Below are 57671 nucleotides of genomic sequence, written 5' to 3'. Positions count from 1 at the left end.
AGATCACAAATGGCAGAAGCATTAGGAAAAATTTATGGTAATGAAGAGTTTGAATGTTATTCAGCAGGAACTGAAACAAAACCAATGATTAATCAGCAAGCAGTTAAGATAATAAAAGATTTATATAAAGTTGACATGAATAAAACACAAAAGTCTAAATTGTTAAGTGATATCCCTAAAGTAGATATAGTGATAAAAATGGGATGTAATGTTATATGTCCACATCTATATGCAGAACATATTGAAGATTGGGGCTTAGAAGATCCTACGGGAAAAAGTGATGAAGAGTTCATAAAGGTAGCTAAAGCAATAGAAGAAAAGGTAAAAGAATTAGCAAAAAAGATTAAGAATAACGAAATTTAAAAAGAAAAATTTTATAATACGAGATTATTATAAAGTAGTAAATTTTGAGAAAGATTTGCGGATGGAGATAATATGAAAAAAATAGACTTAACTAGGGGAAAAGTCATATCAGTTATAGCTGCACTAGCATTACCTATAATGGGTAGTTCATTATTACAATTTACATATAATTTAATTGATATGATATGGGTAGGAAGGCTTGGAAGTAATGCTGTAGCAAGTATTGGTTCTTCAAGTTTGTATATTAATATTGGTAATGCTTTAAATTCTTTAGTTGTTATTGGAACAGGAATTAAAGTTGCACATGCAATTGGTAGAAAAAATGAGAATGAAATAAAGGAATATATAAATTCAGGAATAGTAATAAATATAATTATTGGTACTGTTTTTGGGTTAATTCTAATCTTTTTAGGAAAAGGATTTATAGAATTTTTAAATTTGAATAATAGTGAAGTAGAAAGTAATGCTTATTATTATTTAGCTTTAAATGCTCCTATTTTATTTTTTGCTTTTTTTAATATGATGTATACAAGAATATTGGGGAGTTTTGGTAATAATAAGTTAGCTCTGAAGATAAATGGAGTTGGAGTTATTTTAAATATAATTCTTGATCCTGTATGTATCTATGTTTTAAATTTTGGTGTCATTGGTGCAGGGGTTAGTACTTTAATAGCTAATGTTATAATGTTTATTTTATTTAGAATAAATACAAATGGGATACTTAATTATAGGTATGATTTAAAGGTTGATTTTGAAAAGATAAAAGAAATAATAAGGCTTGGTTTTCCAATGGCATTTCAAAGAATTTTATTTACAATTATAAATATTATCTTAGCTAAGATTATAGCGATGTTTGGATCAGAAGCGATTGCTGCACAAAAAATTGGAGTTCAAATAGAGTCTATCGCTTATATGATAATTGGAGGATTAAATGGTGCTGTTGCAAGTTTTACTGGTCAAAATTTTGGAGCAGGAAAATCAAACAGAATAAAGGAAGGATATAGAAGTGCATTAGTAGTGGGAATAAGTTATGCAATAGTTATGGCAGGAGTATTTTTATTGCTTAATAGGCCATTAATTAGGTTATTTATAAGTGATGAATCAACAATTTTAATTGCATCAGCTTATTTAAAAGCAGTAGCTTTTTCACAAGTTTTTAGTGCTATTGAAATGATATCAAATGGAATGTTTACAGGTATAGGAAAACCTAATATTCCTGCAACTATTAGTATTGTGTTTACAAGTCTTAGAATTCCTCTTGCTCTAGTATTAATTAAACCTTTTGGGATAAGTGGAATTTGGATTAGTATTTGTATATCTAGTATTTTAAAAGGAATATGTTCTTACTTTATTTATGAAACTAAGATTAGAAAGATTTTATAGAGAATATATGTTTTTAGGAAAGTATGATATAATTAGTTAAAATTCCAAATGAAAAAGGAGCAAATATGAGTAAAGTGTTAGTATTGGCAGAAAAGCCATCAGTAGGAAGAGACTTAGCAAAGGTTTTAAAATGTAATAATAATAAGGGTTCATATATAGAAGGAAGTAAATATATTGTAACTTGGGCTATGGGTCATTTAGTTGGACTTATGGATCCAGAAGGTTATGATAATAAATATAAAGAATGGAAGATGGAAACTCTTCCTATGTTACCAAAATACATGAAGTTAGTAGTATTAAAGAAAACTGGAAAGCAATTCAACGAAGTTAAGAAACTTATGAATAGAAATGATGTTAGCGAAATAGTAATTGCTACAGATGCTGGAAGAGAAGGGGAACTTGTTGCTAGATGGACTATTGAAAAAGCAGGGGTTAAGAAGCCACTTAAAAGATTATGGATTTCATCTCAAACTGATAAAGCTATTTTAGATGGATTTAGAAATTTAAAAGATGGTAAAGAATATGAAAATCTATATAGAGCAGCCGTTTGTAGAGCTGAAGCTGATTGGCTAGTTGGACTTAATGTAACAAGAGCTTTAACTTGTAAGTATAATGCACAATTATCTGCTGGGAGAGTTCAATCTCCAACACTTGCAATGATAGTTCAAAGAGAAGAGGAAATAAGAAACTTTAAGCCTAAGCCATATTATACGATAAATGCAAAAACTAAAGGTTATAGTTTAGCGTGGGTAAATAAAGATAATAATGGTAGAATATTTGATGAAGATTTTGCAAATAAAATTGTTTCTAAAATAAAAGGAGCAGAAGGTGAAATAGCAAATATTATTTCAACAAATAAAAAGAAGTTTGCACCTGCTTTATATGATTTAACCGAATTGCAAAGGGATGCTAATAAGATTTTTGGATATTCAGCAAAGCAAACATTAAATATAATGCAAAGATTATATGAAAATCATAAAATATTGACTTATCCAAGAACAGATTCAAGATATGTTACTACAGACATAGTAGCGACTATTCCTGATAGACTTAAAGCTGTTGCAATTGGTGAATACAGAAGTATTGCTGATGATTTATTAAAAACAAAGATAAATGCTCATAAAGGTTTTGTAGATAATTCTAAGGTTAGTGATCACCATGCAATTATTCCAACTGAAGAAAAGCCTAATCTTTCTAACTTAAGTTCGGAAGAAAGAAAAATATATGATTTAGTTGTTAAAAGGTTTTTAAGTGTACTATTACCACCTTTTGAATATATACAAACTACAATTGAAGGAAAAATTGAAAATGAAAAATTTATAGCTAAGGGAAAGGTAATATTATCAAAAGGCTGGAAAAAGCTTTATGATAAATTGGAAGATGACTCAAGTGAAGAGGATATTAAAGAACAAGTATTGCCTAAATTAAGTAAAGGGAATAAATTTGTTGTAGAAAATGTTTCTTTAAATAAAGGAGAAACTAAACCTCCAGCAAGATTTAATGAAGGTACACTTTTATCTGCAATGGAAAATCCTCATAAGTATATAAATGTAGGAAAAGAAGCAGCTAAGACTTTAGGGGAAACTGGAGGCTTAGGAACAGTTGCAACTAGAGCTGATATTATTGAAAAATTATTTAATTCATTTGTTATTGAAAAGAAAGGTAAAGAAATCGTACCTACATCTAAAGGAAAGCAACTTATTGAATTAGTACCAACTGAATTAAAAACACCTTTACTTACTGCAAAGTGGGAAAGTCAATTAGATGAAATTGCAAAAGGTAAAAGAGATTGGAATGGATTTATTAGGGAAATGAAAAATTATTCTATTGCTTTAGTAGAAGATGTTAAGGGCGGAAATAGTAAATTCGTACATGATAATAAAACAGGAAAAAAATGTCCTAATTGTGGCAAATATCTTTTAGAAGTTAAAGGTAAAAATGGAACAATGAATGTTTGTCAAGATAGAGAGTGTGGATATAGAGAAAATGTTGCTAGGCTAACAAATGCTAGATGTCCTGAGTGTAAGAAAAAATTAGAAATTAGAGGGCAAGGAGAAGGTAAAATTTACGTTTGCACAGGGGCAAATTGTAATTTTAGAGAAAAAGCATCTTCTTTTGAAAAGAGATTTGATAAAAAGGGAAAAGTGGATAAGAGAGAAACTCAAAGAATTATGGCTAAAATGAAGAAAGAAGCAGAAAAAGAAGCTATAGAGGATAATCCATTTGCAGCTTTATTAGGAAATATGAAGTTTGATGAAAAATAGTATAAAATAGTATATTGAAGTGTATTGAAAAGCAAGATTAGGAATAATTTTGCTTTTTAATGCTATAATATAAATAGTAAATGAAGTTTTTCTGAAAGAAGCGTAAAAAATATATGTAAAAAATGGAGAAAATCCTAATCTTACTTGCTATTGGAAAGTAGACATAATATAATTAATGTTGAAACAAAAAGAATAGAAGGGGGAAAACCATGAAAAAAGGACATACAAAAGGTAGAAGTACTATATTATTTATTCTTACCTTAATTGTTATAGTTGTATTTGCCTTTGCAGGTGCTAGAGGCGTTGAAATAGCAGGATGGGAATTTAAGTCATTCAATAAAGCTATTACTAAGGGGCTTGATCTACAAGGTGGAGTTTCTGTGTTAATGGAGATACAGGATGAAGATGTAACAAAAGAGGACTTAGAAAAGACAAGACAACTTATCGATTTAAGAGTTAATAAGCTTGGTGTTGCTGAAACTTCAGTGACAGTGGAAGGTGACAGAAGGGTAAGAGTTGAAATTCCAGGTGAATACGATTCAAAAGATTTAGTTGATAGTTTATCTAAGACTGGTAATTTGACTTTTAAAGATGAAGATGGAAACGAAGTGTTAAGTGGTTCAGATGTAGAAGAGGCAGGAACTATGCTTGATTCTACAAGTAATGCTCCAGTTGTAACTTTAAAGTTAACTGATGAAGGAACAAAAAAGTTTGCTGAAGCAACTGAAAACAACCTTAATAAGAAGATTTATATTTACATGGATGATGAAGAAATTTCTGCTCCAACAGTTGATAGTGTAATTACTGGTGGAAATGCTATTATCAAGGGAAGTAGTTCTATAGATGAAGCTAAGAATTTGGCAGGATTAATTAATGCAGGAGCTCTTCCAGTAACAGTAAAAGCTATACAAATTGAAAATGTAGGAGCACAATTAGGTGCGGAAGCACTTCCAAATGCAGTTAAGGCTGGACTTATAGGAATAGCAATTATATTTTTATTTATGATTCTTTATTATAGGATTCCAGGAGTTATTGCATGTATTGCATTAACGTTATATGTATGCTTAACATTATTAGTATTTGTTGAAGCTGATGTTGCATTAACACTTCCAGGAATTGCAGCCTTCTTGTTAACAGTTGGTATGGCAGTTGATGCAAATGTACTTATATTTGAAAGAGTTAGAGAAGAGTTAAAAAATGGTATGTCTGTTAAATCTGCGGTTGAAAAAGGATTTAGTAATGCATTGTCATCGATCGTTGACTCTAATATAACAACTATTATTGCAGCATTAGTACTTTATTTTATGGGTACAGGTAGTGTAAAAGGATTTGCTGTTACATTAATGATAGGTATAGCAGTAAGTATGTTTACAGCTATAGTTGTAACAAAGACATTAATGAAATGGGCTGTTAACATGGGAATGTTAAAGTCTAATTGGCAGTTTAGAGTAAAGAGGGGGTAATGAGATATGTTTAAGATAGTAGAAAAGTCAAAAATTTGGTTTTCAATATCCCTTGCAATTATATTAATTGGTGTAGTTTTAATGTGTACTAGAGGATTAAACTTTGGTATAGATTTTAAAGGTGGTACTAAGTTAGTAGTTGAGCTTGGTGATAATTTTGATAAGGTAGAAGTTGATAATATAGTAAAAGAGTATGCTTCTGATGCAGTAACAAAAACTGTTGAAGGTACTCAATATGAAATTAAATCAACTGAATTAGATGAAACAAAAACTGCAGAATTATTTGATGCTCTTAAAGAAAAGTATACTTTAGATGATTCAGCATTAGTTTCTGAAACTCAAATTGGGCCATCAGTTGGTAAAGAACTTAGTAGAAATGCGATAATTGCAGTATTAGTAGCATGCGTAGCTATGTTAGTTTATATAGCAATTAGATTTGAATTTACATTTGGTGTTGCTGCAATTGGAGCTTTAATACATGATGTATTAATAACTTTATCTGTGTATGCAATATTTGATATTCCAGTTAATAGCTCATTTATAGCAGCTATGTTAACTATTGTAGGGTATTCTATAAATGATACTATAGTTGTATTCGATAGAATAAGAGAAAATAATCATAGTATGAGAAGAAGTAATCCAGCAGAAATCGCTAATAAAAGTATTAATAAAACTTTAGCTAGATCTATTAATACATCATTAACTACATTAATTATTATTGGTGCAGTAAATGTATTTGTCCCTACAGTTAGAGAGTTTTCATTCCCATTATTAATAGGTATAGCAGCAGGAGCTTATTCATCAATATTTATTGCTTCACCTATTTGGGTAATATTAAAGAATAAAATGAATAAGAAAAAGTCAGTAAAGACTGCATAATACAAAAATAACTGCTCATTTGAGTAGTTATTTTTTTGAGATAAATAATTTTTAAAAGTATTAATATTAATTTATAAATATATATAATGAGATTTAAATATATAATTAAATTATAAAGAAATTAAAATTTGAAGAGTAATATTAATTTGGACATGCAAAATATATGATATAATGACATAAAATAGTAGCAAGATGTAGGAATGAAAAGCTTTTATATAACAAATAATTAGGTAGAATTAAAAAAAATCAGAAAAATCTTATAAAATGCCATTCTTTTTAAGAAAACATTTGTAATATAGATAAAATTACATTATAATATAAATGTTTTCTTATTAATGTGGAGGAGTTTGTCATGCGTAAGTTTTGGGAAAGTATATATAGTCCAAATTACATAAGTGGATATAATCCCTTTATACTTAAAGATATGAATAAAGCAATAGAACGTATGGTATCAGCAATTAATAATAGAAAAAAAATTGTTGTTTATGGGATACCTAATGTAGATGGATTATGTGCTATTTCATCCCTTATACTGGTTTTGAAATATTTAAATGCAGATATTGAATACGTAGTCCATGATGATTCTTCAGTAAAATCGAAGATTACTACAAAGGATATAATTAATAACGTGCATTTTTTAGGTGGAGAATTACTTATAGCCTTAGGAATAGATTTAAAATCAAGTGAAGAAGAAGAGCTTTGTAAAAATCTTGGTATAGATTTGATAGTTATAGAAAATAGAGACATAAATTATGAGTATGATCACATATACTTAAATCCTAATCAAAAAGGATGTCAATATAGATATAAAAATTTATCAATAAGTGGATTAACTTTTAAATTGATGCAAGCAATTGCAATTTATTATAATATTAAAAGTATTAATAAGTATTTGGATTTAATTTTAATAGGTGAAAAGTCGGCGAAGACTCCTAAAAAGGGTGAGAACTTCGTTATTATAAAAGAAGGAATGAAGTTTTTAATTAATACAAATAATTATGGTTTAAGGTCCATAATGGAAGCCTATAATATGATAAGCATAAATGAAGAAAGTATAGATAAAATTATAGATGTTATAACACCAACTATTAATGTTGTTACTATGATGGATAATGCTAGAATTATTATAGAGTTATTAATTACAAATAGAAAAGAAAGAGCAGAACAAATAACTAAGTATTTAAATAAGTCTAAGGAAAATGTATAATATAAATATAATAATTTTTGACTATAATAAATACAAGAATAAGTGAATATGGAGGATTTGTAATGGATCTAAAAAAAAGCATTAGAATAGTGGAAAACTTTCCAAAGCCAGGTATCAGCTTTAAGGATATTACAACTTTAATATCAGATGGAGAAGCATTTAAGTATTCAATAGATGCTATTGCTGAACATTTAAAAGATAAAAATGTTGATATTATATTAGGACCTGAAGCAAGAGGATTTATATTTGGAGTACCAGTTGCATATGCATTAGGGGTAGGTTTTATTCCAGTTAGAAAGAAAGGTAAATTGCCTTTTGAAACAATTTCTGTTAACTATGATTTAGAGTACGGAACTGACGTGTTAGAAATTCATAAAGATGCAATTAAAAAAGGGCAAAGAGTTGCTATAGTTGATGATTTACTTGCTACTGGCGGAACTATTGAAGCTGTAACAAGATTAGTAGAAGAAGCTGGTGGAGAAGTTGTAGCTTTAGATTTTGCTATTGAACTTACAGATTTAAAAGGAAGAGAAAAATTAAAGGGTTATGAAGTAATGTCATTAGTTCAATATGATATATAACTTATTGAAATACCTTAAATTTTAATATATAATTACTGTAAAGGTGGCTGGTTTATTTAACCAGCCATAAATTTTAAATAAAATTTTATAAATAATGGATATAATTAATTTCAATATAGTAGATTATTATTAAATTCTTTTTAGAATTAAATAATAAAATGTTTTATTTTAGAATATATAAAGGGAGGATCCTAATGGTTGAGGTATTGATACAAAAAATAAAAGAAAATTGTACTAATGTAGATTTAAATGTTGTCAATAAGGCATTTAACTTTGCTTTTGAAGCACATAAGGAGCAAAAGAGAGAATCGGGAGAACCATACATAATTCATCCAGTAGATGTTGCTATCATCTTAGCAGAATTAGGTATGGATACTAGTACCATAGTTGCAGGATTGCTCCATGATATTATAGAAGATACTGATTATACATATGATGATATCAAAACAATATTTAGTGAAGAAGTGGCAAATTTAGTTAGTGGTGTAACTAAAATAACTAAAATGGAATATAAGTCTAAGGAAGAACAGCAAGCAGATAATTTTAGAAAAATGCTTTTGGCAATGGCTAATGATATTAGAGTAATTATTATAAAATTAGCAGATAGATTACATAATATGAGAACATTAAAATATATGCCAAAGGAGAAACAAAAAAGAATATCTAAGGAAACGTTAGATATATATGCTCCACTTGCACATAGATTAGGTATTTCTAAGGTTAAATGGGAACTAGAGGATTTATGTTTTAGATATCTACATGAAGAAGAATATTATGATTTAGTACATCAAATTTCTGAAAAAAGAGTAGAAAGAGAAACATATATATCTCAAATTATTGATGATTTATATAATAAGCTTGAAGAAGCTGGAATTGATTCAGATATTGATGGGCGTCCAAAGCATTTTTATAGCATTTATAGAAAAATGGTTACAAAAAATAAGAGTATAGAACAGATATTTGACTTAACTGCTATAAGAATACTTGTTAATTCAGTAAAGGATTGTTATGAAGTACTAGGGATAGTTCATACAATATATAAACCTATTCCAGGTAGATTTAAAGATTATATTGCAATGCCTAAGCCAAATATGTATCAATCATTACATACTACTGTAATAGGACCACAAGGTAAAACATTTGAAATTCAAATTAGAACTTTTGAAATGCACAAAACAGCTGAATATGGTATAGCAGCTCACTGGAAGTATAAAGAAGGTGATACTTCTGATACTAAAGAAAAATCATTTGAAAATAAGTTAGTATGGCTAAGAGATATGCTTGAATGGCAAAAAGAAACTTCAGATGCGGAAGAGTTTATGGAAGGATTTAAAATTAATCTTTTTACAGATGAAATTTTCTTATTTACACCTAAGGGAGTAGTAATAGATTTACCAAATGGAGCTACACCTATAGATTTTGCTTACAGAATACATACTGATATAGGGAATAAATGTGTTGGTGCAAAGGTAAATGGTAAAATAGTTCCACTTGATTATAAGTTAAAAACTGGTCAAATAGTTGAAATATTGACATCAAATAGTTCTAAAGGTCCTAACATGGATTGGCTTAATATTGCCAAGAGTAATCAAGCTAAGAGTAAAATTAGAGCTTGGTTTAAAAAGGCTAAGAAGGAAGAAAATATCACAAAAGGTAAGGAAGTATTTGAAAAAGAGCTTAAAAAGCAAGGAGTTCATTACGCTGATATTGCTAAAGGTGAATCTTACGATAAGTTTATAAAGAGATATAATATTAATTGTATGGATGATTTATATGCTTTAGTTGGACTTGGAGCAGTAGTAGCTTCAGCATTCATAGCTAAACTTAAGGAAGAAAATTTAGCAAAAGATGAAAAGGAAGAAATATTAAATAAGGCTATTGAAGAAAATATTCAAAAAAATGGGAAAAAGAAAAAAGAAAATAATTATGGTGTTACAGTTAAAGGTGTAGATAACTTAATGGTTAGATTTGCAAAGTGTTGTAATCCCGTTCCTGGTGATGATATTTTAGGGTATATAACTAAAGGTCGTGGGGTTTCAATTCATAGAAAGGACTGTAGCAATCTTAAGACTCTTATCAATGAGGATCCACAAAAAGTTGTAGATGTATCATGGGGTATATCTAAAGGTGTTGCCTATATGGCAGAAATTCAAGTTAAAACTGAAGATAAATCAGGTATACTTTCTGATGTTATGAATATTATTATGGATACAAAATTACCACTTAATGCTTTAAATGCAAAAAGTGCAAAGGGCAATTTAGCTTATATTAATATTAAAGTTAAAATTGATACTGTAGATCAATTAAAAGAATTAATGAGAAAAATAAGAAAATTACCTGGAGTAATGGATGTATATAGAATGAATAATTAGAGGTTGATATATAATGAGAGCAGTTGTACAAAGAGTAACATATTCTAATGTAAAAGTTGATGGATCTATTGTAGGTGAAATAAACAAAGGTTTTAATGTACTTATAGGTATTTCAAAAGAAGATACTGAAGAAGATATGAAATATATTAAAGATAAACTAATAAATCTTAGAGTTTTTGAAGATGAAAATGATAAAATGAATTTATCTTTGTTGGATGTAAAAGGTGAACTTCTTATAATATCTCAATTCACGTTATATGGTGATGCAAGAAAAGGAAGAAGGCCAAATTTTATGAATGCTTTAGGCGGGGATGATGCTAAGATTTTTTATGATAAGTTTATAGAAATGATGAAGGAAACGGGATTAAAAATAGAAACTGGAATTTTTGGTGCACACATGCAAGTTGATATTAAAAATGATGGTCCAGTGACTATATTACTTGATAGTAGCAAAGCTTTTTAAGTAAAGTTAATATAATTTGTGAGGTGAATTTATGATAATAAAAACTTACCCTTTAGGAGTATATGAAGAAAATATTTATGTTTTAGTAGATGAAAAGAGTAAAGATGCTTGCATAGTTGATCCAGGAGGTCACGGAAATATATTAATTAAAAATATTGAAGAGTTAAATTGTAATGTAAAATATATTCTTTTAACTCATGGGCATTTTGATCATGTAGAAGCCTTAAATGAAGTTGCTGAAAAGTTTAAAGCTCCTATATATATGAATGAAAATGAAGTTCATTTTATGGAAACTGATAAAACAGTTTTTGGTGAACTTCCAAAGGAATATAACATTGTTAAAGATGGAGATACTTTACCATTTGGCGATGATGTAATAAAATGTATTCATACACCAGGGCATACTAAGGGTGGAATGTGCTATCTTTATAAAGATGCTTTATTTACAGGTGATACTTTATTTAAAGGGTCAGTAGGGAGAAGTGATTTTATAGGTGGAGATTTTAATGAGCTTATTACATCAATTAAAACAAAATTAATGGTTTTAGATAATGATATAAAGGTTTATCCAGGGCATATGGACTCTTCCAATATAGGGTATGAAAGATTAAGAAATCCATTCCTACAAGATGAATTTGAGATTTTCTAAACAAAAGGAGATATTATGGAAGTAAAAATTAAATTAAATGACATGAAATACAGATATGATGTATATCAGATGTTTAATATTTATTTTCCATTAGATGAAATTAAATTTTTAGATGATGGAGATTATATTGTTAATATTTTAGAAGATAAGGTAGAGTTTAAGTGCAACGAGTACTATAATGAAACTAAAATATTTGAAAATATTAAAGAAGACATTAAAAGACTGGTATTTTCTTCATTAAAAGACATTACAAAAGAAGAATATCCTTGGGGGATTTTAGTTGGGATAAGACCTTCTAAAATAGCTCTTAAATATTTAGAAGAAGGAAAAACAGAAGAAGAAATTATTGAAATTTTTAAAACTAAGCATTTAGCAAATGAAGAAAAGGCAAAGTTATGCATAGAAATAGCTAAAGCGGAAGAGAAGTTTGTAAATAAAAACAGTAATAGTATTGCAATTTATATTGGTATGGCATTTTGTCCTACAAGATGTTTTTATTGTTCTTTTGCAGCAAATCCTATAATAGGGAATAAAAAGCTAGTGAGTCCATACTTAGAAGCATTAATTAGAGAAATTAAAGCAATGAAAAAGTATGTTAATGATAGAAAGCTTAATATAGAATCTGTATACTTTGGAGGTGGTACTCCGACAGCAGTAAACAATGAAGAGTTTGAAATTGTTATGAAAGAAGCTTACGAAGCTTTTGTTAAAGATAAAAATGTTAAAGAATTTACTGTTGAATGTGGAAGACCTGATAGTATTACAAGAGAAAAACTACAAACTATGTTAAATTATGATGTTACAAGAATTAGTATTAATCCTCAAACTATGAATGATGATACTTTAAAAATGATAGGAAGAGGACATAATTCAAATGAAGTTATAGAAAAGTTTAATTTAGCTAGAAGTATGGGGTTTAATGATATAAATATGGATATGATAATAGGTCTTCCAGGTGAAGGGATAAAGGAAGTCCTTCATACTAAAGAAGAAATATTAAAGCTTAAACCTGATAGTTTAACTGTTCATGGGCTTTCTTTAAAGAGAGCATCAATTCTTTATGAAAACTTTGTTCTTAAAAAAGGAATCCAAGTTAAGAAGCAAAATGAATTAGCTTTAATGTATGAAGAAAGTAGAAAATTAGCTAATGAATTAGGATTAAAACCTTATTATATGTACAGACAAAAAAATATGGTTGGAAATATGGAGAACTTAGGTTATTCTAGAAAAGGTGCAGAATGTATTTATAATATTGAAATGATAGAAGATAAGCAAACTATTATTGCTTTAGGTGCAGATGCAGTTTCAAAGGTTGTTTTCTTAGATGAAAATAGAATAGAAAGATTTGCAAATATCAAAGATGTTAGAGAATACGTAAGTAGAATAGAAGAAATGATAGAAGGTAAGATAAAGCTATTAGATAGCCTTTACCTAAAAGAGGAGGAATAATTAAATGGAAATGCAAGCTCCAAAAGGAACGAAGGATATGCTGCCACAAGATGCGTATAAATGGCATTTTGTTGAGAAAACATTTAGAGATGTAGCAAAATATTATGGGATGAGAGAAATTAGAACTCCTATGTTTGAACACACTGAATTGTTTGCAAGAGGTGTTGGAGATACTACTGATATAGTTCAAAAGGAAATGTATACTTTTAATGACAAAGGTAATAGAAGTATTACATTAAAGCCAGAAGGAACAGCAGGAGCAGGAAGAGCTTTTATAGAAAGTAGATTATTTAATGAAGCACAACCAACAAAACTTTATTATATAACTCCATGTTTTAGATATGAAAATGTTCAAAAAGGTAGATTTAGACAATTCCATCAATTTGGTACAGAAGTATATGGTTCAAAAGAGCCATCTATGGATGCAGAAGTAATTGCTTTAGCTATGCAAGTTTTAAAAACTTTAGGACTTCAAAGCTTAAGCTTAAATATAAACAATTTAGGATGTCCAAAGTGCAGACCAAATTATAATGAAGCATTAAAGAATTATTTAAAAGAAAATTACGATAATTTATGTCCGTTATGTCAATCAAGATTCGAGAAGAATCCAATGAGAATATTAGACTGTAAAGAAAGAAAATGTAATGAAATAACTAAAAATGCTCCAATAATACTTGATTATATGTGTGAAGAATGTGATACTCACTTTGATTCAGTTAAAAAGTATTTAACAGCATTAAATATTCCATTTACAGTTGATCCAGGAATAGTAAGAGGATTAGATTATTACACTAAAACAATATTTGAAATTTTAAATGATGAATTTACTGTTTGTGGTGGTGGAAGATATGATAAGCTTATAGAACAATTAGGTGGTCCAGAAATGCCAGCAGTTGGTTTTGGAATGGGGGTAGAAAGACTTATCATGATTTTAGAAAAAGAAGGAATAGAAATTCCAAATGAAACTCTTTTTGATTTATACATAGGTGCTAGGGGTGATGATGCTAAATTTGAAGCCTTTACTTTAGCTAATAAGTTAAGAGAAGCTGGTATAAAGACAGAAGTAAATCATATGGGAAGAAGTGTAAAAGCAGAAATGAAATATGCCAATAAAATTGGTGCTGCATTTACTACAATTTTAGGTGATGACGAACTTCAAAATAAATCAATAAAGCTTAAGAGAATGAGCGATGGAGAACAGTTTGAAGTAAGTTTAGATAATATACAAGAGATAGCTAATGCTATCAAATAGTTAGGAGGAAGTTTACCAATGGGTGAGTCTTTAAATGGATTAAAAAGAACCATGATGTGTGGTGAACCTAGAGAAGTAAACGTAGGAGAAAAAATAACTCTTATGGGATGGGTTCAAAGAAATAGAAAACTTGGAGGTCTTCAATTTATAGACCTTAGAGATAGAACAGGAATTATGCAAATAGTTTTTGGTGAAGAAATTAATGCAGAAAGCTTTGAAAAAGCTAAAGCTGTAAGACCAGAATATTGTGTAGCTGTAACTGGGGAAGTTGTTTTAAGAGAAGCTCCAAATGCTTCTATGGAAACTGGAATGGTAGAATTAAAATGCGAAAGTATTAAAGTTTTATCAGAATCAGAAACTCCACCAATATACATTAAAGAAGGATTAGATGCAGCTGAAAATATAAGATTAAAATATAGATATTTAGATCTTAGAAGACCAGATATGCAAAAAATCTTTATGATAAGAAACAGAACTACAAAAGCTGTAAGAGATTATCTTGATAATAATGGTTTCTTAGAAATAGAAACTCCAATATTAAATAAGAGTACACCAGAAGGTGCTAGAGATTACTTAGTTCCATCTAGAAATTATCCAGGAATGTTTTATGCACTTCCACAATCTCCACAAATATTTAAGCAATTATTAATGGTATCTGGATTTGATAAATACTATCAAGTTGCTAAATGTTTTAGAGATGAAGATTTAAGAGCAAATAGACAGCCAGAATTTACTCAAATCGATTTAGAAATGAGCTTTGTTGAGCAAGATGATATTATGGCATTAAATGAAGGTTTAATAGCTCATGTATTTAAAGAAGTTTTAGGTCATGAAGTAAAGCTTCCAATTAAGAGAATGCCATTTAAAGAAGCTATGGAAAAATATGGTTCAGATAAACCAGATTTAAGATTTGGAATGGAAATTACTGATATTACTGACTGTGTTAAGGACATGGACTTCGTAGTATTTAAATCTGCTTTAGAAGTTGGAGGAAGTGTTAGAGCTTTATGCTTAAAGGGTGGTGCAGATCTTGGAAGAAAGCCTCTTGATAAGTTAGTAGACTTTGTTAAGGGATATAAAGCAAAAGGTCTTGCATGGATTCAGCTCAAAGAAGATGGAGTTAAATCTTCAATAGCTAAATTCTTAACTGATGATGTTACTGAAAAGATAATCAATACTATGGGAGCGGAAACTGGAGATGCAATACTTATAGTTGCAGATAAAAACTCTGTAGTATTCCAAAGTTTAGGGGCATTAAGATTAGAACTTGCTAAGCAATTTGATTTAATTAAAGATAAAAATGAGTTTAATTTTACATGGATTACAGAATTCCCATTATTTGAATATAATGAAGAAGAAGATAGATATCATGCTGCTCACCATCCATTTACATCACCAATGGATGAAGATTTAGATATGCTTGAAACTAATCCTGGAGCTGTAAGATCTAAGGCATATGACTTAGTATTAAATGGTGAGGAATTAGGTGGAGGATCAATAAGAATACATGATTCTGCTCTTCAAACAAGAATGTTTAAAGCATTAGGATTTACTGAAGAATCTGCATATGAAAGATTTGGATTCTTAATAGATGCATTTAAGTTTGGACCACCACCACATGGAGGTTTAGCATTTGGTCTTGATAGAATGGTAATGTTCTTAGCTGGAACTGAAAACATTAAGGATGTTATTGCATTCCCTAAAAATCAAAATGCATATTGCTACTTAAGTGAAGCACCAAATGTTGTAGATCAAAAGCAAATTGACGAATTAGGATTAATTATTAAAACAGAAGATAAAGAATAATATAAAGCAAAGCTCCAACATATGTTGGAGCTTTGTTTTATATAAATAAAAGAAACGTATATAAATTATTTTAATATAGGAAAAATTCAACAAAGGATAAAAAAAAGTTTTTTGAATAAAATAATATATGTAAGTACATATACTTATAGTTACTAAGGAGGAATCATTAATGAAAAGCAAGATGATGAAAAAAGCAAATAGAAAACTTCGTAAAGCTAAAATGAAAGGCAATCTTCTTATGGAAATGGCCGAAGATTTCAAGGACTTAGTTGCAAATGCTAAAGTATATAAAAAATTAAAGGGAAAAAAATAATATAATAAAAATAATCTCAACAAGTATCTGTTGAGATTATTTTTATTTTTGAGCAAATTTTTTTCTTTCCTTTTTTCTTTTAGCGCTAAATATTAATCGTGTTAATGTAGAAACAAATAAAACTCCTAATGCTAATGTTCCAGCACTTGCAAAAGTATTTAAACCTAATTCTAATGACTTAGTAATATTACCTGATATTGCTTCACGCATGGTATAATACATACCACTACCAGGAACTAGTGGAATTAAAGCACATACAACGAAAGTTGTAACAGGTGTTTTAAAAATTCTAGCAAGTACTTCACTATATGTACTAAAAATTACGGAAGAAATAAAAAGTGAAGTAATTTCTGTAGCACCAAGTTGAAGAGGTAATGAATAAAAAAACCAACTAATTGCACCTCCAAGTGCAGCAAAGAATATCTTTTTACCTCTAATATTAAAAGCAATGCAAAAACCAAATGTTGCAAAGAAAGAAACAAGTGTAGCTATAATAATCATATTAAAGACCTCCAATATTAGTCATCCAGAAACTTAAAACAGCACCAGTACCAACTGCAATAGCAATTGCAACTAAAAAGGCTTCAGAAGCTCTTATAACACCAGATAGTAAATCTCCTGACATAGTATCTCTAATAGCATTAGTTATGGCTAAACCTGGAACTAGAAGCATTATAGCACCAATTATAGTTTGATTCAATTGACTTGCTATTCCTAGTTTAAAGAGTATTATTGCAAGAAGTGCAGTTATTCCGCTACAGATACTATTAATGAAAAAAGCATTAATTCCTATTTCAGACCATTTAATTGTTAATGTTTTTATTACTAATCCAATTAAAAAGGCGGCAAAAACATCTTTAAAAGTACCTCCAAATAATACTGAAAATGAGCCAGCTCCAAATGCTGAAAAAATAATAATCAGCATTTGAGGATAAGCTTCAACCTTATTAATTTTGTTTAATTCATTTTTAAAATCGTCAACAGATAAATTTTTAGATGCTATGCTTCTAGATAAATCATTTACTTTATCAATTTTGTTTAAGTCTACAGTTCTTTTGGAAACCCTCCTAGTTAATGAATAAATTTTGCCACCATGACAAATAGATGCCATAATTCCAGTTGGAGTTGCAAAACTTTCGGCTTGTTCTGCACCGTAAATTTTACAAATTCTCCAAATGGTTTCTTCAACTCTATAGGTTTCACCACCATTTTCTAATATCATTTGTCCAGCAAGCATTGCTACTTGAAGTATTTCATTCATAATACAAAACCTCAATTTTTAATAATTTTTTATGTATTATACCACAATAAAAATTATAAATGTATAATAATATGAAAAAGTAGTTGAATAATTTATCATTTATATTTATAATTTTATAAAAAGATAATTGGGGTGATTAAATGAATTTTGTAAATTTAAAGAATGAAGACAAAGAAATTTGTGAGTTAATGGAAAAAGAATTAAAGAGACAAGAAGAAGGGATAGAGCTTATTGCTTCAGAAAACTTTGCATCAAAAGCAGTTATGGAGGCAATGGGATCTCATTTAACTAATAAGTATGCTGAAGGATATCCTGGAAAACGTTACTATGGGGGCTGTGGAGTAGTTGATCAGGTTGAAGAAATTGCAAGAAATAGGGCTAAAGAACTATTTGGAGCAGAACATGTAAATGTTCAGCCACATTCAGGTTCACAAGCAAATATGGCTGTATATTTTACAATTTTAAAGCCGGGGGATACTGTTCTTGGAATGGATTTAAGCCATGGTGGGCATTTAACTCATGGTTCACCAGTAAACTTCTCAGGAAAATTATTTAACTTTGTATCTTATGGAGTGGATAGTGAAACTGAAAGAATTGATTATAAAAATGTTAGAGACTTAGCATTAAAGCATAAACCAAAGCTGATTGTTGCAGGGGCTAGTGCTTATTCAAGAGTTATTGATTTTAAAAAATTAAGAGAAATATGTGATGAAGTTAATGCATATTTTATGGTTGACATGGCTCATATTGCTGGATTAGTTGCAGCTGGAGAACATCCTTCACCAGTGCCATATGCTGACTTTGTTACTTCTACTACTCATAAAACTTTAAGAGGACCTAGAGGAGGATTAATTCTTTGTAAAGAAAAATATGCTAAGGATTTAGATAAAAATATATTCCCAGGTATGCAAGGTGGTCCATTAATGCATGTTATAGCTGCAAAAGCAGTTTGTTTTAAGGAAGCATTAGATCCAAGTTTTAAAACATATATGAAAAATGTAGTGTTAAATTGCAAAGTATTAGGTGAAGAGCTAGTTAAGTATGGATTTAAATTAGTATCTAATGGCACAGATAATCATTTAATTCTAGTAGATTTAACTAATAAAAATATAACTGGTAAAGATGCGGAAATACTTTTAGATAATATAGGAATAACAGTTAATAAAAATACTGTTCCAAATGAAACAAGAAGCCCATTTGTAACATCAGGTATAAGAATTGGTACAGCTGCTGTTACAACTAGAGGATTTGATGTAGAAGCAATGAAAGAAATTGCAAGTATTATAAACGAAGCAATTGAAAATAAAGATTCTGATTTATCAGAATTAAAAATAAGGGTAAAAACACTTTGTGCTAAATACCCTTTATATACTAAATAGTAAATAAAAAGTTGTATTGAAATACTTTATGAATATATAACTATATAATGGTTTAGTTAGTTACAAGTTTAAAGTGACAAGTTTCAAGTTGAGGTATAAATTTATATTAAGTTGAATTTGGAAAATTTATTAACTTCTTAACTTTTCACTTGTCACTTGTTATTTGAAGTAGATTATATATAATTGTTAAATAGTATCATTGATATTTTGATACATTTTTTATGGAAAAAGCATAGGAGGAAGAGATGAAATTAATATCATGGAATGTAAATGGAATTAGAGCATGCGTTCAAAAAGGGTTTTTGGATTTCTTTAATGAAGTAGATGCAGATATATTTTGTATTCAAGAAAGTAAACTTCAAGAAGGGCAAATAAATTTAGAACTTGAAGGATATCATCAATACTGGAATTATGCAGAAAAAAAAGGATATAGTGGAACAGCTATATTTACAAAAAAAGAACCTATTTCAGTATATTATGGATTAGGGATAGAAGAGCATGATAGAGAAGGTAGAGTAATAACCTTAGAATTTGAAGACTTTTATATGATAACAGTTTATACTCCTAATTCTCAAAATGGTTTAGCTAGACTTGATTACAGAATGAAATGGGAAGAAGATTTTAAAAATTATTTAAAGAATCTTGAAAAAACTAAGCCTGTAATAGTTTGTGGTGATTTAAATGTTGCTCATAAAGAAATAGATTTAAAAAATCCTACAACAAATAGAAAAAATGCTGGTTTTACTGATGAAGAAAGAGAAAAATTTACGGAGTTATTGAATGCTGGTTTTATAGATACGTTTAGATATTTTTATCCAGATACTAAAGGAATTTATTCATGGTGGTCATATAGATTTAATGCTAGAAAAAATAATGCTGGATGGAGAATTGATTATTTTATAACATCAGAATCATTAAAGGATAGATTAGAAAGTGCTAAGATACATACAGAAATTTTAGGCTCAGATCATTGCCCAGTAGAGTTAATTATAAAATAAAGTGGTTGTAAGTTAAATTTTTTTAATTTACTTACAACCATTTTTCTTTTATGTCATAAATAATTTTGTCAATAAAATCTTTAATTTGAAGCTTTCTGGTACCAGGTATATAAATAAAAAATTAAGTAGGCTTTCCTATAAATGTTGCAAGTAATATTTATAGGAAAGCTTTTATATTTTTAAATTTACTACTATTAAAAGTAAAAATTTATGAATATGTTATTGAAATTTGGCTGATATTATAGTCATAGTATTCAACTAAATATATTGCTATTTATATTATATAAATTTATTAAGGAGAGTTAAGAATATGAAGAAGAATTTGATAGCAGCTTTAATTATTAGTTCATTTATTTTAGTTGGATGTGGAGATAATACAACTAATAATACAGTAGATAATAGTGCAAGTGAAAATAAAAGTGAAATTGTAGTAGTCGATACGACAACTTCATCAGCTGATGAGGCATTACAAATGTTGAAGGATGGGAATATTAGATTTTCTAGCGATACATCTATATTAAGAAATATTAGTTCAGAAAGAAGAAATGAATTAAAAGATGGTCAAAATCCCTATGCAGTTATTGTATCGTGTTCAGATTCTAGAGTTACTCCAACTACCATCTTCAATGCTGGATTAGGAGAAATTTTTGATGTAAGACTTGCTGGAAATGTAGTTGACGATGAGGCATTAGGTTCAATTAAATATGCAGTAGAGCATTTAAGTACTCCATTAGTTGTTGTAATGGGGCATGAAAGTTGTGGAGCAGTAACAGCTACATATAATGAGGTTATTAAAGGTGAAAAAGTTACTGGAAATATGGAGTCTTTTGTTGAAAAAATTACTCCTAGTATCAATAAAGAAGGTACAGTTGATGATGCAATTCATACAAATATAGATAGGGTTGTACAAGAAATTTCAGAAGATGAAGCAATAAAAACACTTATACAACAAGGGAAAATTAAGGTTGTAGGAGCATACTATAATTTAGATGGAGTTGTTAATTTTAATGAATAATAGTATGAAGAAATGGGGAAAATATATAATAAAGTAAATTTATAATAAAGTAAATTTATTATATAAAAACAAGGAGGAATTTATTTTGCATTTAACAATTAGAGAACAAGAAAAATTAATGATTGCTGTTGCAGCAGATGTTGCTCTTAAAAGAAAAAGCAAAGGGTTAAAATTAAATTATCCCGAAGCTATGGCAATTATAACAGATGAAATGCTAGAAGGGGCTAGAGAAGGAAAGACAGTTGAATATTTAATGGATTATGGAACAAAAATATTATCTAGAGATGATGTTATGGAAGGTGTTCCAGAAATGATTCACACTGTTCAAGTGGAATGTACTTTTCCAGATGGAACAAAATTAGTAACAGTACATGAACCAATCCAATAAAGGAGGATGAAAAATGGTACCAGGTGAAATAAAAGTACAAGAAGGTAATATTAAATACAATGAAGGTAAGGAAGCTATTAAAATACAAGTTGTAAATACTGGAGATAGACCAGTACAAATAGGTTCACATTATCATTTTTATGAAGTAAATGATGCTTTAGATTTTGATAGAAAAGCTGCTTGGGGAAAAAGGTTAGATATTCCATCAGGAACAGCAGTGAGATTTGAACCTGGAGATAAAAAGGAAATAAATTTGATTGATATAGGTGGATATAGAAGAGTTTATGGTATTAGAAATATGTGTGATGGATTTTTAGATGGAATGTCAAAAGGGAGCGGTGAAAAGTAATGAGTTTTGATATAGATAGACATAGATATGCAGAATTGTTTGGTCCTACAGAAGGAGATAGTATAAGACTTGGAGATACAGATCTTTTTATAAAAATTGAAAAAGATTATACTGGATATGGTAATGAATGCAAATTTGGTGGTGGGAAGACACTTAGAGATGGTATGGGGCAAAATGCCACACAAACTAGTAAAAATCCACAATTAGCAGATTTAATAATAACAGGAGCAACAATTGTTGACTACACAGGAATTTATAAGGCTGATGTAGGAATTAAAGATGGTAAAATTCTTGCTATTGGTAAAGGTGGAAATCCTGATACAATGGATAACGTTGACTTTATAGTAGGGGTTGGGACTGAAGCATTAGCAGGAGAGGGAAGAATATTAACTGCTGGAGGAATAGATACTCATGTACACTATATTCATCCAGGATGTGCTGAAGTAGCATTAGAAAATGGAATAACTACGTTGGTTGGTGGTGGTACTGGACCTATAGATGGTACAAATGCAGTTACATCAACTCCAGGACCTTGGAATATAAAGAAAATGCTACAATCAGCAGAGGGCTGGCCTGTAAATGTTGGTTTGCTTGGAAAAGGTAGTGGAGCTAATATTGATGTTAATGCTGAACAAATAGAAGCAGGGGCAATTGGACTTAAAGTTCATGAAGATTGGGGAGCTACAAGATCAGCAATTAATTATGCTTTAGAAACTGCTGAAAAGTATGATATACAAGTCGCATTACATAGTGATACTTTAAATGAAGGTGGATTTGTAGAACATACAATTCAAGCTATTGCTGGAAGAGTAATTCATACATATCATACAGAAGGAGCAGGAGGCGGTCACGCACCAGATTTAATGAAGGTCGCATCTCAAATAAATATATTACCAGCATCTACAAACCCAACAAAACCATATACTGTTAATACAATAGCAGAACATTTAGATATGCTTATGGTTTGCCACCATTTAGATGCAAAAGTTCCTGAAGATATAGCTTTTGCGGATTCAAGAATTAGACATCAAACAATAGCTGCTGAAGATGTATTTCAAGATATGGGGATTTTTAGTATCATGAGTTCTGATACATTAGCAATGGGAAGAATAGGAGAAGTTGTAACAAGAACTTGGCAAACAGCTTCAAAGATGAAGGTGCAAAGAGGACCTTTAGAAAATGATAGTGAATATAACGATAATAATAGAGTTAAAAGATATATTGCTAAATACACAATTAATCCAGCAATTGCACAAGGAATGTCTAAATATATTGGTTCTGTAGAAGTTGGCAAGATAGCTGATTTAGTGCTTTGGGAACCACCTTACTTTGGAGTAAAACCACATTTAATAATAAAAGGTGGAATGGCTATGAGAGGTATTATTGGGGATGCTAATGCATCTATTCCAACATGCCAACCAGTTATTTATAGGGATTGTTATGGTGCATTTGGAAAAGCTAAAGGTGCAACTTGTATTACCTTTGTTTCTAAATATGCTTATGAACATGGAATTAAAGAAGAATTAGGATTACAAAAGATGGTATTGCCGGTAGAAGGAATAAGAAATTTAACTAAGAAAGATATGAAACTTAACGATGCTACTCCAGAAATCAGGGTAGATCCACAAACTTATGATGTTACTGTTGATGGTGAATTAATAACTTGTGAACCTGCAAGTGAATTACCATTAGCTCAAAGATATTTCTTATTCTAATATAAAGGAGTAGGTTATATGATTTTTAACAAAATATTAGGAAATATTAATGAATTAGATAATTTAGAAAATATACATTTAGAAAAAATTTATATAAGTAGTGATGAAGCAGTAAAAAGAATTTTAAGAGTAAATTCTGATCATAATCATGAATATGGAATAGCATTAGAAGAAAATACAGAGTTAAAAGATGGAGATATACTTTATCGTGATGGGAAAAATATTATAACTATAAAAATTAAAGGTGATGATGTATTAGTAATTAAGCCTGATAATATAACTCAAATGGGAGTTATAGCACATACTCTTGGAAATAGGCATTTACAAGCTCAATTTGAAGATGGAAAAATGATTATTCAATATGATTCACTTGTAGAAGGTGAATTAAAAAGAGATAACATTAATTATACTAGAGAAAATTTAAAATTAAAGAAAGCATTTAGGCACGTAGAATTTGGGCACACTCATACACATGCCAATTAATAATAGTATTTCGGATGTATTAAAAGTCATTCAAATATGCGATTCAAATTTTCCTATTGGATCATTTAATCATTCTTATGGTATGGAAACTTATTTAAGATTAAAAAAAGTTTATGATACTAAAACTTTTAGAGAATGGTTAAAGGTATTTTTAAATGAGCAATTCATATATTGTGATGGTTTAGCTATAAGAATCTTATACGAAAATTTAGAAAATGATGATTTAGAAAGTATTTGGAACTTAGATAATAGTATTACAGTACAGAGTGTTGCAATTGAAAGTAGAAATGGTAGTAAATTAGTCGCAAGTAGAATGTTAAAGCTTTTTATGGATTTATATGATTTTAATTTGTTAAATGAGTATAGTGAAAAGATTAAAAAGAAAGAAGTTTATGGGCATCCGGCAATAGTATTTGGAATGTTAATGTATTCTCTAGGATTTAATGTGAAAGAGGCTATAATTTATCATATGTATAGTACAGTATCTACTCTGGTTAGTAATGCAGTTAGAACTATTCCTCTAGGACAAAAGGATGGTCAAATATTATTAAAAGAGTTTAGTGAAAAATTTGAAGATTTATATAATATTATTACTAATTTAGATTATGATTATTTAGGTGCTAACAGTCCAGGATTAGAATTATCCCAAATTAAGCATGAAATTATGGAATTTAGATTGTTTATGTCTTAAAGATTACGATATAAAGTATAACTCTTAATTATTAGAATTGTGAGTAAAAATACTCACAATTCTAAATATTACTAATTTTTTTTAGAAAGGGTGTTGATTATATGAAACCTGTAGTTATAGGAGTAGGAGGGCCTGTTGGTAGTGGTAAGACATTATTAATAGAAAGATTAACAAGAGCTATGAATAATGAATATAGCTGTGCAGTTATAACAAATGATATATATACAAAAGAAGATGCTAAATTTATGGTTAAGAATTCTGTTTTGACTGAAGATAGGGTTATTGGAGTTGAAACAGGAGGTTGTCCTCATACTGCAATAAGAGAGGATGCTTCTATGAACTTTGAAGCACTTGAAGAGTTAAAAAATAGATTTAATGATTTGGATATTATTTTTCTAGAAAGTGGTGGAGATAATTTAGCTGCTACATTTAGTCCTGATTTAGTTGATTTTTCAATTTATATAATTGATGTTGCTCAAGGGGAAAAGATACCAAGAAAAGCAGGGCAAGGTATGATTAAGAGCGACTTATTTATAATAAATAAGATTGATTTAGCACCATACGTTGGAGCTAATTTAGATATAATGAGAAAAGATACATTAGCTTTTAGAGATGAAAATAGTTTCATTTTTACAAATCTTAAGACTGATGAAGGAATACAAAGTGTCATTAGTTGGATAAAGAAAAACTGCCTATTAGAAGGAATTGCATAATATGTTTAAAGAAGCAAAGAATAAAAGTGAATATTCAGGTTTTATAGAGTTGGTTTTAGAAAAAAAAGATGGTGTAACAGTTGCAACTAAAAAATACTATGAAGGATTAGTAAAAGTATCTCGAAGTATTAAAATGAATAGAGAAAATATACCGACATTTTATCTTTTACAGCTTGGCGGTGGCTATATTGAGGGAGAAAAATATAAGAATGTTTTTAAACTAAAAGATGAGGCTAGAGCAATAATAACAACTCAAGCTTCCACAAAAGTTTATAAATGTATAAATAAAATTAAAACTGAACAAGAAACAGAAATAAGTTTAGGGGTAAATAGCATTTTAGAATATATAACAGATAGCGTTATTTTATATAAAGATGCTATATATAAACAGGTAAATAATATTTATTTAGATGAAAGTTCAACTTTAATTTATAGTGATGGTATTACTGCAGGATGGTCTCCCGATGGAGATAAGTTTAGTTATAGTGGTGTTCAATTAAAAAGTAATATCTATGTAAATAACAAACTTGTTTTATTAGATAATTTAGTTGTTAATCCACGTGAAAATGATGTAACAAGATTAGGATTTTTTGAAGAGTATTCAAATTTTGGAACATTACTTGTTATTAATAAGGAAATTAATGATTCTGTTATAAGTGATTTAAGAGAGAAACTTACAAAATTAAATTTACCTATAGATTTTGGTATATCAAAACTAGAGATTAATGGATTTGTTCTTAGAGTATTAGGAAATTTAACTCAACATATAGAACAGACAATAGGATGTTGTCATAATTATGTAAGAAATAGATTTTTAGATTCTAAGGATTTAGTTGTTAGAAAAAACTAATAGGAATTATATTTAAAGTTTAAACAAATGAAAATTTAAGGAAGTGATTCTATGATCATTCATGGTGATGTTGCTTTTATGATATTGGCTACAACACTTGTTTTAATTATGACGCCGGGATTAGCATTTTTTTATGGTGGGTTAGTAGAGAGAAAAAATGCTTTAACTATTATGTTTCAAGTTTTTATTGCAATTGGCATTGTTGCTTTGTTATGGATATTTGGAGGATTTAGTCTTGTCTTCGGGGATGATATTGGAGGAGTTATAGGAAATCCTTTGCAATTTTTCGCCTTTAATAATATAACGTTTAAAATAGACTTAAGGTATAGTGAAACGATACCATTTATACTTTTCTTTATGTATCAAATGATGTTTGCAATTATTACTGCACCATTAATGATAGGTGCATTTGCCAATAGATTAACAGTTAGTGGATGGATTAAAATATTAATTATTTGGATGATTTTAATATATTTCCCTGTAGCTCATTGGGTTTGGGGAGGTGGTTTCTTAAGCAAATTAGGATTTGTAGATTTTGCTGGAGGAGCAGTTATACATATAACATCTGGTTTTGGTTGTTTAGGTGGGATTTATGTATTAGGTGAAAGAAAAGTTAAAAATGAAAAGGGACCATTTAATTTAGGATTGGTAGCAATAGGTGCAGCATTATTGCTATTTGGATGGTATGGATTTAATGCAGGTGGTACCGTAGCAGCTGCAGATATAGCAGCTATTGTATTTACAAATACAGGAGTTGCTTCAGCAACAGGAATGATAGTATGGCTTATTTTACATGCATTAATTTCTAAAAGAGCATCTTTCTTAGAATCAATAATTGGAGCTGTTGCAGGGCTTGCCACTATAACACCAGCTTCTGGGTATGTAACTCCTTTAAGTGCTATAATTATTGGAGCTTTAGGTGCAATTGTATGTTTCTTTTCAGTTGAGTTCGAAAGAAAAATGTGGGATGATGCACTTGATGTTTGGGGCGTTCATGGCGTAGGAGGATTATTAGGCACACTATTAATTGGAGTATTTGCAGATCCTAGAGTAAATGGAATAAGTGCAGGATTACATCAATTTTTAATTCAACTTCTTGGAGCAGGAATAATTGTAGTATATTCTGTTTTAGTTACATTTATAATATTTAAAGTTTTAGATATGATTAAAACAATAAAGGTAAGTGAAGAAGTTCAATTAAAAGGATTAGATCAAGAGTTCTTTAAAGAGAATTATGAAGCTAAGAATGAATAAAGGAAGATAAATAAAAAATAAAGGAGGAATACTATGTTAGGAGTAGTGTTAATTTACGTAGGAGTAGTCCTTATTTTAAATGGAGTAGGAAGGCTTTGTAATGTAGATGCTAAATCAAGTGCTGTATTCAATGTATTTACTGGTATGCTATCATTTATTTTAAATATTGTAGCAGTTATACAAGGTAATTATTTTGCAGCTGGAACAGGATTATTATTTGGATTTACATATTTATATATTGCAGCAAGAAGCATATTTAATTTAGATGGAAGATTATATGGGTGGTATTGTTTATTTGTAGCAATAAATACAATACCACTTGCATTTATTGATGCTAATACTTTAAAATTTATAGATTTTACTGTGGGTAATATTTATTGGGTATTTATTTGGTTATTATGGGGCTTATTATGGCTAACTGGATTTATAGAGTTAGTTTTGAAGAAAGACTTAGGAAAATTTGTAGGATATTTATCAATATTTGATGGTATTGTAACTGCATGGATTCCAGGATTTTTATTATTAATAAATATGTATCCTAGATAAAAAGTCTAATAAAAATAGAGGGCTAACTACAATTATGTATTAGCCTTTTGATTTTTAATGAAACAAAGGAGAAAAAAATGATTAAAAGAGTAGTATCAGTGTTTATTGTAATGTTTTTATTTATAAATTTAGTTTTAATAAATTCAGTGCAAGCTTATACAAATATAAAAAAGAATGAAGATGACTTCATAGTTTGTATAGATCCAGGTCATCAAGGAAAGGGTGATTCAAGAGGAGAACCAGTTGCTCCAAATTCAAGTAATACTAAGCCAAGAGTTTCTTCAGGAACTGCTGGAGTAGCAACAAAAAATCCTGAACATGTTATTAATTTAGAAGCTTCATTAATATTAAAGGAATTATTGTTACAAAAAGGTTATACAGTTGTTATGACAAGGGAAAAAGCTGATGTTAATATTAGCAATGCAGAAAGGGCACAAATTGCAAATAATGCAAAAGCTGATATTACAATAAGAATACATTGTGATAGCATAAATGATGGAGGAAAAACAGGTACGGTAATTTTAGTTCCAGATAAAGATGGAAAATATACAAATGGAATTTTTGAAGATAGTAATAGGTATGCACAAATTTTAAAGAATAAATTGCAAGAAAGTAATATAAAAGTAAATGGAATTTTTGAAAGAAGCGATATTACTGGATTTAATTGGTCTACAGTTCCTGTAGTTATATTAGAAATGGGATTTATGAGTAATTATAATGAGGATAAAATGTTAGCGGATAAATTATATCAAATGAAATTAATGGAGTGTGTTTCAAATGCAATAGATGAATATAAGAATAATTAAGCTTTAGGGGGATGGGCTATAGGCTAACTGATAAATTGTAATAAAAATATAAATTATGGATAAAATAAAGACATAAATCATAATGATTAATATATTAAAAGTTTTTGATTCAAAAACATTAATGTACAAGCTAATTTAATAAGCTATGGTATTAGGGAGGGGTAATCTTGAAAAAATATGATTTAATTTATTATTGGCAAAATTATTTGATAAATCAAGAAAATATGGAGTTTAAACCAGATGCTTATGTTTTAAAAGTTTCATTAGTAAATTCCTATAGTAGAGATTACTTTTGTAACTGGTATTCATTTAAATGCATACAAGAATTAATTTCTTTCATTAAATATGTATTAATACCATCAACATATATTACCAAAGTATTTGGTAAAGAGGAAGATACTATATTTTTAGATGCATTAGATTATTATGATACTATTGAATTGATGCAGGATTCTGAAAATATTGATAAATTTGAATTAATAGCAGATATTAAAAAAGATTATGATTTTATAGAGGATTTGAAAAAAAATTTTACTATTGAAAAATTAAAAAAATTTTTAAATACAACTAATAAAAGAAGGCATGGAGATATTGGAATATTTTCTAAAGTAGAGTTTTTTGAAAATGTAAAGGAAATAGGTAGGGATCTAGTTAAAGAGTATGAAGAGGATAATATGTTAGAGGAACTTGAAAGTCATATGGATTTAAATAAAAATCAAATAATTGCATTATTTGATGGTATTGATAAAAATCCATTTATGTTAAAAAGGCTAGGAACATATTTAAGTAATACATTATTGTTTTAAGATAAGCTAGTGTTATATGTTTAAAGAGTGTATAAATTTTTTTATACACTCTTTTCTTTTAATAAATATTATGGTAATTTATTATGAAGTATTAACAATAATACAAAAGGATGCTATATTAATAGATGGATAAATTAAAAATATTAAATATTAAATATATATTTATTAAAATGAAAGATGTGATTAAATGAATAATAAATTTTTACCTATTAGTAGAGAGGATATGAATGAAAGAGGCTGGGAACAATGTGATTTTATTATCGTAACTGGTGATGCTTATGTGGATCACCATAGTTTTGGCACAGCTGTAATTTCAAGAGTATTAGAACATGCTGGTTATAAGGTTGGTATAATTGCTCAACCTGATTGGCATAGTACAGAAGATTTTATGAAGCTTGGTCGACCTAGATTAGCATTCTTAGTTAATGCAGGTAATATGGACTCAATGGTTAACCATTATACTGTTAGTAAAAGAGTAAGAGAAAAAGATTTATATTCTCCAGGCGGAAAGATGGGATTGAGACCTGATAGAGCGACTATAGTATATTGTAATAAAATAAGAGAGGCGTATAAACATATAAATATTTGTATTGGTGGAGTTGAAGCTAGTTTAAGAAGATTTGCTCATTATGATTACTGGGCTGATAAAGTTAGAAAATCGATTTTAACTGATAGTGGCGCAGACTTATTAATATATGGTATGAGTGAAAAGCAAATAGTTGAAGTTGCTCATTACTTAAATGAAGGTTTTGAAGCTAAATATATTAGACATGTACCAGGAACATGTTATTTAGTTGATAGTCTAGAAGAAGTTTACGAAGAACATATTGTAATTCCATCATATAAGGAAGTTTCAACTAATAAACTTAAATATTGTGAAGCTTTTAAAATTACATATCAAGAGCAAGATCCTATAAGAGGAAGAACTATAGTACAAGATCAAGGTGATAAATATCTTGTAGTAAATAAACCAGAGGTTATTTTAAATAGAGAAGAATTAGATGCTGTATATGATTTACCATTTACAAAAGAATATCATCCTATTTATGAGCCAATGGGAGGAATTCCAGCATTAGAAGAAGTTAAATTTAGTATAGTAGGTTCTAGAGGATGCTTTGGAAATTGTTCATTTTGTGCGATTACTTTCCACCAAGGGAGAGCAGTTCAAAGTAGAAGTAAAGAATCTATAGTTAAAGAAGCTAAAGAAATGACTGAAATGAAAGACTTTAAGGGATATATTCATGATGTGGGAGGACCTACTGCAAACTTTAGAAAGCCGGCCTGTAATCATCAATTAACAATAGGTGCATGTAAGGCTAAGCAATGTTTAAGTCCAGGTGTATGCAAAAATATGGAAGTGGATCATAAAGAATTTGTTGATGTACTTAGAAGCGTAAGAAGTTTACCTAAGATAAAAAAAGTATTTGTACGTTCAGGTATTAGATATGATTACGTGATGGCTGATAAAGACGATACATTCTTTAAAGAATTAGTTGAACATCATGTAAGCGGACAGTTAAAAGTTGCACCTGAGCATGTATCTGAACAAGTGTTAAAATATATGGGTAAACCTGCTGGAAAAACTTATGAAGAGTTTAGACAAAAATTCTTTAAATTAACAGAAAAGGCTGGAAAGAAACAATATATTATTCCATACTTAATGTCAAGTCATCCAGGAAGTACATTAAAGGAAGCTATTGAACTTGCTGAATATTTAAGAGATATTAAGTATCAACCAGAACAAGTACAGGATTTCTATCCAACACCAGGAACTCTATCAACTGCAATTTTTTATACAGGATTAGATCCAATAACATTAAAGCCAGTTTATGTTCCAAAGACAAAAGAAGAAAAAGCTATGCAAAGAGCATTATTACAATTTAGCAATCCTAAGAATTATAACTTAGTATATGATGCTCTAATGAAGGCTGGAAGAGAGGATTTAATTGGAAATGGTCCAAAATGTTTAATTAAATCTAAAGAGCAAAGATATAAGGAAGCTCATGGATTAGTTAGACCAAAATCAAAAAGTAAAGGAAAACATAAATCATCTTCAAGTAGGAATGGTAGACCAAATGATAAGAATTCTTCAAGAAGAGGAAAAGATAGTTCTTCACGTCAAGGAAGAGATAATAGAAATTCTAAAAATAAAAAAGGTCGTAGATAGCTAAAAAGAAAACAGTGTAGTAAATATTATTTGCTATGCTGTTTTCTTTTTAATTAAAAATATTAAATTTGGATAATTATTCTAAAATTCATTAAAGCGTTAATAATATGAAATTTATAACTCGAATAAGTTTTTTAAAAAGCCATAAAATAATAGTATCAAAAGATAAGGAGGTTTTTAAAATGAAAAAATTAGATACACTATTAAGTAGAGATGTAGCAAAAAAAATGATCATTGATGGTGAACCTTGGAATAAAATAATGGAAACAACACATTTAAGATTAAAGGATTTAAAACATATTCAAAGAGAAGAGATAGATCCAAAATTCTAATTTATATAAAAAGTATAAAATTTTATTGAAAAAGTAAGGAGTTAAAATGAATAAGAGAGAATATACTAAAGAAAATTATCTAAAAAATGGGAATAAAACACAAAATAATAATCCTAAAAATAAATATGTTACAACAATTGAAGAACCTGCTCTTAATGAAAGTGGTATAGAAGCAAAGAAAAAAGGCTTTTAAATATAATAAATATATTTAAAAAGAGGTTGTAGAATTTAATACAACCTCTTTAAATATATAATATCTATGTTAGAGAACAGTGCTTGCATACATTTATAGTTTTTCCATTTTCATCTTTCTTTGTCCATACTAATTTTACTCTTTTTCTTCCGCAAATTGGACATGTACCACGCCAGTTTGGTAATGTTTTAATATATTTTCCACGTTTTTGTTTACTCATTTTTTATCGCTCCTTTCATTATGTTAGATTATATTAAATTTTAAAATTATATATGCCTAAAATTTTTCAAAATATTAATTGTTAAAAGTTCTATTATGAAAAGTAAAAACTATATATAGAAATGTAGATGAATAATATTAATATTATTAAGGGGGAGAGGATTATGAAATTAATAGTTTTTGCACCTGTAGGAGCGACATTAGCATTACTCTTTGCTGCATATTATACTTATACAATCTTTAAGGTGGATGAGGGAACTGATAGGATGAAGTATATTGCAAGTAGTATCAGAAAAGGGGCAAATGCTTTTTTAAAACGACAATATAAAGGTGTTGCTATATTTTTCGTAATCATGTTTATCATTTTATTTATTTTATCAAGGTTCAATTTTGTTAGTATCTTTATGCCATTTGCATTCCTAACAGGTGGTATATTCTCAGGTCTAAGTGGATATTTAGGCATGAAAATTGCTACTAGTGCAAATAGTAGAACAGCAAATGCTTGTACTAAGAGCTTAAATAGCGGATTAAGAGTTGCATTTTCAAGTGGTTCGGTAATGGGACTTGTTGTAGTTGGTTTAGCATTAGCTGATTTTAGTATTTGGTTTGGTATATTAAATTGTTATTATAGCGCAATGCCTTTAAATGAAAGAATTACAATGATAACAACAACAATGTTAACATTTAGTATGGGAGCTTCATCTATGGCTTTGTTTGCAAGAGTAGGTGGAGGTATATTTACTAAAGCAGCAGATGTAGGAGCTGATCTTGTTGGTAAAGTTGAAATAGGAATACCAGAGGACGATCCAAGAAATCCAGCTGTTATAGCTGATAATGTTGGTGATAATGTTGGTGATGTTGCTGGGATGGGAGCTGATCTTTATGAATCATATGTTGGTTCTATATTATCATCTTGTGCTTTAGCAGTTGCAGCAGGATTGTCAGTAAATGGAGCTGTAATACCAATAGTAATAGCTTCTATTGGAGTAATGGCATCTATACTTGGAAGTTTTTTTGTAAAATCTAAAGAGGATGTTTCTCAAAAAGCATTATTAAGCGCATTAAGGAGAGGTACCTATTTTTCAGCAATAGTTATTGCAATTGCATCTTACTTTGTTGTATCTAATGTATTAGGAAAAGGACATATAGGTATTTATATTTCAATTCTTTGTGGATTAGTTGCAGGATTATTAATAGGATTTTTTACAGAATATTATACTAGTGATAATTATAATCCAACAAAGAGTATTGCAAAATCTTCAGAAACTGGTGCTGCTACAGTTATTATTACTGGTTTATCAGTGGGAATGAAATCTACAGCTGCACCTGTAATAATAATTGCTTGTTCAATTTTAATAAGTTTTGTTTCTTCAGGTGGATTTAATAATTTTAATATGGGGTTATTTGGAATAGCTATATCAGCAGTTGGTATGTTATCTACACTTGGTATAACATTAGCTACAGATGCTTATGGTCCAGTTGCAGATAATGCTGGAGGAATTGCTGAAATGGCTGGATTACCTTCAGAAGTAAGAGATAGGACAGATGCTTTGGATTCATTAGGAAATACTACAGCAGCAACGGGAAAAGGCTTTGCTATTGGATCAGCTGCATTAACTGCTTTAGCTTTTATAGCATCTTATAAAAATTCTATAGAAGTTTTAGCTACAAATAATAATATAGCATTCGAATTTGATTTATCAGTTTTAAATCCACAAGTTTTAATAGGTGCATTTATTGGAGCAATGGTTACATTTGCATTTTCTTCTTGTACTATGAGTGCTGTGGGAAGAGCAGCTAGTAAAATTGTTGTTGAAGTAAGAAGACAATTTAAGGAAATTAAAGGTTTAATGGATGGTAAAGCAGAACCTGATTATGCATCATGTGTAGATATTTGTACAAAATCATCTCAAAAGGAACTAATAGTTATTGCAGTAATAGCAATAGCAACTCCATTAATAGTAGGTTTCATTTTAGGGCCTAATGGTGTTGCTGGATTATTAGCAGGAGCAACTATATGTGGATTTGTATTAGCTGTAATGATGTCTAATTCTGGTGGAGCATGGGATAATGCAAAGAAACATATTGAAGCAGGAAATTATGGTGGTAAAGGTTCAGAATGTCATAAAGGAGCTGTTGTTGGTGATACAGTAGGAGATCCATTTAAAGACACTTCAGGTCCAGCTTTAAATATATTAATTAAGTTAATGTCAATAGTATCAATTGTATTTGGCATGGTTGTATTATCATTCCACATATTTTAAAGTAGTTAATAATTAAGAGTTAAGAGTTAATAGTTAAGGGATAAATTCAGCTTAGATGAATTTAAAAAACATATAATTAAGAAACTCCTTTAAGGAGTTTCAACCTCAACTATTAACTCAAAACTATTAACTCTTAACTATATAAAGATAGCTAATAGTGTACATCAATTAAGTGGAACTTAATATTACTATTACTCCAACCTAAATCATATGGTACAAGCATTCTATCAGTATTATGACATGTTACTAAAGGATAACCTTTTGAGTCTAATCCTGTTACTGTAGAAACATGAGTTATTCTTCCTTTTTTCTCATAGGCGACAATGTCACCAGGACGTAAATTAAAAGCTGCTTTGTAAGTTTCACAATAGTTACCTTTGGCAATATAAGAACCACGACCACTATTTATTAGATAGTTTTTAAAAGCTTGTGCATTGACCCAGGCTTTTGTAGCAGATTTATTACAATAAGACCAAGTACTATTTTTCTTAAAGCCACCGCCTTCGTACATAATTTGAGAAGCAAAGTTTGCACAGTCACCACCATCAGGATTAAAATTTTTGTAATCTTTATTATATTTAAATAAATGTTCTTCGTTATCACTAATTCCACAGTATTCATGAGCATAATCTATTGCTTTTTGAGTTCTTTCATCTGGTGTATAATCAGGTTTTGTATGATTTAAAATAGCTGCTTTAATATCATCACAATTAAGATTTTCTAAATCTAAAGAATCAGCTAGTGGATCAGTATACCATTCTTTAATTATAATATATCTGTCACCATTATCTTTTAAGTTAATATAATGACATGTACCAAGTTTAAATAAATTTTCTACAGTAGGTTGATCTTTATAGCTGTAACAAAAAGTTGTACATGCGTAGCATACAACATTGTAAACATCCTTTTCTAGTTCTTTTACGTTACATACTTTTATTATGGAATTTATCCTTGTGAAGGAAACGCATTGTTTTTCACACCAATTAGTAAAGTATTGAGTTTTAGTAACTTCTTTTTCATAAGTCCATTTTCCAACTCTTTTATCTAAGTCATAAAATAATTTTAGTCCTTCACTATCTCCAGTTAGAATTGCAGAATTTCTATTTAAAAATATATTTTCAATAACAGGTTGAAATTTTTCTATTAATTCATGATTTTTATCATCCGTATTTTGAGTTATACTTGAATTGTTTTTAGATAAATCACATTTGTCTAATGATACATAAGCTGAAGCAGTTACAGAGCCTAGATTACATATAATTAATATAAATGAAAGTATCTTATAAAAATATGTTTTGTTGTAAAGATATAGTTTCATAATAATCATTACTCCTTATGAATTAAGTTTCTTTTATTCTTTAGTAAATGTATAAATTACATTAGATATAGTTTGTGCTATTAATACAATTTTTATATATAAATTATTAATAGGTTATCAATTAATATTTATAATTCATAATATATTAGAAACAATTAAAATGAGGATAGTATGTCAGTAAAGGAATTAGAAAATATATATGAGAATGGATTTACATTAGATTTCGATGATGATAGTAAAATAGTATTTATTTCGGATGTTCATAGAGGTGATGGGACATATTCGGATTCTTTTTTGCCAAATAGAAATATATATATAACAGCATTGAAATATTATTTAAAAAATGATTATATTTATATAGAAGTTGGAGATGGAGATGAATTATGGAAAAATAAAAATTTTAATGAGATTTCTTTTTTCTATGATGATATCTTTAAAATATTAAATAAATTCAATAAAAAGAATAATATTTACTGCATAGTAGGAAATCATGATATTATTAAAAGATGTAGAAATTTTAAATATAAGGAAGAAAACGCACTAAAAAAAATTGGAGCAGATTATGGTGAGGAATTTATTAAATTTATTAAAAACGTAACATTTTATCCAGGAATGAATTTAATGTATAAGCCATTAGGAGAAAAATTTTTAGTTGTGCATGGGCATCAACTTGATTTTTGGAATAATGAAGCTTGGAGAATAAATGAATTTTTAGTACGATATATATGGAAATTTTTAAATGGAATAGCTGGATTTAAAGATCCTACAAGATCAGCAAAAAGTAAAACTCAAAGAAGCAGAATAGATATAAAACTTCAAGATTGGGCAAGGGATAACTGCACTATGCTTTTATGTGGACATACTCATAATACAAGATTTCCTGGGCTTTATGAACCACCATATTTCAATGATGGATGTTGTGTTTATCCATATGCAATAACGACGATTGAGATAGAAAAAGGAGAAATTAAATTAGTTAAATGGATTATCGATGCTCAGGATGCTGGTTCTCTTTGGGTTACAAGAAAAAACATTGCAGGTCCAACTAAGATAGCAGAATATTTAAATTATGCAAAGGAAGAAAGAATTAGAAAAAGAAAAAGTTAGATTTATTATAATAATTTTTGATATAAAGAAAGAATTAAATTATAATATAATTAAAACTAGAGAGGAGACTATAATGAGCAGTTTAACGGGAAAAGTAGCACTTGTTACTGGAGCATCAAGAGGAATAGGGAGTGCTATTGCAAAAAAGTTAGCTTTAAATGGCGCAAGTGTTATTATAAATTATTCAAAAGATGATTTAGGAGCTAATAATACATTAAAAGAAATAATAGATAATGGTGGATATGCAAAAATTATAAAAAGAGATATTTCAGATTATAATAATTGTATTAATTTGATAAATGAAGTTATAGAGAGCTTTGGGAAAATAGATATATTAATAAATAATGCAGCTAAATCAGAAATTGGATTATTTATGGATTTTAAAAAAGAAACTATAGAGCAATTAATGAATGTTAATTTATTAGCTCCAATGTATTTAACTCAGGCTATATTACCATTTATGACTTCTAAAGGTAGTGGTAATATAATTAATATCTCTTCAATATGGGGAGAGAGTGGAGCTTCTTGTGAAGTTGTATATTCAACTACAAAAGGTGGATTAAATTTATTTACTAAAGCTTTGGCAAAAGAGGTCGCTTCTTTTGGAATAAGAGTAAATGCAATAGCGCCTGGAGTTATTGATACTGAAATGAATAGTTTTTTAGAAGCTGATGAAAAAGAAGAATTAATAAATGATATTCCAATTGGTAGATTTGGTACTGTTGATGAAGTTGCTAATACTGTATTATTTTTATGCCAAAATAATACCTCATATTTAACTGGACAAATAATAAGGATTGACGGCGGATTTTTATAATAAACTAAGGAAAGTGAAGTTGGTGATGTCAATGATCAAAGTTAAAATAGAGAAAAATAGATTAAATGAACCAATCTTTAAGCTTGGATTTAAAAAGTTAAATGATAAGGAAGAAAGATTTTTAAAAAGAGCATTAATTGAAGGAAAAGAAATTTCAGGTACATATAAATATGAAATACCATTAAAATATTTTGTTCCAATAATGAATAATATAGATAAAGAAAATATAAAACTTGATAGATATAGTAAGTTATCATTTTTAGAATTTTCAGATGACTTTGATGAAAAGTATTTTTATATTTTAGAAGCTAATGCAAAGTATATGAAAAAATGGAGAGAAGAAGGATGTCCTAATATTTTTAAAATTGAAATAAATAAAGATACTTTAGAAATAAAGAAGGAAATTATCTTCAAAAAAATTGAAAGAGTGTATGTTTAGTATTAAGGGATAAGTGATAAGTTACAAGTTAGAAAATAAATTCAGTGTAAAGGAATTTTATTTTTGAGCTTGCAACTTGTCACTTTTAATTTTAAATAATATTTAGTTATATTTAAGTTAGTAATAATTAATCTGTATAAAAAAATTATTCGAATTCGTCAATGGCTAAATCTTGCTTTTTTAATGTGAATTTAAAAATAACACCATCTTTAGTATTACTTATAGAATATTTACTTTTATGAAGGGATAAAATTCTTTCTACTGTTGCTAATCCTAGACCATAGCTATTTTTAGATCTATCACCAGATTTATCTAATCTGTAGAATTTTGCAAATATATTCTCTAATTCATTATCAGGTATAGTAATCCCTTTATTTTCTATTGAAATTAAATAATCAAAATCATCTTCCTTAACGGTAATGATAATATCATTATTTCTAGGTGTATATTTAATAGTATTTGATAAAAGATTTTGCACAACACGTTCTAATGTCATTATATCACCTTCAACATAGGCATATGAAGGTAAATTAAATTTTATGTTTAATCCTTTATTCTGAAAGTCTAATGAGAATTTTTTTACCATTCCTTGTAGTAATCTAACTATATTAAATGACTCTAAATGTAAGGCTATTGTTTCAGATTCTAATTTAGATAAATCAAGCATATTGGTTATTAATAAATTCATTTTATTTGCTTCGTCTATAATAGTATCTAAATATGCAACGGCATCTTTTCCAGAAGCTATACCATCTCTTAAGCCTTCAGCATATCCACATATAATGCCTAGTGGAGTTCTTAAATCATGGCTTACACTTGATACGAAATCTTTTCTCATATTTTCAAGATTACGCTCTTTTTCAATATCTTTTTCTAATTGAGCATTTTTTTCTTGGAGCGTTTGAAGAGCATTTTCTAAGTTAGATGATAAAAAGTTTAGTGTATTTGCAAGATTACCAATTTCATCATCAGATGTAACTGCACACTTTGTGTCAAAATCTAAATTAGACATTTTTTTTGCTGCTTTATTTAAATCAATAAGTGGTTTACTAATTAATTTAGAATAAATTCTAGACAAAAATATAGCTAATATTAAAAATCCAATTAATAAATAAAAATAGAAACTACGTATAACACTTGAAGCTTCTTTGATTGGTTGTATAGAAGATACTGAAATAAGTAGTGAATCATTTTCACTTTGAATTGAAATTGGCGCAACAATTCCTATTTTTTTGTAGTCACTACCTTGATTCGTAAAAATTACACTTTGCACTTTATCATTGATTAAAACATCTTCAATTAAATCATGATTTGATAATAGATCTGAATAAAAATTAGTTAAAGATTTCATATCATCGAAGTTTTTATTATCAAAATATGATAAATATTTTAATGAACCGTCATTTAATGATATAATTGCAATTCTTGAATTATTTTTTTCTTCATAATTTTTTAATGCAGAACTTAGGGTTGTAGCATCAAAATTTTGATAAGAATATAATGATTTTATTCTTTTAGCATCTAAAATTAATGATTCTGTTTTTTTAGAAAGATAAAAGTCTTCAAAAAATATATTTTGAAATAAAAAAGTTAAACAAAATACAATTGATATTAAACCAAAGGTTATTAATGTAATTCTTTTAGAAATACTATTCTTCATTTGGAACTTCAAATTTATACCCACTTCCTCTTACTGTAACAATATAGTTAGCTTTTGAACCCAATTTTTCACGTAATCTTTTTATATTTGTGTCAACAGTCCTTAAATCACCATAATAATCGATTCCCCAAACATTGTCTAGTATAGTGTCCCTGCTTAATGCAATTCCTAAATTATCAGATAAATAAAGCAAAAGTTCAAATTCTTTTGGTGATAATGTAAGAGCAACGCCATTTATTTTAACTTCATGTGCTAACTTATTAATAGTTAATCCATTATAATTTTGAGTTGGGTTGAAATCATCATCATTATTAGTTGTTCTTTTTAATAAAGCTTTGATTTTAGCTATTAAGATTTTAGGGGAAAATGGTTTAGTAACATAATCATCAGCACCCATTTCATAACCAAAAAGTTTATCTTCCTCCTGACCTTTTGCAGTTAATAATATAATTGGAAGATTAGAAACTGTTCTAATTGTTTCTAAAACTGTAATACCATCAATCTTAGGCATCATTATATCTAATAGGATTAAATCGACTTTGTTATTTTTAAATATAAATATTCCTTCATCACCATCAGAAGCTTCTAATACATTAAATCCTTCTGCCTTCAAGTAATCCCTTAATAAAAATCTTATTTTTAATTCATCTTCTATTATTAGTATAGTTTTACTCATAATGCCTCCTTTAAAAAATATTTATTAACTAAATTATAAAACATAATTGTACAATTATAAACTAATAAGTTAATTTATATAAAAATAAATTAAATAAGTATATATTAAGAGAATTAGAACAGATAAACTATTAAAAAAAGACTTAAATTATTTAAATAGAATAGTGTATTTTGTATAAATTTTACTAATCTAAATCTTAGACTTAAATTAGTAAAATTTAAGTTGAATTAGCAAAATATAAAATATTGAATTTCACTTAATTGTTGATATTAAGTAGCAAACATATTATATTATAATTCTAGGAAAAAAGTATTTTAGATGGGGGAAGGTAGAAGGTGATTAAATTAAATTTTGATGTAAAAAAGCATATTCTTAAAAATGGATTAGAAGTCATTACTATAAAAAAGAATACCCAAATCTCATCAATTAACATAGGAATTAAAGTTGGTGCCTTAAATGAAACTCTTGAGGAAAAAGGGATTTCACATTTTATAGAACATATGATTTTTAAAGGAACTGAGAATAGAACATTTCAAAGGTTAAATGATGAATTAGAGTCTTTAGGTGGAGAATATAATGCTTATACGGATTATTCTCAAACAGTATATTCAATTAGTTGTTTAGAGGAAGAGTTTATAAATGGTATTGAATTATTAAGTGATATGCTTATTAATTCAAAACTTCCAGAAGAAGAGGTAGATAAAGAAAGAGGAGTAATTTTAGCAGAAATAAGATCAAGTAAAGATAGTGTTGAAGATTTTAGTTTTAAAAGGATTAATGAAGTTGCATTTGAACATAGCGCTTTAAAGTATGATGTTGCTGGGTTAGATGAAAATGTAAAAAACTTTACTAGGGATCAGCTTTATAGTTATTATAAAAAGTATTATGTGCCAAACAATTCATTAATAACAATGGTATCATCACGAGAGCATGATGATGCAATAAAGGAAATAGAAAAATATTTTGGAAAGTGGCAACCTAAAGAGGTGAAAAGTTTAGATGTTAAAGATGAAAAGAATAAGGATATTAAGGTAGTAACAACTAAAGAAAATATTGAATTAAGTACAATAATTTATTTATTTACTTTTTATGATTTAGATAAAAAAAGTGAACTTCCATTACGAATTTTAAATCACAGATTAGGTGAAAGTGCCAACTCTTTACTATTTAGGGAAGTAAGAGAAAACAGAGGTTTAGCATATGATATATATTCACATTTAGACATTACTAAAAATGTAAAAACATTATATGTTTATACTGCAGTTGATGAAGAGGATATAAATGATGCTTCAAAAGCTATAGAAGAAATATTTAAGGATATTAAGTCTAAAAAAATTGTAATTGGTAATAATGATTTAAATATAATGAAAAAGGTTCATAAGACAGCTGTGATTTCAACATTAGAGGATTCAGTTGAATTATGTAGTTATATTTTGAGTCAAAGCTTAGAAGGTGAAGATATATTTGAATTTTTAGAAGATATGGAAAGTCTAAATAGTATTACAGCAGATGAGATATATGAAGTTGCAAATAAAGTTTTAAATAATCCTACAATTCATATACTAAAATCATCATAAGGTGGTAATAATTATGAATATAATAACAAAAATTGAAGTAAGAAAAAGAAATAAGGAACGAGTAAACATATATATTGATGAAGAGTATGCTTTTTCAATTAGTGCTGAATTGATATATAAAGAAAATATAAAGGTTAAAGATAAAATTGATGTTGATTCTTTAAAAAAGTTAGCGGATGAAGATAACTATATAAAATGTAAAAATACAGCGCTTAAAACAATTGAACGAACTTATAAGAGTGAAAAGGAATTAGCACAAAAATTAGCATTAAAAGGTTATGATGACCATATAATTAATCGTACAATAAATTTTATGAAAGAATATAATTTATTAAATGATAATAATTATGCAACTATGTATGTTAAAGATAAATCGAGAAACATAGGTAAAAAGAAAATTAAGTACTCTTTACTTCAAAAAGGAATTGATGAAGAGATTATTGAAAGTGAATTAGAAAAAATAAATAATGATGAGGTTAAAGCTATTGTTTATGAAATGGCTTTAAAAAAATACAAAGTATTTAGTAAAAGAGAAAATGATAATTATAAACTAACGCAAAAATTATATAGATTTTTAATGGGGAAGGGGTATGATTATGATTTAATTAAAGATGTTGTGAAATCTATAGTTAAATCAGAAGATTTCGAATAAAAGGAGCAATCTTAATGAATGAAATACTCTCTTATGCTATATGTTTTTTTATTATAATTTTAGGAGTTACAGAAAGTGTGAAAAGGTCATTGAATGGAAGAAATGTAACTTTTGCGCTAGAGAGGGTCCTTTATTATATTTCTATATTTATTACGATTTTAATAATTGCTTTAAAGATTGATGTTATTATTAAAGGTATTACTAAAATATCAATTTCATATCTTAAATTAGATGGTATTTATGGTGATGTTTGTAAAATAGCATTATTAGTAGGATTATTCTTTTTACTTCAAGTATCATTTTATGTGATATCTAAGAAAATTATTATACCAATGTTTAAGGGATTAAATAAGGCAAATAGTATTTTGATTGTTATATTATCATCAATATTTGGAATAGTAAAAGGAATAATGTCAATACTTATATTTTTTGTAGCATTAATTATGTATAATAATACTATAGGAATTTATAATAGAATTGATTTATTTAGTAATAATAAAGTTTATGAGAAGTTATCTTCTGAAATAGCCCAAAATAATAGTGATCTTACAGATGAAATTGTAGAAAACTTTCTACCAACAAGCAATATAATTATTTATTATAATGGTGTTACATTAGAAGAAGGAATTAAATCTACAAATGAAATTGATGAGATGGCAAAAGAATTAACAAAAGGTGTAACAAGTGATATTGATAAAGCTAGAATTTTGTATTCTTGGATTGGAAGTAATATAGAGTATGATTATGATAGAGCAGAAAAAGCATTAAATAATGAAAAAGTTGAAAATAGCGGAGCTATTTCAGCATTTGAAAATAGAAGTGGTATTTGTTTTGACTACTCTTGTCTTTATGTTGCAATGGCTAGAGCAGTAGATTTAAAGGTTAGATTATTAACGGGAACAGCATATGATGGGAAGCAATATGGACCACATGCATGGAATGAAGTTTATATTAGTGATATAGAAAGTTGGATACCGGTAGATACTACTTTTTATTTAGCAGGAGATTATTTTAATAATTATGATTTTTATGAAGATCATATAACTGATAGTATTGCAGGAGAATGGTAAAAGCGCTTATTAAAGCGCTTTTTTATTTTTAGAAATTAATAGGTTTATAGCTTTTTCGCAGTCTTTATCTGAAGCATCTAAAGCCCAAGCTCTATTAAAATAAATTAATGCTTTATTTACATTTTCGAGCATTGCATAGCAATAAGCTAAATTAAAATAATATTTACTTTCTTTTTGTATACTTAAAGCTTTCTTAAGCATTTCAATTGCGCTATTAAAATCCTTAAGTTTAATATAACATACACCTGCGTTATAATAAGCGCAACTTTCATTTTCACCAACTTCAATAGATTCTATGTAATTTTCGATTGCTTTAGAGTAATCTTTATTATTATAATATTTATTTCCTTCATTAAAGTAACTCATATTAACCTCCTAAGTATTTACTCAGATATTCTAATTATTGTCTTTACCACATAATATTATTCATTAAATATATATTTTAGAAGATAATATATTATTAAATAATATAGAACAAACATTGAATAATAAACAAAATTTGGTAAAAATAGTTATTTGATATGAAAAAATAAAATTTATGTGATATAATTAGTGCGATATATTAATTGGAAAGAGTGGTAAAATATGAGAAGTTATAAATTGGGAATTGATGTAGGATCTACTACAATAAAAGTTGTGGTATTAGATAATTATAATAAAGTAATTTATAGTGATTATAGGAGACATTTTTCCGATATAAAAACTACTTTAGATAATTCATTAAAGGAATGTTTTAAAAGTATAGGTAATGTTAATTTAAAAGTTACAGTTACAGGCTCTGGTGGAATAGGGGTATCACAGTGGTTAAAGTGCAAATTTGAGCAAGAAGTTATATCTTGTACTAGAGCAGTAGAGGAATTTATAAGTAAAACAGATGTTGTTATTGAACTTGGAGGAGAAGACGCTAAAATAACGTATTTAAAAGGTGGAATAGACCAAAGGATGAATGGAACATGTGCTGGTGGAACAGGAGCATTTATTGATCAAATGGCTATTTTATTAAATACTGACGCAAAAGGGTTGAATATATTAGCTAAAGAGGCAACTAACATTTATCCAATTGCTTCAAGATGTGGAGTTTTTGCGAAAACTGATATACAACCATTAATTAATGAAGGAGCAAAGAAAAGTGATATTGCAGCATCAATATTTCAAGCTGTTGTAGATCAAACAATAAGTGGACTAGCATGTGGGAAACCTATTAGGGGGAATGTTGCATTTCTTGGTGGTCCTCTTCATTTTCTTGATAGTTTAAGAGATAGATTTATAAAAACTTTAAATTTAAAAGAAGGTGAATACTTTGCACCCAATAATTCTGAAATTTATGTTGCTTTAGGAGCTGCAATTTTAGCTGAAAACAGTGAGATAATTAATTCTAATGAGCTAATTAGAAGACTAAATGAAATTAATGCTAAAACAATAGTGAATGAATCATTAGAACCATTATTTATTGATGAAGAAGATTATAATAAATTTAAGGAAAGACATAGTTTAAGCACTGTTCCTAAAGGAAATTTATCTGAATACAAGGGGAAAGTATTTATAGGAATAGATGCAGGTTCTACTACAACTAAAGCGGTTGTATTAGGAGAAAAAGGAGAGTTATTATATTCTAGCTATAATAATAATGAAGGAAGTCCTTTAAATAAAACTATAGATATTTTAAAAGAAATTTATATATTATTAAATAAAGATGTAAAGATAGCAAAAGCTACAGTTACAGGTTATGGAGAAGGATTAATAAAGGCAGCTCTTGGTGTTGATATTGGTGAGATAGAAACAATTTGTCATTTTAGAGGTGCAAAAGAATTTATGCCTAATGTGGATTTTATATTAGATATAGGCGGACAAGATATGAAAGCCTTAATGATTAAAGATGGAGTTATTAATAACATTTTATTAAATGAAGCGTGTTCATCAGGATGTGGTTCATTTATTGAAGGATTTAGTAAATCTTTGGGAATTTCAATTGATGAATTTGCTAAATTGTCTATTAAATCAAAACATCCAGTTGATTTAGGTTCAAGATGTACTGTATTCATGAATTCAAAGGTAAAGCAAGTACAAAAAGAAGGTGCAAGCATTGCAGATATTTCTGCAGGTCTTTCTTATTCAGTAATTAAAAATGCCTTATATAAGGTAATTAAGATTAGAAATTTTGATGAATTAGGCAAAAATATTATAGTACAAGGTGGTACTTTTTATAATGATGGAATATTAAGAAGCTTTGAAAAAGTTACAGGCATTGATGTTGTAAGACCTGAAATAGCGGGATTAATGGGAGCGTATGGAGCAGCATTAATAGCTAAGGAAAATTACACAGAAGGAGAGACATCATCATTAATAACAAGAGATAAAATCAATGATTTTACAATGGAAACAAGTTGTGAGAGATGTGGAAGATGTGGAAATAACTGCTTATTAACAATTAATAAATTCAGTGAAAGTGAAAATTATATTACAGGAAATAGGTGTGAAAGACCTCTTGGTAATATTGAGAAAAAAGCAAATGTACCTAATTTATATAAATACAAGTTAAAAAGAATATTTTCTTATAAACCTTTAAGTAAAGAAGAGGCAATAAGGGGAGAAATTGGTATACCTCGTGTTTTAAATATTTATGAAAATTATCCATTTTGGTTTACTTTCTTAACAAAATTAAAATTTAGGGTTGTATTATCTCCAATTTCTAATAAGGATATATTTAAATTAGGAATAGAAACTATACCATCAGAATCAGCTTGCTATCCAGCTAAAATAAGTCATGGTCATATTATGTATTTAATTAACAAAGGAATTAAAACTATTTTTTATCCATGTATTCCTTATGAATATAAAGAAGATAGTGGGGCTAATAATCATTATAATTGTCCTATGGTTACATCATATCCAGATGTTATTAAAAATAATATAGATGAATTAAAAGATAAAGGAATAAAATATCTTTCGCCATTTTTGTCATTGCACAATAAAGAGAAGCTTTATAAAAGACTTTATGAAATTTTTGAAGAGTTTAATGTTACTAAAAAAGAAATAAGAAATGCAGTGGATGCAGCTTTTAACGAAAGAGAAAGTGTAGTTAATGATATAAGAAAAAAAGGTGAAGAAACATTAAAGTATATTGAAGATAATAATATGAAAGGTATAGTTTTAAGTGGTAGACCTTATCATATTGACCCTGAAATCAATCATGGACTAACAGATATTATAACATCATTTAATATGGTAGTTTTTACTGAAGATAGTGTTGCTCATTTAGGAAATTTAAATAGACCAATAAGAGTTGTGGACCAATGGATGTATCATACTAGATTATATAGAGCTGCTGCCTTTGTAAAGGAAAGAAAAGATTTAGAATTAATACAGTTAACATCATTTGGTTGTGGCTTAGATGCTGTTACAAGCGATCAGGTATCTGAAATATTAGCTAGTAGAGGAAAGATATACACTTTAATAAAAATAGATGAAGGAAGTAATTTAGGTGCAGTTAAGATAAGGATAAGATCGTTAAAGGCAGCAATGGAAGAAAGGGAAAGAAATAATGTTGTATTAAAAAGTGTAGATAACAGCTATCAAAACAATGTGTTTACAAAGGAAATGAAAAAAGATTGGACAATACTTGCACCTCAAATGTCGCCTATGCATTTTCAATTTATAGAAAAAGCGGCAAAGGCTAGTGGATATAATATTGAGGTATTACCTGCTAATGATAAAGAGGCAATTGAAGAAGGGGTTAAATATGTTAATAATGATGCTTGTTATCCGTCAATATTAGTTATTGGACAAATGATTCATGCATTAAAAAGTGGTAAATATGATCCAGAAAAAACTGCATTAATTATTACACAAACTGGTGGTGGTTGTAGAGCAACTAATTATGTTGGATTTTTGAAGAAAGGTTTAAGGGAAGCGGGATTTCCTAATGTTCCAATTATTTCATTAAATACATTAGGTATGGAAAAGCAACCAGGATTTACGATTTCATATGAATTAATAAAGAAGCTTATGATGGGTATAATTTATGGTGATTTATTTATGAGAGTGCTTTATAGAGTAAGACCTTATGAAGTTGTTGAGGGATCTGCAAATAAGTTATATGAATACTATCGAGAAAAAGCATTTGAAAATCTAATAAATGGTAGTAAAAGTGAAATGAATAAAATAGTTAAAGAAATAGTTAAAGCTTTTGATACACTTGAAATTAATAATGAAGTTAAGCCGAAGGTAGGCATAGTAGGTGAAATATTAGTTAAATATCATCCAACTGCCAATAACAATATAGTAGATGTTTTGGAGAATGAAGGTGCAGAAGTAGTAGTTCCTGAATTATTAGATTTCTTTTTATATTGTTGTTATAACTCAAAATTTAAAAATAGATACTTATCAGGAAGCAAAATAACAAAAACTGTTTGTGATATTGCAATTTCCTATATTGAAGCATATAGGAAATTTGTAATTAAAGAATTGCAGAATAGTGAAAGATTTGGATATCCAACTACTATTAGTCATTTAGCAGAAAAGGCAGCAAATGTTGTATCTTTAGGTAACCAAACAGGTGAAGGGTGGTTATTGACAGGCGAGATGGTTGAGTTAATTGAAAATAATGTGAATAACATTGTTTGTATTCAACCATTTGCATGTTTACCTAATCATGTAACAGGAAAAGGAATGATTAAAGCATTAAAAGCTAAATACCCGTTGGCAAATATTATTGCTGTTGATTATGATCCAGGAGCCTCTGAAGTTAATCAATTAAATAGAATAAAGCTTATGATGTCGGTAGCATTTAAGAACTTAAAGCTACCACAAGAAAACTATGATTATAAAAAAGAAGTTAAAATAGATATTAATACTTTAAGAACTAATAATATATAAAGTTAGTTATATATTGTATATGATGGAACTTTATATGATTTAGTTATTAAAAGCTATTATCAGTGTATTTATAGAACAAAATAAGCAAGAGTTAACTTGAAAATAAAGAAGACTTTAAAAAAATTCGACATTTTTTTTAAATCCTCTTTATTTTTTTTCATCTCTTTACTATAATGTATTTATATTTTAATACGTTAAATTAGTGGCAGGAGAGATAGTATGAATGATAAAAATCCTTATATTTTAGTTTTAGGAGCCTCAATTGTTGATATTTTTGGGTTTTGTGGAAGAAGTTATGCTCAAAGAGATTCGATACCGGGGCATATAAAAATATCTTTTGGAGGAGTATGTAGAAATATTGCAGAAAATCTAGCAAGAGTAGGAGTGGAAACAAAGTTTATTTCAACTTTAGGTGATGATGAAAATGGAAAAAGCATTTTTGAACATTCTAAAAAATTAGGATATAGTATGGAGCACTCTTTATTCTTAAAGAATGAAAGTACTCCAACATATATGGCAATTTTAAATCACCAAGGTGAAATGGAATCAGCTGTAGTAGATATGGAAAGCTTAAATAAAATGGATGAAAGTTTTATTGATGAAAAAGATAGTATTTTTAGAAATGCACAATATACTATAGTTGATTCAGATAATCCAGTTTTATTAGAGTATATTTTAAAGAAATATGAAGGAGTAAGTAACTTTATATTAGATCCAGTATCAGCAAAGAAAGCTAGAAAAATTCGTCATTTAATAAAATACTTCCATACAATAAAACCAAATAGATTTGAAACAGAAGCTTTATGTGGTTTTAAGATTGAAAGTAATGAAGACTTAAGAAAAGCTGGTAGATTTTTTATTGAACAAGGAGTAAAAAATGTATTCATTAGTTTAGATGCAGATGGAATATATTATATTACTAGTGAGGGTGAAGAAGGAACTCTTGCATGTTCTGATAAGATAGATGTTAAAAATGTTACAGGAGCAGGTGATTCATTTGTTGCCGGAATTGGATATGGCTACATGAATAATTTAAATATTAAGGATACCCTTAAGTATTCTGTTGCAATGTCTATAATTACAATAACTCATGAAGAAACTATTAATCCTGACATGTGTCATGCTTTAGTTGAGGATTTTGTTAAAAATACTAATTGGAATGAAAATTAATACTTTTAGATAAGACTCTTTATAGAGTCTTATTTTTTTACAATTAATTGCTTTGAAATTGAAAAAATGGTAATTGTAGGATATAATTTAAATAGGATTCTAATGTTAATTAATAGTATAAAATTATAATTTTTTTAGTAGAGCTAAAAGTTATATAAATAAGTTAAGTAGTTTCAAATAAACAAATAGAGGGGTACAGATGAGTAAAAAAAGAAAGGTTATTGATGTTTATGGAATTGTACAAGGAGTTGGGTTTAGACCTTTTGTTTATAACTTAGCAATAAAAAACAGTTTAACCGGATACGTTAATAATAATAGTAATGGAGTTATTATAGATATTCAGGGGGAAGAAGATAACTTAAAGGCATTTATTGTTGAATTAAGCAAAAATCCACCATTATTATCTAAAATAAAGAAAGTGAAGATTACTGAGAAAAAAGTAAATCAAAAATATACAGACTTTTATATAAAATTAACTGAAAAAAATATTAGTCCTACTACATATATTTCACCAGATTACTCAATATGTGATAAATGTAAAACTGAAATTTTTGATAAAAATAATAAAAGATATAGATATCCTTTTACAAATTGTACATGCTGTGGGCCAAGATTTTCAATAATCAAAGATTTACCATATGATAGAGATTTAACAACAATGAATGAATTTGAAATGTGTGAAAGTTGTAAAGCCGAATATAATAATCCAGAGAATAGGAGGTTTCATGCCCAACCAAATGCATGTCCAGAATGTGGTCCTATAGTATTTTTAAGTAAAAGTAATGGAGAGTTAATAAAGTATGAGGATCCTTTAACAGAAACTATTAAGTTGATTAAAGAAGGCAATATAATAGCAGTTAAAGGATTAGGAGGATTTAATTTATCTTGTGATGCTAAAAATGAAGAGACAATAAGATTATTAAGAAAAAGAAAAAAGAGACCCCAAAAGCCTTTTGCCGTAATGATGAGAGATTTAGAAGTTGTTAAAAAATACTGTAATTTAAGTAAAGAAGAAGAAGCAGTATTATTAAGTAATAAAAGACCTATTGTACTATTAGAAAAGAATAAAAATTATGGCCTTCCTAATAATTTAGCACCCAATAATAAAAGAGTTGGAGTAATGCTTCCATATACGCCCTTACATTACTTATTATTTGATGAAAATACAGAAATATTAGTTATGACAAGTGGAAATATCAGTGGAGAGCCAATAATTTATAAAAATAATCAAGCATTAGAAAAATTAAATAATATAGCGGATTATTATTTGTTAAATAATAGAGAGATTTATATGAGTATTGATGATTCTGTTACTAGAGTTATTAAGAGTAGAGAAAGAGTTATAAGGAGTGCTAGGGGATATTCACCTAAAAGTATATTCATGAATACTAAAAGTGAAATTTTAGCATTAGGGTCAGAATTGAAAAATACTATAAGTGTCAGTAATAAAAATGATGTATTTATGAGTGAGTATATAGGTGATTTGAAAAATATAGAAACTACTAATAAGTTTGAAAGAGTAATTTCTCATTATTTAAAAATATATAGTATAAAACCTAAAATAATTGTTTATGATATGCATCCAAGCTTTGTTTATAGGGATATAAATTTGAAGGATATTTTAAATATAAATGAAGATGTTAAGATTATGGAAACACAACATCATCATAGTCATGTTGTAAGCTGTATGGTAGAAAATGATATAAATGAACAAGTAATAGGTATTGCATATGATGGAACTGGATATGGAGATGATAAAAAAATATGGGGTGGAGAATTTTTACTATGTAATAGAAAAGAATATGTAAGAATTGGACATTTACAGTATTTTAATTTACCAGGTGGAGAAAGTGCTATTAAGAATCCATGGAAAATTGCGTTATCTTTACTATATAAGGTATATAATGATGACTTTATTAACTATATACCAAATAATCTTAAGAATAAAAGTGTTAGTGTAATTAAGAATATTATTGATAAAAAAATAAACTCACCTGAAACATCAAGTATAGGTAGATTATTTGATGGAATTTCTGCACTAATTGGATTAATTGAAGAGATTTCTTTTGAAGGCGAAGCAGCTATAATATTAGAAAATATAAGTAATGAAGAAATAATAAATAACTATAAATATAATATAGATAAAATAGAAGATAGATATATTATAAAATTTAATGAAATAATTATAGGAATAGTTAATGATATTAGAAATAAAGTTACTAAAGATATTATTAGTGCAAAATTTCATAATACTGTAGTTGAATTTACAATAGATATGGCAAAAAGGATGAGAGAAAAAACTAAGGTTAACAAAGTTATACTTACTGGAGGAGTATTTCAAAATGAAATATTACTTGATAGAACTATTGTTAAATTAATTGAAAATAATTTTGAGGTAATAACTCATACAATTATTCCTTGCAATGATAGTGGTATTAGTTTGGGACAATTGGCAATAGCAAATGAAAAAATAAATTAAATATAAATGAGTTTAAAGAGTGTAAGGAAATTTAATTCAGCAAATTAAAGTTTTCATATATAGCTTATTTGAAAGGAGAAAAATATATGTGTATAGCAGTTCCGGCGAGAATAGAATCTATTATCGATAATGAAGCAACTGTAAGTTATGGTGGGATAAAGATGAAGGTGAACATTATGTTTATAAATGAGCCTAAAGAAGGTGATTATGTATTAGTTCATGCAGGATGTGCAATTCAAAAGATAGATGAAGATTACGCTAATGAAACTCTAGAAATATTTAGTGAACTTAGTGAGGCAATTAAGGAGTGTGAAAGAAGTGGACACACTGAATAAACTAAAAGATATTAACCTTACAAATAGATTTTTAGATAAGATAAAGAGCGAAGTAGTATCAGAAATTTCTATTATGGAGGTATGTGGAACTCATACAAATGTAATTTTAAAAAATGGTATAAAGGATTTATTGCCTGAGAAAATAAAGCTTATAAATGGTCCAGGTTGCCCTGTATGTGTAACGCCACAAGGATATATTGATACAGCAATAAAACTATCAAAAAAAGAAAATATGATAATTACTACTTTTGGTGACTTGATGAGGGTTCCAGGAAAGGAAAGTACATTAAGTAAGGAAAAAGCATTAGGAAGTGATATTAGAGTTGTTTATTCACCATTAGATAGTATTAAAATAGCTAGGGAGAATCCAAGTAAAGAGGTTATATTTTTAGGTATAGGATTTGAAACAACTGCTCCAATCATTGCAATGAGTATAAAAATAGCCAGTGATGAAAATATCAATAATTTCTCGGTTTTTAATAGTTTAAAGACAATGCCAGAAGCAATGAAGAGTTTAGTATTAAATCCTAATATAAAGATTGATGCATTTTTATGTCCTGGACATGTTGCAACGATAATTGGTGAAAATCAATTTAAGAAATTAGCGGTGGAATATAATATTCCAATGGTTATAGCTGGGTTTGAGGTAAATGATATTTTAGCATCTATATATACAATAATAGAAATGAATAAGAATAATAAAAATTATTTAGTTAATTTATATAGTAGACTTGTAAAAAAAGATGGAAATATAAATGCAGTTAATATAATACATGAAGTTTTTGAAAAAAGCGAAAGTATATGGAGAGGTATAGGAAAATTAGATAATGCAGGATTAATTATTAAAAATAAATATAGTCGTTTTGATGCATTAAATAAATTTGATATTAAATTTATACAGGAAAGTGATAATAAAGGATGTTCTTGTGGAGAAGTGCTAATGGGTATAAAAGAACCAACGGAATGTAATTTATTTGGGAATATATGTACACCTCTAACACCAATTGGAGCATGTATGGTATCAGAAGAAGGAACTTGTTCTGCTTATTATAAATATAAGTAATTTAGTTGGAGGGAGAAATTTTATGAGTAATGAAATTATAACCTTAAGTCATGGTAGTGGTGGAAAGGCAACTAATAAATTAATTAATAATTTATTTTATAAATATTTTAATAATGAAATTTTAAATCAACAAAATGATTCATCAGTTTTGCCGTTAATAAATGGAAGAATTGCAATATCTACAGATTCATTTGTTATAAATCCAATATTTTTTAATGGTGGAGATATAGGTAAGCTAGCTATTTGTGGAACAGTTAATGATATATCTATGAGTGGAGCAAAGCCATTATATATTACGGTAGGGTTTATAATTGAAGAAGGATTAGAGATTGATGAACTAGAGAAAATAGTAAAATCTATGGCTGATACAGCTAAAAAAGCAAATGTAAAAATTGTAACTGGTGATACAAAGGTTGTAGAACGAGGAAGTTGCGATAAAATATATATTAATACAACTGGTATTGGAATAATAGAAGATGAAAAATATTATTATAGTGGAGATATGGTCCAAGCTGGTGATTGTATATTATTAAGTGGTACTATTGGTGATCACGGAATGTGTATTATGAACAATAGAGAAAATTTGGGGTTTGATGTAGATATTAAAAGTGATTGTTGTTTATTAAATTTTCTAATAGACGATATTTTATCAGTAAGTAAAAATGTTAGGGTATTAAGAGACCCTACAAGAGGTGGAGTAGCTACAACACTAAATGAAATAATCGAGCATAGCAATATTAGTATAGAGATTGAAGAAAGAAGTATTCCAGTAAAAAAAGAGGTTTCTGCAATGTGTGATATTTTAGGATTAGATCCTCTTTATGTAGCCAATGAAGGAAAGTTAATTGTAATTGTTGATAAGGATGATGCTTTAAAGGTACTAGAAATAATGCGAAAAAATGAAGTAGGTCAGGATGCAGTAATTTTAGGAAAAGCTATAGATGATGGTAAAAATAAATTATATCTTAAAACTAAAATTGGTGGTAAAAGAATTATAAGTATGCCGGATGGTGAATTATTAGTTAGAATTTGTTAATAAAATTAAAATGACAAATAGCAAATTATTTTTTTATAAGGTAATTTATATTAAATTTGCTATTTGTCATTTTTTTATTTAAAGTGCAATTATAATCTTAACATAAAATTGATTTAATGCATTTAATAGCTTTGCAGTTATCAGAAGTTTCTATATATAATGAATTATCTTCACCAAAAAATGAAGAAAATACATCTAGGTTTTCAGAAACTGCGCAATAAATTTTAGCAAAAGTTCCTGATTTAACATTTGGTAGTGTAACTCTTATAGTTTTACTTTCAATATAATTTATACACCATTTGTCTAATATACACTCAACAGTTCTTACATCTTTTGAATTTTGTCTTTTATTATTTCCAACAACAAAATTAAATAAACTACAACTATCATTTAAATTTAAATATGAATAGCCATTTAATGATATTTTTTTGCATGCTATTTCTGATAATAAATCACAGATAGTATCTGAATTTGCTATAATTGAAAGTTGAGTTCTTTCTTCTATAGAAACATCACAACAGGAAAAATTATCTTGGTTACTACTTGAAAAATCATTTGAAAAATCACTTGCACTACTATTTGAAAAATCACTTGTACTACTATTTGAAAAGTCACTTACGTTGCTATTAGAGAAATTACTTACATCACTATTAGAGAAATCACTTTGACTTTCATTTGAGTAGTCACATGAACTAAAATAATAATCTGACATTATATCATCTCCATATAATCTTTTGTTTTAATTGGTCATAATACATAATATGAATAATATAATAAAATGTTCAAGGTATTAATATAAAATTAAAAAGGTATGTTTTTATAAAAATTTTTATTTATATAAAGTTAAAAGTAAGTACAAATGGAAAACATCTTATAGGATATTAGTATTTTTAAGGGAAAAGATAATATTGAGGTGAGATTATTATGACAAATAAAATGAAAAAAACTAAACATCAACACAAAAATGTAAATCATAATCCACAAGTGGAAAGTGTAAAAGCATGTTTTGAGGAACCAAAAGCTAAAGGATATGAGTTCATTCCACGTACTTTTGATTAGTAGTTGAAATCTAAGAAAAGGTTCTATTAAAATAGCTACTATCTAAAATCAAAGATTGTATTTTATAAATTTAAATAATAAAACTAGTAGAAATATTAATTTCTACTGGTTTTGTTATTTTAGTGAAAAATTATAGTTTTGATAGAAATGATTTTTGGTATTTAGCTTGTTTTAAAACTATTGCTTTAAATATGTCTGTAATATATACAAACACAATCAAATAAAAATACAAAAAACACTTTACAAACCAAACATAAAACTCTATAATAAAATATGTAATATAAGTAAAAAAATGGGAGGGAAAAATGGAAAGAGAAAAAATTATACAATTAACTAATAAGGAGTATGTTACACTTGTTGAAGGAGCATATGTAGCGTGTTTTTTGCTTGGAAAAGATGTAAATATATCAGGTGCTAGAGGTGATGCAAGAACTGAATATAATTATTTATATGGAAAGGTAAGAAATAATGAAATACAATGTAAAAAACAAGGTAATGCACTGTATGTAAAAACAGAGGATGTAAAAAATATGTTTTTGAAAGATAATACACAGATGAATATTGAATCAGTTTTGCAAGATACTTCAAACGTTGCTAATGAGAATAGTAGTGAGGATATTATAGATGATAAAGAGAATATACTATCTGAATTAAAAGAAAATTATAATGAGTTACAGCTTAAGTATAAAAATTTAGAAGATGAAAATTTAAGACTAAATAAGCAAATTAAAATATTAAAATTACAATTAGAATTAGAAAACAAAAAAAATATAGATTTATCTGAAAGAATGACAGGGATGATACTTAATAGTTAAAATAAGGGGGTAGTGGATTGAAAATTAATTCTAAGCAGTATATAAATGATAGAATTATAATGCTTAATAAGCAGATAGATGTAATAATAAATGTACTTAGATATTCTAATGGTAATAAACTTCCAATTTGTAAAATGTCGTCTATATTAACTAATATAACTAATGAAGTAATATTACCAATTGATTTAATAAGGATAGTAGAAGCTCAAAATATTTTACAAAAACAAGGATATAGATTAAATTTGGAAATAGAAACATTATCTGGAGTAAAAGAACAGTTTGTAATATTAGAAAATTATTTAGTATAAATATTTTTTTAATTTTATTTAAAGTTTTAAAAATTTTACAAATAGAAATTAAGTAGTCAATAATAAGTCAAATTTATTGGAGGTATAATAAAATGTTTGACTTAGAAAAGGGACTAAAATTAATTGATGACCTAAAAAGAAATAACGAAACATTAAGCGAAGTTGAGTACAAAAGAAATGGAGAATTTAATGAATCATTTAAAGAGCTACTTAAGTATATTGAAGAACAGAAAAGGCTCCTTATAGCTAGTTAATGCTATAAGGAGGAGACTGTAGATAATTTTGTGTAATATAGTTTCTTATAAATCAAATATTACTGGAAATTTTGATTTCCAGTAATAT

Annotated in this window: 56 protein-coding genes (1 of these 56 running past the window's edge); 48 read left to right on the top strand and 8 right to left on the bottom strand. The window is 27.9% G+C overall.

The window, feature by feature from the left end:
• The 14 genes from ABUA17_RS10115 to ABUA17_RS10050 all read left to right on the top strand — a co-directional run.
• A protein-coding gene (locus ABUA17_RS10115; protein WP_195951869.1) for an arsenate reductase/protein-tyrosine-phosphatase family protein crosses the window boundary here: on the top strand, positions 1-363 show its 3' portion. Its footprint begins 42 nt before the window's first position; the window shows 363 of its 405 coding nt (coding positions 43-405); its start codon lies beyond the left edge, outside the window; its stop codon occupies positions 361-363.
• Between the two features lie 72 nt (positions 364-435).
• Positions 436-1746 carry an MATE family efflux transporter gene (locus ABUA17_RS10110; RefSeq protein ID WP_042394017.1) on the top strand — a complete coding sequence of 437 codons (1311 nt, stop codon included), beginning with the start codon at positions 436-438 and terminating at the stop codon, positions 1744-1746.
• A 65-nt stretch (positions 1747-1811) separates the two neighbouring features.
• On the top strand, positions 1812-4010 hold the full coding sequence (locus ABUA17_RS10105) for a DNA topoisomerase III (RefSeq protein ID WP_195951868.1): 2199 nt from the start codon (positions 1812-1814) through the stop codon (positions 4008-4010).
• Between the two features lie 209 nt (positions 4011-4219).
• A complete protein-coding gene (gene secD / locus ABUA17_RS10100; RefSeq protein ID WP_042394022.1) occupies positions 4220-5473 on the top strand; it encodes a protein translocase subunit SecD in 1254 nt (417 codons plus the stop codon).
• Between the two features lie 6 nt (positions 5474-5479).
• Entirely contained in the window at positions 5480-6352 is an 873-nt protein-coding gene (secF, locus tag ABUA17_RS10095; protein WP_042394025.1) for a protein translocase subunit SecF, read from the top strand.
• A gap of 352 nt (positions 6353-6704) precedes the next feature.
• Positions 6705-7559, top strand: coding sequence for a DHH family phosphoesterase (locus ABUA17_RS10090; RefSeq protein WP_042394028.1), 855 nt, complete (start codon positions 6705-6707; stop codon positions 7557-7559).
• Positions 7560-7621: 62 nt separating this feature from the next.
• The gene (locus ABUA17_RS10085) at positions 7622-8140 is read left to right on the top strand and encodes an adenine phosphoribosyltransferase (RefSeq protein WP_042394031.1); all 519 of its coding nucleotides are present in this window, start codon (positions 7622-7624) and stop codon (positions 8138-8140) included.
• A 194-nt stretch (positions 8141-8334) separates the two neighbouring features.
• Positions 8335-10512 carry a RelA/SpoT family protein gene (locus tag ABUA17_RS10080; protein WP_349818015.1) on the top strand — a complete coding sequence of 726 codons (2178 nt, stop codon included), beginning with the start codon at positions 8335-8337 and terminating at the stop codon, positions 10510-10512.
• A gap of 13 nt (positions 10513-10525) precedes the next feature.
• Entirely contained in the window at positions 10526-10975 is a 450-nt protein-coding gene (dtd, locus tag ABUA17_RS10075) for a D-aminoacyl-tRNA deacylase (RefSeq protein ID WP_042394038.1), read from the top strand.
• 31 nt (positions 10976-11006) lie between these two features.
• Positions 11007-11624: an MBL fold metallo-hydrolase gene (locus ABUA17_RS10070; RefSeq protein ID WP_042394041.1), complete on the top strand. Its 618-nt coding sequence runs from the start codon at positions 11007-11009 to the stop codon at positions 11622-11624.
• Positions 11625-11639: 15 nt separating this feature from the next.
• Positions 11640-13073 (top strand): coproporphyrinogen III oxidase, encoded by a 1434-nt coding sequence (locus ABUA17_RS10065; protein ID WP_042394044.1) that lies wholly within the window; start codon positions 11640-11642, stop codon positions 13071-13073.
• Positions 13074-13077: 4 nt separating this feature from the next.
• A complete protein-coding gene (gene hisS, locus ABUA17_RS10060) occupies positions 13078-14325 on the top strand; it encodes a histidine--tRNA ligase (RefSeq protein WP_055277176.1) in 1248 nt (415 codons plus the stop codon).
• Between the two features lie 18 nt (positions 14326-14343).
• Positions 14344-16131, top strand: a complete 1788-nt coding sequence (gene aspS / locus ABUA17_RS10055) for an aspartate--tRNA ligase (protein WP_195951329.1) — start codon at positions 14344-14346, stop codon at positions 16129-16131.
• Between the two features lie 169 nt (positions 16132-16300).
• Positions 16301-16444 carry a hypothetical protein gene (locus tag ABUA17_RS10050; RefSeq protein WP_156327466.1) on the top strand — a complete coding sequence of 48 codons (144 nt, stop codon included), beginning with the start codon at positions 16301-16303 and terminating at the stop codon, positions 16442-16444.
• 42 nt (positions 16445-16486) lie between these two features.
• Here the strand turns inward: ABUA17_RS10050 and ABUA17_RS10045 are convergent, their stop codons facing one another.
• Together ABUA17_RS10045 and ABUA17_RS10040 are read right to left on the bottom strand one after the other, a co-directional pair.
• Positions 16487-16942: a threonine/serine exporter family protein gene (locus tag ABUA17_RS10045; RefSeq protein WP_042394159.1), complete on the bottom strand. Its 456-nt coding sequence runs from the start codon at positions 16940-16942 to the stop codon at positions 16487-16489.
• Between the two features lie 4 nt (positions 16943-16946).
• The gene (locus ABUA17_RS10040; RefSeq protein WP_042394051.1) at positions 16947-17705 is read right to left on the bottom strand and encodes a threonine/serine exporter family protein; all 759 of its coding nucleotides are present in this window, start codon (positions 17703-17705) and stop codon (positions 16947-16949) included.
• 140 nt (positions 17706-17845) lie between these two features.
• Here ABUA17_RS10040 and glyA point away from each other — a divergent pair, with 140 nt between their 5' ends.
• The 17 genes from glyA to ABUA17_RS09955 all read left to right on the top strand — a co-directional run bounded on the left by glyA (position 17846) and on the right by ABUA17_RS09955 (position 32390).
• Positions 17846-19084 (top strand): serine hydroxymethyltransferase, encoded by a 1239-nt coding sequence (gene glyA / locus ABUA17_RS10035; RefSeq protein WP_195951330.1) that lies wholly within the window; start codon positions 17846-17848, stop codon positions 19082-19084.
• Positions 19085-19329: 245 nt separating this feature from the next.
• Positions 19330-20082, top strand: coding sequence for an exodeoxyribonuclease III (locus tag ABUA17_RS10030; RefSeq protein WP_042394055.1), 753 nt, complete (start codon positions 19330-19332; stop codon positions 20080-20082).
• A gap of 310 nt (positions 20083-20392) precedes the next feature.
• The gene (locus tag ABUA17_RS10025) at positions 20393-21097 is read left to right on the top strand and encodes a carbonic anhydrase (protein ID WP_195951331.1); all 705 of its coding nucleotides are present in this window, start codon (positions 20393-20395) and stop codon (positions 21095-21097) included.
• A gap of 85 nt (positions 21098-21182) precedes the next feature.
• Entirely contained in the window at positions 21183-21485 is a 303-nt protein-coding gene (locus ABUA17_RS10020) for an urease subunit gamma (RefSeq protein WP_042394059.1), read from the top strand.
• A gap of 13 nt (positions 21486-21498) precedes the next feature.
• Positions 21499-21834, top strand: a complete 336-nt coding sequence (locus ABUA17_RS10015; RefSeq protein ID WP_042394061.1) for an urease subunit beta — start codon at positions 21499-21501, stop codon at positions 21832-21834.
• Positions 21834-23549 (top strand): urease subunit alpha, encoded by a 1716-nt coding sequence (gene ureC, locus ABUA17_RS10010; RefSeq protein ID WP_042394063.1) that lies wholly within the window; start codon positions 21834-21836, stop codon positions 23547-23549. Before ABUA17_RS10015 ends, ureC begins: the two co-directional genes overlap by 1 nt.
• An 18-nt stretch (positions 23550-23567) precedes the next feature.
• Positions 23568-24032: an urease accessory protein UreE gene (locus ABUA17_RS10005; RefSeq protein ID WP_042394066.1), complete on the top strand. Its 465-nt coding sequence runs from the start codon at positions 23568-23570 to the stop codon at positions 24030-24032.
• Positions 24022-24723 carry an urease accessory protein UreF gene (locus ABUA17_RS10000; RefSeq protein ID WP_042394070.1) on the top strand — a complete coding sequence of 234 codons (702 nt, stop codon included), beginning with the start codon at positions 24022-24024 and terminating at the stop codon, positions 24721-24723. Before ABUA17_RS10005 ends, ABUA17_RS10000 begins: the two co-directional genes overlap by 11 nt.
• A gap of 101 nt (positions 24724-24824) precedes the next feature.
• Positions 24825-25436: an urease accessory protein UreG gene (gene ureG, locus ABUA17_RS09995; RefSeq protein WP_042394074.1), complete on the top strand. Its 612-nt coding sequence runs from the start codon at positions 24825-24827 to the stop codon at positions 25434-25436.
• Position 25437: 1 nt separating this feature from the next.
• A complete protein-coding gene (locus ABUA17_RS09990; RefSeq protein ID WP_042394077.1) occupies positions 25438-26286 on the top strand; it encodes an urease accessory protein UreD in 849 nt (282 codons plus the stop codon).
• Between the two features lie 51 nt (positions 26287-26337).
• Complete coding sequence (locus ABUA17_RS09985; protein WP_042394080.1) at positions 26338-27540, top strand: ammonium transporter; 1203 nt, start codon at positions 26338-26340, stop codon at positions 27538-27540.
• A 33-nt stretch (positions 27541-27573) separates the two neighbouring features.
• On the top strand, positions 27574-28086 hold the full coding sequence (locus ABUA17_RS09980; RefSeq protein ID WP_042394083.1) for an AmiS/UreI family transporter: 513 nt from the start codon (positions 27574-27576) through the stop codon (positions 28084-28086).
• A gap of 77 nt (positions 28087-28163) precedes the next feature.
• Complete coding sequence (locus tag ABUA17_RS09975) at positions 28164-28892, top strand: N-acetylmuramoyl-L-alanine amidase (protein WP_042394098.1); 729 nt, start codon at positions 28164-28166, stop codon at positions 28890-28892.
• A gap of 167 nt (positions 28893-29059) precedes the next feature.
• A complete protein-coding gene (locus ABUA17_RS09970; protein ID WP_042394102.1) occupies positions 29060-29698 on the top strand; it encodes a hypothetical protein in 639 nt (212 codons plus the stop codon).
• Between the two features lie 187 nt (positions 29699-29885).
• A complete protein-coding gene (locus ABUA17_RS09965) occupies positions 29886-31865 on the top strand; it encodes a YgiQ family radical SAM protein (RefSeq protein WP_055277191.1) in 1980 nt (659 codons plus the stop codon).
• 182 nt (positions 31866-32047) lie between these two features.
• The gene (locus ABUA17_RS09960; protein WP_172676170.1) at positions 32048-32197 is read left to right on the top strand and encodes a hypothetical protein; all 150 of its coding nucleotides are present in this window, start codon (positions 32048-32050) and stop codon (positions 32195-32197) included.
• 46 nt (positions 32198-32243) lie between these two features.
• Positions 32244-32390, top strand: a complete 147-nt coding sequence (locus ABUA17_RS09955) for a hypothetical protein (protein WP_172676171.1) — start codon at positions 32244-32246, stop codon at positions 32388-32390.
• A 64-nt stretch (positions 32391-32454) separates the two neighbouring features.
• Here ABUA17_RS09955 and ABUA17_RS09950 read toward each other — a convergent pair whose 3' ends face one another.
• Entirely contained in the window at positions 32455-32610 is a 156-nt protein-coding gene (locus ABUA17_RS09950; protein WP_172684731.1) for a hypothetical protein, read from the bottom strand.
• 163 nt (positions 32611-32773) lie between these two features.
• On the opposite strand from ABUA17_RS09950, the gene ABUA17_RS09945 reads away from it, so the two are divergent.
• Positions 32774-34873, top strand: a complete 2100-nt coding sequence (locus tag ABUA17_RS09945) for a sodium-translocating pyrophosphatase (RefSeq protein WP_042401615.1) — start codon at positions 32774-32776, stop codon at positions 34871-34873.
• Positions 34874-35024: 151 nt separating this feature from the next.
• Here ABUA17_RS09945 and ABUA17_RS09940 read toward each other — a convergent pair whose 3' ends face one another.
• A complete protein-coding gene (locus ABUA17_RS09940; protein ID WP_078061390.1) occupies positions 35025-36191 on the bottom strand; it encodes an amidase domain-containing protein in 1167 nt (388 codons plus the stop codon).
• Between the two features lie 171 nt (positions 36192-36362).
• Between ABUA17_RS09940 and ABUA17_RS09935 the strand changes: the two genes are divergently transcribed.
• From ABUA17_RS09935 to ABUA17_RS09925, 3 genes are all read left to right on the top strand, one after another.
• Entirely contained in the window at positions 36363-37298 is a 936-nt protein-coding gene (locus ABUA17_RS09935) for a metallophosphoesterase (RefSeq protein WP_042401611.1), read from the top strand.
• 73 nt (positions 37299-37371) lie between these two features.
• Positions 37372-38115: an elongation factor P 5-aminopentanone reductase gene (ymfI, locus tag ABUA17_RS09930; protein ID WP_042401621.1), complete on the top strand. Its 744-nt coding sequence runs from the start codon at positions 37372-37374 to the stop codon at positions 38113-38115.
• A 31-nt stretch (positions 38116-38146) separates the two neighbouring features.
• Positions 38147-38554 (top strand): hypothetical protein, encoded by a 408-nt coding sequence (locus tag ABUA17_RS09925; protein ID WP_042401609.1) that lies wholly within the window; start codon positions 38147-38149, stop codon positions 38552-38554.
• A gap of 145 nt (positions 38555-38699) precedes the next feature.
• On the opposite strand, the gene ABUA17_RS09920 is transcribed toward ABUA17_RS09925, so the two are convergent.
• Both ABUA17_RS09920 and ABUA17_RS09915 read right to left on the bottom strand, forming a co-directional pair.
• Positions 38700-40214: a HAMP domain-containing sensor histidine kinase gene (locus ABUA17_RS09920; RefSeq protein ID WP_042401606.1), complete on the bottom strand. Its 1515-nt coding sequence runs from the start codon at positions 40212-40214 to the stop codon at positions 38700-38702.
• Positions 40204-40890 carry a response regulator transcription factor gene (locus ABUA17_RS09915; RefSeq protein WP_042401603.1) on the bottom strand — a complete coding sequence of 229 codons (687 nt, stop codon included), beginning with the start codon at positions 40888-40890 and terminating at the stop codon, positions 40204-40206. Before ABUA17_RS09915 ends, ABUA17_RS09920 begins: the two co-directional genes overlap by 11 nt.
• 335 nt (positions 40891-41225) lie before the next feature.
• Here ABUA17_RS09915 and ABUA17_RS09910 point away from each other — a divergent pair, with 335 nt between their 5' ends.
• The 3 genes from ABUA17_RS09910 to ABUA17_RS09900 are packed head-to-tail and all read left to right on the top strand — an operon-like array spanning position 41226 to position 44189.
• On the top strand, positions 41226-42467 hold the full coding sequence (locus ABUA17_RS09910; RefSeq protein ID WP_154820691.1) for a M16 family metallopeptidase: 1242 nt from the start codon (positions 41226-41228) through the stop codon (positions 42465-42467).
• Between the two features lie 13 nt (positions 42468-42480).
• A complete protein-coding gene (gene recX / locus ABUA17_RS09905) occupies positions 42481-43119 on the top strand; it encodes a recombination regulator RecX (RefSeq protein WP_349818013.1) in 639 nt (212 codons plus the stop codon).
• Positions 43120-43133: 14 nt separating this feature from the next.
• Positions 43134-44189, top strand: a complete 1056-nt coding sequence (locus ABUA17_RS09900; protein ID WP_042401594.1) for a transglutaminase-like domain-containing protein — start codon at positions 43134-43136, stop codon at positions 44187-44189.
• A gap of 9 nt (positions 44190-44198) precedes the next feature.
• On the opposite strand, the gene ABUA17_RS09895 is transcribed toward ABUA17_RS09900, so the two are convergent.
• On the bottom strand, positions 44199-44555 hold the full coding sequence (locus ABUA17_RS09895; RefSeq protein ID WP_042401591.1) for a tetratricopeptide repeat protein: 357 nt from the start codon (positions 44553-44555) through the stop codon (positions 44199-44201).
• 219 nt (positions 44556-44774) lie between these two features.
• Between ABUA17_RS09895 and ABUA17_RS09890 the strand changes: the two genes are divergently transcribed.
• The 6 genes from ABUA17_RS09890 to hypE all read left to right on the top strand — a co-directional run bounded on the left by ABUA17_RS09890 (position 44775) and on the right by hypE (position 55147).
• Entirely contained in the window at positions 44775-49064 is a 4290-nt protein-coding gene (locus ABUA17_RS09890; protein ID WP_195951332.1) for a 2-hydroxyacyl-CoA dehydratase, read from the top strand.
• 219 nt (positions 49065-49283) lie between these two features.
• Positions 49284-50234, top strand: coding sequence for a carbohydrate kinase family protein (locus ABUA17_RS09885; protein ID WP_042401585.1), 951 nt, complete (start codon positions 49284-49286; stop codon positions 50232-50234).
• A gap of 199 nt (positions 50235-50433) precedes the next feature.
• The gene (gene hypF, locus ABUA17_RS09880; RefSeq protein ID WP_042401582.1) at positions 50434-52713 is read left to right on the top strand and encodes a carbamoyltransferase HypF; all 2280 of its coding nucleotides are present in this window, start codon (positions 50434-50436) and stop codon (positions 52711-52713) included.
• 86 nt (positions 52714-52799) lie between these two features.
• The gene (locus ABUA17_RS09875; RefSeq protein WP_042401579.1) at positions 52800-53048 is read left to right on the top strand and encodes a HypC/HybG/HupF family hydrogenase formation chaperone; all 249 of its coding nucleotides are present in this window, start codon (positions 52800-52802) and stop codon (positions 53046-53048) included.
• Positions 53032-54111, top strand: a complete 1080-nt coding sequence (gene hypD / locus ABUA17_RS09870; RefSeq protein ID WP_195951333.1) for a hydrogenase formation protein HypD — start codon at positions 53032-53034, stop codon at positions 54109-54111. Before ABUA17_RS09875 ends, hypD begins: the two co-directional genes overlap by 17 nt.
• A gap of 22 nt (positions 54112-54133) precedes the next feature.
• Positions 54134-55147 (top strand): hydrogenase expression/formation protein HypE, encoded by a 1014-nt coding sequence (gene hypE / locus ABUA17_RS09865; RefSeq protein ID WP_042401574.1) that lies wholly within the window; start codon positions 54134-54136, stop codon positions 55145-55147.
• A 97-nt stretch (positions 55148-55244) separates the two neighbouring features.
• On the opposite strand, the gene ABUA17_RS09860 is transcribed toward hypE, so the two are convergent.
• A complete protein-coding gene (locus tag ABUA17_RS09860; protein ID WP_042401570.1) occupies positions 55245-55859 on the bottom strand; it encodes a hypothetical protein in 615 nt (204 codons plus the stop codon).
• A 212-nt stretch (positions 55860-56071) separates the two neighbouring features.
• On the opposite strand from ABUA17_RS09860, the gene ABUA17_RS09855 reads away from it, so the two are divergent.
• From ABUA17_RS09855 to ABUA17_RS09840, 4 genes are all read left to right on the top strand, one after another.
• Entirely contained in the window at positions 56072-56206 is a 135-nt protein-coding gene (locus ABUA17_RS09855; protein WP_349818012.1) for a CPC_1213 family protein, read from the top strand.
• Between the two features lie 305 nt (positions 56207-56511).
• The gene (locus ABUA17_RS09850) at positions 56512-57021 is read left to right on the top strand and encodes a hypothetical protein (protein WP_349818011.1); all 510 of its coding nucleotides are present in this window, start codon (positions 56512-56514) and stop codon (positions 57019-57021) included.
• 17 nt (positions 57022-57038) lie between these two features.
• Positions 57039-57329, top strand: coding sequence for a hypothetical protein (locus tag ABUA17_RS09845; protein WP_349818010.1), 291 nt, complete (start codon positions 57039-57041; stop codon positions 57327-57329).
• 92 nt (positions 57330-57421) lie between these two features.
• Positions 57422-57583 (top strand): hypothetical protein, encoded by a 162-nt coding sequence (locus ABUA17_RS09840; RefSeq protein WP_349818009.1) that lies wholly within the window; start codon positions 57422-57424, stop codon positions 57581-57583.
• The last annotated feature ends 88 nt before the right edge of the window (positions 57584-57671 follow it).

Source organism: Clostridium sp. RTP31139st1_H3_RTP31139_211217 (genome assembly GCF_040227035.1).
Lineage (GTDB): Bacteria > Bacillota > Clostridia > Clostridiales > Clostridiaceae > Clostridium > Clostridium saudiense.
This window is presented reverse-complemented; position numbering and strand designations above follow the sequence as displayed.

Bases quoted from the DNA above. Each gene is read 5' to 3' on its own strand.
- ABUA17_RS10110 (WP_042394017.1), top strand. From the start codon at position 436: ATGAAAAAAATAGACTTAACTAGGGGAAAAGTCATATCAGTTATAGCT.
- ABUA17_RS10105 (WP_195951868.1), top strand. From the start codon at position 1,812: ATGAGTAAAGTGTTAGTATTGGCAGAAAAGCCATCAGTAGGAAGAGAC.
- secD (WP_042394022.1), top strand. From the start codon at position 4,220: ATGAAAAAAGGACATACAAAAGGTAGAAGTACTATATTATTTATTCTT.
- secF (WP_042394025.1), top strand. From the start codon at position 5,480: ATGTTTAAGATAGTAGAAAAGTCAAAAATTTGGTTTTCAATATCCCTT.
- ABUA17_RS10090 (WP_042394028.1), top strand. From the start codon at position 6,705: ATGCGTAAGTTTTGGGAAAGTATATATAGTCCAAATTACATAAGTGGA.
- ABUA17_RS10085 (WP_042394031.1), top strand. From the start codon at position 7,622: ATGGATCTAAAAAAAAGCATTAGAATAGTGGAAAACTTTCCAAAGCCA.
- ABUA17_RS10080 (WP_349818015.1), top strand. From the start codon at position 8,335: ATGGTTGAGGTATTGATACAAAAAATAAAAGAAAATTGTACTAATGTA.
- dtd (WP_042394038.1), top strand. From the start codon at position 10,526: ATGAGAGCAGTTGTACAAAGAGTAACATATTCTAATGTAAAAGTTGAT.
- ABUA17_RS10070 (WP_042394041.1), top strand. From the start codon at position 11,007: ATGATAATAAAAACTTACCCTTTAGGAGTATATGAAGAAAATATTTAT.
- ABUA17_RS10065 (WP_042394044.1), top strand. From the start codon at position 11,640: ATGGAAGTAAAAATTAAATTAAATGACATGAAATACAGATATGATGTA.
- hisS (WP_055277176.1), top strand. From the start codon at position 13,078: ATGGAAATGCAAGCTCCAAAAGGAACGAAGGATATGCTGCCACAAGAT.
- aspS (WP_195951329.1), top strand. From the start codon at position 14,344: ATGGGTGAGTCTTTAAATGGATTAAAAAGAACCATGATGTGTGGTGAA.
- ABUA17_RS10050 (WP_156327466.1), top strand. From the start codon at position 16,301: ATGAAAAGCAAGATGATGAAAAAAGCAAATAGAAAACTTCGTAAAGCT.
- ABUA17_RS10040 (WP_042394051.1), bottom strand. From the start codon at position 17,705: ATGAATGAAATACTTCAAGTAGCAATGCTTGCTGGACAAATGATATTA.
- glyA (WP_195951330.1), top strand. From the start codon at position 17,846: ATGAATTTTGTAAATTTAAAGAATGAAGACAAAGAAATTTGTGAGTTA.
- ABUA17_RS10030 (WP_042394055.1), top strand. From the start codon at position 19,330: ATGAAATTAATATCATGGAATGTAAATGGAATTAGAGCATGCGTTCAA.
- ABUA17_RS10025 (WP_195951331.1), top strand. From the start codon at position 20,393: ATGAAGAAGAATTTGATAGCAGCTTTAATTATTAGTTCATTTATTTTA.
- ABUA17_RS10015 (WP_042394061.1), top strand. From the start codon at position 21,499: ATGGTACCAGGTGAAATAAAAGTACAAGAAGGTAATATTAAATACAAT.
- ureC (WP_042394063.1), top strand. From the start codon at position 21,834: ATGAGTTTTGATATAGATAGACATAGATATGCAGAATTGTTTGGTCCT.
- ABUA17_RS10005 (WP_042394066.1), top strand. From the start codon at position 23,568: ATGATTTTTAACAAAATATTAGGAAATATTAATGAATTAGATAATTTA.
- ABUA17_RS10000 (WP_042394070.1), top strand. From the start codon at position 24,022: ATGCCAATTAATAATAGTATTTCGGATGTATTAAAAGTCATTCAAATA.
- ureG (WP_042394074.1), top strand. From the start codon at position 24,825: ATGAAACCTGTAGTTATAGGAGTAGGAGGGCCTGTTGGTAGTGGTAAG.
- ABUA17_RS09990 (WP_042394077.1), top strand. From the start codon at position 25,438: ATGTTTAAAGAAGCAAAGAATAAAAGTGAATATTCAGGTTTTATAGAG.
- ABUA17_RS09985 (WP_042394080.1), top strand. From the start codon at position 26,338: ATGATCATTCATGGTGATGTTGCTTTTATGATATTGGCTACAACACTT.
- ABUA17_RS09980 (WP_042394083.1), top strand. From the start codon at position 27,574: ATGTTAGGAGTAGTGTTAATTTACGTAGGAGTAGTCCTTATTTTAAAT.
- ABUA17_RS09975 (WP_042394098.1), top strand. From the start codon at position 28,164: ATGATTAAAAGAGTAGTATCAGTGTTTATTGTAATGTTTTTATTTATA.
- ABUA17_RS09965 (WP_055277191.1), top strand. From the start codon at position 29,886: ATGAATAATAAATTTTTACCTATTAGTAGAGAGGATATGAATGAAAGA.
- ABUA17_RS09960 (WP_172676170.1), top strand. From the start codon at position 32,048: ATGAAAAAATTAGATACACTATTAAGTAGAGATGTAGCAAAAAAAATG.
- ABUA17_RS09955 (WP_172676171.1), top strand. From the start codon at position 32,244: ATGAATAAGAGAGAATATACTAAAGAAAATTATCTAAAAAATGGGAAT.
- ABUA17_RS09950 (WP_172684731.1), bottom strand. From the start codon at position 32,610: ATGAGTAAACAAAAACGTGGAAAATATATTAAAACATTACCAAACTGG.
- ABUA17_RS09945 (WP_042401615.1), top strand. From the start codon at position 32,774: ATGAAATTAATAGTTTTTGCACCTGTAGGAGCGACATTAGCATTACTC.
- ABUA17_RS09940 (WP_078061390.1), bottom strand. From the start codon at position 36,191: ATGAAACTATATCTTTACAACAAAACATATTTTTATAAGATACTTTCA.
- ABUA17_RS09935 (WP_042401611.1), top strand. From the start codon at position 36,363: ATGTCAGTAAAGGAATTAGAAAATATATATGAGAATGGATTTACATTA.
- ymfI (WP_042401621.1), top strand. From the start codon at position 37,372: ATGAGCAGTTTAACGGGAAAAGTAGCACTTGTTACTGGAGCATCAAGA.
- ABUA17_RS09925 (WP_042401609.1), top strand. From the start codon at position 38,147: ATGATCAAAGTTAAAATAGAGAAAAATAGATTAAATGAACCAATCTTT.
- ABUA17_RS09920 (WP_042401606.1), bottom strand. From the start codon at position 40,214: ATGAAGAATAGTATTTCTAAAAGAATTACATTAATAACCTTTGGTTTA.
- ABUA17_RS09915 (WP_042401603.1), bottom strand. From the start codon at position 40,890: ATGAGTAAAACTATACTAATAATAGAAGATGAATTAAAAATAAGATTT.
- recX (WP_349818013.1), top strand. From the start codon at position 42,481: ATGAATATAATAACAAAAATTGAAGTAAGAAAAAGAAATAAGGAACGA.
- ABUA17_RS09900 (WP_042401594.1), top strand. From the start codon at position 43,134: ATGAATGAAATACTCTCTTATGCTATATGTTTTTTTATTATAATTTTA.
- ABUA17_RS09895 (WP_042401591.1), bottom strand. From the start codon at position 44,555: ATGAGTTACTTTAATGAAGGAAATAAATATTATAATAATAAAGATTAC.
- ABUA17_RS09890 (WP_195951332.1), top strand. From the start codon at position 44,775: ATGAGAAGTTATAAATTGGGAATTGATGTAGGATCTACTACAATAAAA.
- ABUA17_RS09885 (WP_042401585.1), top strand. From the start codon at position 49,284: ATGAATGATAAAAATCCTTATATTTTAGTTTTAGGAGCCTCAATTGTT.
- hypF (WP_042401582.1), top strand. From the start codon at position 50,434: ATGAGTAAAAAAAGAAAGGTTATTGATGTTTATGGAATTGTACAAGGA.
- ABUA17_RS09875 (WP_042401579.1), top strand. From the start codon at position 52,800: ATGTGTATAGCAGTTCCGGCGAGAATAGAATCTATTATCGATAATGAA.
- hypE (WP_042401574.1), top strand. From the start codon at position 54,134: ATGAGTAATGAAATTATAACCTTAAGTCATGGTAGTGGTGGAAAGGCA.
- ABUA17_RS09860 (WP_042401570.1), bottom strand. From the start codon at position 55,859: ATGTCAGATTATTATTTTAGTTCATGTGACTACTCAAATGAAAGTCAA.
- ABUA17_RS09855 (WP_349818012.1), top strand. From the start codon at position 56,072: ATGACAAATAAAATGAAAAAAACTAAACATCAACACAAAAATGTAAAT.
- ABUA17_RS09850 (WP_349818011.1), top strand. From the start codon at position 56,512: ATGGAAAGAGAAAAAATTATACAATTAACTAATAAGGAGTATGTTACA.
- ABUA17_RS09840 (WP_349818009.1), top strand. From the start codon at position 57,422: ATGTTTGACTTAGAAAAGGGACTAAAATTAATTGATGACCTAAAAAGA.